Source organism: Pseudobutyrivibrio sp. JW11, assembly GCF_900115355.1.
GTDB classification, from domain to species: Bacteria; Bacillota; Clostridia; order Lachnospirales; family Lachnospiraceae; genus Pseudobutyrivibrio; species Pseudobutyrivibrio ruminis.
Genome location: NZ_FOWB01000017.1, coordinates 1 through 57,267, shown reverse-complemented (window position 1 = coordinate 57,267; position 57,267 = coordinate 1). Strand labels below are relative to the sequence as shown.

68 protein-coding genes, 1 tRNA gene, 1 rRNA gene, 1 pseudogene and 1 riboswitch (1 of these 72 only partly in view) are annotated in these 57,267 nt (G+C 38.8%); of the genes and pseudogenes, 8 read left to right on the top strand and 63 right to left on the bottom strand.

Annotated features, from left to right (window positions below):
• From BM102_RS12400 to rpsJ, 48 genes are all read right to left on the bottom strand, one after another.
• A protein-coding gene (locus BM102_RS12400; protein ID WP_044938628.1) for a glutamine synthetase III family protein crosses the window boundary here: on the bottom strand, positions 1–697 show its beginning. The gene continues 1,424 nt to the left of window position 1, outside the view; 697 of the gene's 2,121 nt are visible here — the first part of the coding sequence; the start codon lies at positions 695–697; its stop codon lies off the left edge, out of view.
• Positions 698–804: 107 nt separating this feature from the next.
• Entirely contained in the window at positions 805–1,668 is an 864-nt protein-coding gene (gene fba / locus BM102_RS12395; RefSeq protein ID WP_033153129.1) for a class II fructose-1,6-bisphosphate aldolase, read from the bottom strand.
• A gap of 76 nt (positions 1,669–1,744) precedes the next feature.
• Positions 1,745–2,638, bottom strand: a complete 894-nt coding sequence (locus BM102_RS12390) for a diacylglycerol/lipid kinase family protein (RefSeq protein WP_044938630.1) — start codon at positions 2,636–2,638, stop codon at positions 1,745–1,747.
• A gap of 18 nt (positions 2,639–2,656) precedes the next feature.
• Complete coding sequence (locus tag BM102_RS12385) at positions 2,657–2,905, bottom strand: HPr family phosphocarrier protein (RefSeq protein ID WP_044938633.1); 249 nt, start codon at positions 2,903–2,905, stop codon at positions 2,657–2,659.
• Between the two features lie 42 nt (positions 2,906–2,947).
• A complete protein-coding gene (gene whiA / locus BM102_RS12380) occupies positions 2,948–3,790 on the bottom strand; it encodes a DNA-binding protein WhiA (protein WP_090482397.1) in 843 nt (280 codons plus the stop codon).
• Positions 3,791–4,663 (bottom strand): RNase adapter RapZ, encoded by an 873-nt coding sequence (rapZ, locus tag BM102_RS12375; protein WP_090482394.1) that lies wholly within the window; start codon positions 4,661–4,663, stop codon positions 3,791–3,793.
• On the bottom strand, positions 4,660–5,586 hold the full coding sequence (gene murB / locus BM102_RS12370) for a UDP-N-acetylmuramate dehydrogenase (protein ID WP_090482391.1): 927 nt from the start codon (positions 5,584–5,586) through the stop codon (positions 4,660–4,662). The genes rapZ and murB overlap by 4 nt, the downstream gene beginning before the upstream one ends.
• Positions 5,579–6,976: an aminopeptidase gene (locus BM102_RS12365; protein WP_177194969.1), complete on the bottom strand. Its 1,398-nt coding sequence runs from the start codon at positions 6,974–6,976 to the stop codon at positions 5,579–5,581. Before BM102_RS12365 ends, murB begins: the two co-directional genes overlap by 8 nt.
• 14 nt (positions 6,977–6,990) lie before the next feature.
• Positions 6,991–7,920, bottom strand: coding sequence for an HPr(Ser) kinase/phosphatase (gene hprK / locus BM102_RS12360; RefSeq protein ID WP_044938645.1), 930 nt, complete (start codon positions 7,918–7,920; stop codon positions 6,991–6,993).
• 31 nt (positions 7,921–7,951) lie between these two features.
• On the bottom strand, positions 7,952–9,823 hold the full coding sequence (gene uvrC / locus BM102_RS12355) for an excinuclease ABC subunit UvrC (protein ID WP_090482384.1): 1,872 nt from the start codon (positions 9,821–9,823) through the stop codon (positions 7,952–7,954).
• 5 nt (positions 9,824–9,828) lie between these two features.
• On the bottom strand, positions 9,829–11,832 hold the full coding sequence (ftsH, locus tag BM102_RS12350; RefSeq protein ID WP_081822045.1) for an ATP-dependent zinc metalloprotease FtsH: 2,004 nt from the start codon (positions 11,830–11,832) through the stop codon (positions 9,829–9,831).
• A gap of 133 nt (positions 11,833–11,965) precedes the next feature.
• Positions 11,966–12,763, bottom strand: coding sequence for an ABC transporter ATP-binding protein (locus BM102_RS12345; protein WP_074791617.1), 798 nt, complete (start codon positions 12,761–12,763; stop codon positions 11,966–11,968).
• A complete protein-coding gene (locus BM102_RS12340; protein WP_044938652.1) occupies positions 12,763–13,686 on the bottom strand; it encodes an ABC transporter permease in 924 nt (307 codons plus the stop codon). Before BM102_RS12340 ends, BM102_RS12345 begins: the two co-directional genes overlap by 1 nt.
• Before the next feature lie 73 nt (positions 13,687–13,759).
• Positions 13,760–14,797, bottom strand: coding sequence for an ABC transporter substrate-binding protein (locus BM102_RS12335; protein ID WP_044938655.1), 1,038 nt, complete (start codon positions 14,795–14,797; stop codon positions 13,760–13,762).
• Between the two features lie 98 nt (positions 14,798–14,895).
• Positions 14,896–15,675 (bottom strand): glucose 1-dehydrogenase, encoded by a 780-nt coding sequence (locus tag BM102_RS12330; protein ID WP_090482381.1) that lies wholly within the window; start codon positions 15,673–15,675, stop codon positions 14,896–14,898.
• A gap of 124 nt (positions 15,676–15,799) precedes the next feature.
• Positions 15,800–17,164 carry an MATE family efflux transporter gene (locus tag BM102_RS12325; RefSeq protein WP_090482378.1) on the bottom strand — a complete coding sequence of 455 codons (1,365 nt, stop codon included), beginning with the start codon at positions 17,162–17,164 and terminating at the stop codon, positions 15,800–15,802.
• Between the two features lie 187 nt (positions 17,165–17,351).
• Entirely contained in the window at positions 17,352–17,876 is a 525-nt protein-coding gene (locus BM102_RS12320) for a bL17 family ribosomal protein (protein WP_033153100.1), read from the bottom strand.
• A gap of 136 nt (positions 17,877–18,012) precedes the next feature.
• On the bottom strand, positions 18,013–18,972 hold the full coding sequence (locus BM102_RS12315; protein WP_033153098.1) for a DNA-directed RNA polymerase subunit alpha: 960 nt from the start codon (positions 18,970–18,972) through the stop codon (positions 18,013–18,015).
• 174 nt (positions 18,973–19,146) lie between these two features.
• Positions 19,147–19,740 (bottom strand): 30S ribosomal protein S4, encoded by a 594-nt coding sequence (gene rpsD, locus BM102_RS12310; protein ID WP_033153092.1) that lies wholly within the window; start codon positions 19,738–19,740, stop codon positions 19,147–19,149.
• A 16-nt stretch (positions 19,741–19,756) separates the two neighbouring features.
• A complete protein-coding gene (gene rpsK, locus BM102_RS12305) occupies positions 19,757–20,149 on the bottom strand; it encodes a 30S ribosomal protein S11 (RefSeq protein ID WP_015548335.1) in 393 nt (130 codons plus the stop codon).
• Between the two features lie 35 nt (positions 20,150–20,184).
• Positions 20,185–20,553, bottom strand: coding sequence for a 30S ribosomal protein S13 (rpsM, locus tag BM102_RS12300; protein WP_044938667.1), 369 nt, complete (start codon positions 20,551–20,553; stop codon positions 20,185–20,187).
• A gap of 204 nt (positions 20,554–20,757) precedes the next feature.
• Positions 20,758–20,871: a 50S ribosomal protein L36 gene (gene rpmJ, locus BM102_RS12295; protein ID WP_004604068.1), complete on the bottom strand. Its 114-nt coding sequence runs from the start codon at positions 20,869–20,871 to the stop codon at positions 20,758–20,760.
• 126 nt (positions 20,872–20,997) lie between these two features.
• Positions 20,998–21,216 carry a translation initiation factor IF-1 gene (gene infA / locus BM102_RS12290; RefSeq protein WP_015548337.1) on the bottom strand — a complete coding sequence of 73 codons (219 nt, stop codon included), beginning with the start codon at positions 21,214–21,216 and terminating at the stop codon, positions 20,998–21,000.
• On the bottom strand, positions 21,209–21,475 hold the full coding sequence (locus tag BM102_RS12285) for a KOW domain-containing RNA-binding protein (RefSeq protein WP_044938672.1): 267 nt from the start codon (positions 21,473–21,475) through the stop codon (positions 21,209–21,211). Before BM102_RS12285 ends, infA begins: the two co-directional genes overlap by 8 nt.
• On the bottom strand, positions 21,466–22,266 hold the full coding sequence (gene map / locus BM102_RS12280) for a type I methionyl aminopeptidase (protein WP_033153088.1): 801 nt from the start codon (positions 22,264–22,266) through the stop codon (positions 21,466–21,468). The genes BM102_RS12285 and map overlap by 10 nt, the downstream gene beginning before the upstream one ends.
• Position 22,267: 1 nt before the next feature.
• The gene (locus BM102_RS12275) at positions 22,268–22,912 is read right to left on the bottom strand and encodes an adenylate kinase (RefSeq protein WP_033153087.1); all 645 of its coding nucleotides are present in this window, start codon (positions 22,910–22,912) and stop codon (positions 22,268–22,270) included.
• 101 nt (positions 22,913–23,013) lie between these two features.
• Positions 23,014–24,330: a preprotein translocase subunit SecY gene (secY, locus tag BM102_RS12270; protein WP_033153086.1), complete on the bottom strand. Its 1,317-nt coding sequence runs from the start codon at positions 24,328–24,330 to the stop codon at positions 23,014–23,016.
• Positions 24,330–24,773: a 50S ribosomal protein L15 gene (gene rplO / locus BM102_RS12265; RefSeq protein ID WP_033153085.1), complete on the bottom strand. Its 444-nt coding sequence runs from the start codon at positions 24,771–24,773 to the stop codon at positions 24,330–24,332. Before rplO ends, secY begins: the two co-directional genes overlap by 1 nt.
• A 17-nt stretch (positions 24,774–24,790) precedes the next feature.
• A complete protein-coding gene (rpmD, locus tag BM102_RS12260) occupies positions 24,791–24,976 on the bottom strand; it encodes a 50S ribosomal protein L30 (protein WP_015548343.1) in 186 nt (61 codons plus the stop codon).
• Positions 24,977–24,989: 13 nt separating this feature from the next.
• Positions 24,990–25,499, bottom strand: coding sequence for a 30S ribosomal protein S5 (gene rpsE / locus BM102_RS12255; RefSeq protein ID WP_033153084.1), 510 nt, complete (start codon positions 25,497–25,499; stop codon positions 24,990–24,992).
• An 11-nt stretch (positions 25,500–25,510) separates the two neighbouring features.
• Positions 25,511–25,879 carry a 50S ribosomal protein L18 gene (gene rplR / locus BM102_RS12250; protein WP_044938681.1) on the bottom strand — a complete coding sequence of 123 codons (369 nt, stop codon included), beginning with the start codon at positions 25,877–25,879 and terminating at the stop codon, positions 25,511–25,513.
• 18 nt (positions 25,880–25,897) lie between these two features.
• Positions 25,898–26,437, bottom strand: a complete 540-nt coding sequence (gene rplF / locus BM102_RS12245; RefSeq protein ID WP_033153082.1) for a 50S ribosomal protein L6 — start codon at positions 26,435–26,437, stop codon at positions 25,898–25,900.
• A gap of 84 nt (positions 26,438–26,521) precedes the next feature.
• A complete protein-coding gene (gene rpsH / locus BM102_RS12240) occupies positions 26,522–26,923 on the bottom strand; it encodes a 30S ribosomal protein S8 (RefSeq protein ID WP_028234420.1) in 402 nt (133 codons plus the stop codon).
• 40 nt (positions 26,924–26,963) lie between these two features.
• Positions 26,964–27,149 (bottom strand): type Z 30S ribosomal protein S14, encoded by a 186-nt coding sequence (locus BM102_RS12235; protein WP_028234421.1) that lies wholly within the window; start codon positions 27,147–27,149, stop codon positions 26,964–26,966.
• 10 nt (positions 27,150–27,159) lie between these two features.
• Entirely contained in the window at positions 27,160–27,705 is a 546-nt protein-coding gene (rplE, locus tag BM102_RS12230) for a 50S ribosomal protein L5 (RefSeq protein WP_033153076.1), read from the bottom strand.
• A gap of 22 nt (positions 27,706–27,727) precedes the next feature.
• A complete protein-coding gene (gene rplX, locus BM102_RS12225) occupies positions 27,728–28,039 on the bottom strand; it encodes a 50S ribosomal protein L24 (protein WP_015548349.1) in 312 nt (103 codons plus the stop codon).
• A 13-nt stretch (positions 28,040–28,052) separates the two neighbouring features.
• A complete protein-coding gene (gene rplN / locus BM102_RS12220; RefSeq protein ID WP_015548350.1) occupies positions 28,053–28,421 on the bottom strand; it encodes a 50S ribosomal protein L14 in 369 nt (122 codons plus the stop codon).
• Between the two features lie 18 nt (positions 28,422–28,439).
• Entirely contained in the window at positions 28,440–28,694 is a 255-nt protein-coding gene (rpsQ, locus tag BM102_RS12215) for a 30S ribosomal protein S17 (RefSeq protein ID WP_028234423.1), read from the bottom strand.
• Between the two features lie 41 nt (positions 28,695–28,735).
• A complete protein-coding gene (rpmC, locus tag BM102_RS12210) occupies positions 28,736–28,942 on the bottom strand; it encodes a 50S ribosomal protein L29 (protein WP_015548351.1) in 207 nt (68 codons plus the stop codon).
• Positions 28,942–29,370 (bottom strand): 50S ribosomal protein L16, encoded by a 429-nt coding sequence (gene rplP, locus BM102_RS12205; RefSeq protein ID WP_033153074.1) that lies wholly within the window; start codon positions 29,368–29,370, stop codon positions 28,942–28,944. Before rplP ends, rpmC begins: the two co-directional genes overlap by 1 nt.
• 1 nt (position 29,371) lies before the next feature.
• A complete protein-coding gene (gene rpsC / locus BM102_RS12200; protein WP_044938686.1) occupies positions 29,372–30,031 on the bottom strand; it encodes a 30S ribosomal protein S3 in 660 nt (219 codons plus the stop codon).
• A gap of 11 nt (positions 30,032–30,042) precedes the next feature.
• A complete protein-coding gene (gene rplV, locus BM102_RS12195) occupies positions 30,043–30,432 on the bottom strand; it encodes a 50S ribosomal protein L22 (RefSeq protein WP_033153070.1) in 390 nt (129 codons plus the stop codon).
• Between the two features lie 22 nt (positions 30,433–30,454).
• Positions 30,455–30,736 carry a 30S ribosomal protein S19 gene (gene rpsS, locus BM102_RS12190; protein ID WP_028234427.1) on the bottom strand — a complete coding sequence of 94 codons (282 nt, stop codon included), beginning with the start codon at positions 30,734–30,736 and terminating at the stop codon, positions 30,455–30,457.
• An 11-nt stretch (positions 30,737–30,747) separates the two neighbouring features.
• Complete coding sequence (rplB, locus tag BM102_RS12185; RefSeq protein ID WP_044938688.1) at positions 30,748–31,590, bottom strand: 50S ribosomal protein L2; 843 nt, start codon at positions 31,588–31,590, stop codon at positions 30,748–30,750.
• Between the two features lie 81 nt (positions 31,591–31,671).
• On the bottom strand, positions 31,672–31,971 hold the full coding sequence (gene rplW / locus BM102_RS12180) for a 50S ribosomal protein L23 (RefSeq protein WP_015548357.1): 300 nt from the start codon (positions 31,969–31,971) through the stop codon (positions 31,672–31,674).
• Positions 31,971–32,591 (bottom strand): 50S ribosomal protein L4, encoded by a 621-nt coding sequence (rplD, locus tag BM102_RS12175; RefSeq protein WP_033153066.1) that lies wholly within the window; start codon positions 32,589–32,591, stop codon positions 31,971–31,973. The genes rplW and rplD overlap by 1 nt, the downstream gene beginning before the upstream one ends.
• Positions 32,592–32,620: 29 nt before the next feature.
• Entirely contained in the window at positions 32,621–33,304 is a 684-nt protein-coding gene (gene rplC / locus BM102_RS12170; RefSeq protein ID WP_033153065.1) for a 50S ribosomal protein L3, read from the bottom strand.
• Positions 33,305–33,466: 162 nt separating this feature from the next.
• Entirely contained in the window at positions 33,467–33,778 is a 312-nt protein-coding gene (gene rpsJ, locus BM102_RS12165) for a 30S ribosomal protein S10 (protein WP_015548360.1), read from the bottom strand.
• Between the two features lie 519 nt (positions 33,779–34,297).
• Between rpsJ and BM102_RS12160 the strand changes: the two genes are divergently transcribed.
• A complete protein-coding gene (locus tag BM102_RS12160) occupies positions 34,298–35,185 on the top strand; it encodes a class I SAM-dependent methyltransferase (protein WP_074791625.1) in 888 nt (295 codons plus the stop codon).
• 30 nt (positions 35,186–35,215) lie between these two features.
• Entirely contained in the window at positions 35,216–36,586 is a 1,371-nt protein-coding gene (locus tag BM102_RS12155; RefSeq protein WP_090482375.1) for an MATE family efflux transporter, read from the top strand.
• Between the two features lie 47 nt (positions 36,587–36,633).
• Here the strand turns inward: BM102_RS12155 and BM102_RS12150 are convergent, their stop codons facing one another.
• From BM102_RS12150 to dapA, 8 genes are all read right to left on the bottom strand, one after another.
• Positions 36,634–38,136: a flotillin family protein gene (locus tag BM102_RS12150; protein ID WP_033153060.1), complete on the bottom strand. Its 1,503-nt coding sequence runs from the start codon at positions 38,134–38,136 to the stop codon at positions 36,634–36,636.
• A 105-nt stretch (positions 38,137–38,241) separates the two neighbouring features.
• Positions 38,242–40,518 (bottom strand): cyclic nucleotide-binding domain-containing protein, encoded by a 2,277-nt coding sequence (locus tag BM102_RS12145; RefSeq protein ID WP_090482372.1) that lies wholly within the window; start codon positions 40,516–40,518, stop codon positions 38,242–38,244.
• An 11-nt stretch (positions 40,519–40,529) separates the two neighbouring features.
• A complete protein-coding gene (gene upp, locus BM102_RS12140) occupies positions 40,530–41,168 on the bottom strand; it encodes a uracil phosphoribosyltransferase (protein ID WP_033153058.1) in 639 nt (212 codons plus the stop codon).
• A 105-nt stretch (positions 41,169–41,273) separates the two neighbouring features.
• Complete coding sequence (locus tag BM102_RS12135) at positions 41,274–42,629, bottom strand: uracil-xanthine permease family protein (RefSeq protein ID WP_044938705.1); 1,356 nt, start codon at positions 42,627–42,629, stop codon at positions 41,274–41,276.
• Between the two features lie 114 nt (positions 42,630–42,743).
• Entirely contained in the window at positions 42,744–43,508 is a 765-nt protein-coding gene (locus BM102_RS12130) for a TraX family protein (protein WP_044938707.1), read from the bottom strand.
• Positions 43,508–43,984 carry a KdsC family phosphatase gene (locus BM102_RS12125; RefSeq protein ID WP_090482369.1) on the bottom strand — a complete coding sequence of 159 codons (477 nt, stop codon included), beginning with the start codon at positions 43,982–43,984 and terminating at the stop codon, positions 43,508–43,510. Before BM102_RS12125 ends, BM102_RS12130 begins: the two co-directional genes overlap by 1 nt.
• Positions 43,985–44,027: 43 nt before the next feature.
• A complete protein-coding gene (locus BM102_RS12120) occupies positions 44,028–45,563 on the bottom strand; it encodes a Na+/H+ antiporter NhaC family protein (protein ID WP_090482366.1) in 1,536 nt (511 codons plus the stop codon).
• Positions 45,550–46,434: a 4-hydroxy-tetrahydrodipicolinate synthase gene (dapA, locus tag BM102_RS12115; protein WP_090482363.1), complete on the bottom strand. Its 885-nt coding sequence runs from the start codon at positions 46,432–46,434 to the stop codon at positions 45,550–45,552. The genes BM102_RS12120 and dapA overlap by 14 nt, the downstream gene beginning before the upstream one ends.
• Before the next feature lie 86 nt (positions 46,435–46,520).
• Positions 46,521–46,711: riboswitch (Lysine riboswitch) on the bottom strand.
• 106 nt (positions 46,712–46,817) lie between these two features.
• Here dapA and BM102_RS12110 point away from each other — a divergent pair.
• The gene (locus BM102_RS12110; RefSeq protein WP_177194968.1) at positions 46,818–47,612 is read left to right on the top strand and encodes an N-acetylmuramoyl-L-alanine amidase; all 795 of its coding nucleotides are present in this window, start codon (positions 46,818–46,820) and stop codon (positions 47,610–47,612) included.
• Positions 47,613–47,639: 27 nt separating this feature from the next.
• On the top strand, positions 47,640–48,602 hold the full coding sequence (locus BM102_RS12105) for an ion transporter (RefSeq protein ID WP_330388638.1): 963 nt from the start codon (positions 47,640–47,642) through the stop codon (positions 48,600–48,602).
• Here BM102_RS12105 and BM102_RS12100 read toward each other — a convergent pair.
• Complete coding sequence (locus BM102_RS12100; protein ID WP_177194967.1) at positions 48,588–49,790, bottom strand: GGDEF domain-containing protein; 1,203 nt, start codon at positions 49,788–49,790, stop codon at positions 48,588–48,590. The two genes, BM102_RS12105 and BM102_RS12100, sit on opposite strands and share 15 nt — an antisense overlap.
• 356 nt (positions 49,791–50,146) lie before the next feature.
• Positions 50,147–51,649 (bottom strand): NAD(P)H-hydrate dehydratase, encoded by a 1,503-nt coding sequence (locus tag BM102_RS12095; RefSeq protein WP_090482351.1) that lies wholly within the window; start codon positions 51,647–51,649, stop codon positions 50,147–50,149.
• A gap of 172 nt (positions 51,650–51,821) precedes the next feature.
• Here BM102_RS12095 and BM102_RS12090 point away from each other — a divergent pair, with 172 nt between their 5' ends.
• Both BM102_RS12090 and BM102_RS12085 read left to right on the top strand, forming a co-directional pair.
• Positions 51,822–53,411, top strand: coding sequence for a Y-family DNA polymerase (locus BM102_RS12090; RefSeq protein WP_090482348.1), 1,590 nt, complete (start codon positions 51,822–51,824; stop codon positions 53,409–53,411).
• 13 nt (positions 53,412–53,424) lie between these two features.
• A pseudogene (locus tag BM102_RS12085) lies at positions 53,425–53,616 on the top strand (hypothetical protein); the annotation flags it as partial.
• 41 nt (positions 53,617–53,657) lie between these two features.
• On the opposite strand, the gene rbr reads toward BM102_RS12085, so the two are convergent.
• Both rbr and BM102_RS12075 read right to left on the bottom strand, forming a co-directional pair.
• Positions 53,658–54,200 (bottom strand): rubrerythrin, encoded by a 543-nt coding sequence (gene rbr, locus BM102_RS12080; protein WP_044938739.1) that lies wholly within the window; start codon positions 54,198–54,200, stop codon positions 53,658–53,660.
• A 98-nt stretch (positions 54,201–54,298) separates the two neighbouring features.
• Positions 54,299–54,601 carry an antibiotic biosynthesis monooxygenase family protein gene (locus tag BM102_RS12075; RefSeq protein ID WP_049960421.1) on the bottom strand — a complete coding sequence of 101 codons (303 nt, stop codon included), beginning with the start codon at positions 54,599–54,601 and terminating at the stop codon, positions 54,299–54,301.
• Positions 54,602–54,884: 283 nt separating this feature from the next.
• On the opposite strand from BM102_RS12075, the gene BM102_RS12070 reads away from it, so the two are divergent.
• Together BM102_RS12070 and BM102_RS12065 are read left to right on the top strand one after the other, a co-directional pair.
• Complete coding sequence (locus BM102_RS12070; protein ID WP_044938741.1) at positions 54,885–55,262, top strand: hypothetical protein; 378 nt, start codon at positions 54,885–54,887, stop codon at positions 55,260–55,262.
• A gap of 10 nt (positions 55,263–55,272) precedes the next feature.
• Positions 55,273–55,578 (top strand): hypothetical protein, encoded by a 306-nt coding sequence (locus BM102_RS12065; protein ID WP_044938744.1) that lies wholly within the window; start codon positions 55,273–55,275, stop codon positions 55,576–55,578.
• Between the two features lie 36 nt (positions 55,579–55,614).
• Here the strand turns inward: BM102_RS12065 and BM102_RS12060 are convergent, their stop codons facing one another.
• The 3 genes from BM102_RS12060 to BM102_RS12050 form a co-directional block, all read right to left on the bottom strand.
• On the bottom strand, positions 55,615–56,745 hold the full coding sequence (locus BM102_RS12060; RefSeq protein ID WP_242942937.1) for an SLC13 family permease: 1,131 nt from the start codon (positions 56,743–56,745) through the stop codon (positions 55,615–55,617).
• Positions 56,746–56,818: 73 nt separating this feature from the next.
• Positions 56,819–56,891, bottom strand: a tRNA-Thr gene (locus BM102_RS12055).
• Positions 56,892–56,951: 60 nt separating this feature from the next.
• Positions 56,952–57,267: ribosomal RNA gene (locus BM102_RS12050) — 23S ribosomal RNA — on the bottom strand; the annotation flags it as partial.

Here is a 57,267-nt window from a genome sequence, read left to right as displayed (position 1 = left end):
CCTTTGGTGGCATTGCACCAAAGAGTGTACGACCTGTATACATTAAATCCTTACGGGCAAGATACATTTCACGGTCAATAAGGAAGTATTCCTGTTCAGCACCAACTGAAGGAATTACACGCTTAGAATTTGTGTTACCAAATAATCTAAGGAGTCTGATTGCCTGCTCTGATAAAACTTCCATAGAACGAAGCAGAGGTGTTTTTTGATCCAAAGCTTCTCCTGTGTATGAACAGAAAGCTGTAGGAATGCAAAGTGTTGCACCTGCTGCATCCTGTCTAACAAATGCTGGAGATGTTGGATCCCAAGCAGTATATCCTCTTGCCTCAAATGTGGCTCTAAGTCCTCCTGAAGGGAACGATGATGCATCTGGCTCACCTTTTATAAGCTCTTTACCAGAAAAGCTCATAAGCACCTTACCACTTGGCAGTGGAGCAGAAATAAATGAATCATGTTTTTCTGCTGTAATACCTGTAAGTGGCTGGAACCAATGTGTGTAGTGGGTTGCACCCTTCTCAATAGCCCACTCCTTCATTTCGTGTGCAATAACATCAGCAGTCTCTAAATCAAGCTCTTCTCCCGCAAGAATAGTCTGCTTAAGCTTCTGATAAGTCTTCTTTGGAAGTCGTTCCTGCATAACTGTATCGTTAAATACATTTTCTCCAAAGATGTCTGCCACATTAAAATATTCTTCCATTTATAAAGTATCCTTTCCCATAACATATATAAAGAAAGACAATCAGCAAGGATCCCCACCGATTGTCTTCCATAAAGCTCATAAGAAAGCTAAATCGGGCAAACCGATTAAGCCTTTCCAACTGAACCGAAAAGTTCCATCTTTTCTTTAACTGTTGCCTTGATAGCATCTGTACCAGGAGCTAAAAGCTTACGTGGATCGAAGCCCTTACCCTCAAGGTCCTTACCAGCCTCAATATATTTACGTGTAGCGTCAGCAAATGAAAGCTGGCACTCTGTGTTAACGTTGATCTTTGAAACACCAAGCTCGATAGCCTTCTTGATCATATCAGCTGGGATACCTGTACCACCGTGAAGTACGAGTGGCATTGCACCTGTCTTCTGCTGAATAGCATCAAGTGTCTCGAAAGAAAGTCCCTGCCAGTTCTCTGGGTACTTACCGTGGATGTTACCGATACCTGCTGCAAGCATATCTACACCAAGGTCAGCGATTGTCTTGCACTCGTTAGGATCAGCACACTCGCCCATACCTACAACACCATCTTCTTCACCACCGATTGAACCAACTTCGCACTCGATAGAAAGGCCAAGTCCGTGAGCAACATTAACAAGCTCTGTAGACTTTGCAAGGTTCTCCTCGAATGGATAGTGTGAACCATCAAACATGATTGATGTGAAACCAGCTTTAATGCACTTGTAGCATCCTTCGTATGTACCGTGATCAAGGTGAAGTGCTACAGGAACTGTAATTCCGAGCTCCTCGTCCATAGCCTTAACCATAGCAGCTACTGTACCGAAGCCTGTCATGTACTTACCAGCACCCTCAGATACACCAAGGATTACAGGTGAGTTAAGCTCCTGAGCTGTAAGAAGAATGGCTTTTGTCCACTCAAGGTTATTAATGTTGAACTGACCAACTGCATAGTGGCCTGCTTTTGCTTTATCAAGCATTTCTTTTGCAGAAACTAACATAATTATATCCTCCATATAATCGTTTTTGGGTTCTAAAGAACCCCATCTACCGCAAATTTTAACATAACGTAAAATTCTATTCAATAGCTATTTCAAGGGCACTGTTCTCGTCTACGACGTTAACAACCTTATGATTGCCACCGAATTCTCCGTCCAATGTCCATGGGACATCTTCACTACATGTAAACTTTATTTCGCTGGTTTGGAAACTGTATACCATCTCTGAATCTGGAATAATACCAGTCATAAAGCCTAGGATTTCATTGAGCTCCATTGGGTTACGTGGCATTTTGATTAATGTTGCCTCAAACACACCATCGTTCAAACCAATATTGCCTCTTATGATCCCCTGAAAACCGCCGACAGACTTTGAATTAGTAATCATGCCATAAATAAACTCATCATAAATAACATTGCCATCATACTCCACCTGCATGCGGAATGATGGTATATCGCGAAGCTGTTTAGCTCCTTCGATTATGTATGCAGCATGTCCTAGAAGATTCTTTAAATCTTGTGATGTGGCATAAGAAACTTCTGTAAAAATACCAAATGCAGCCACATATACAAATGAATCTGAATTGAATCTACCTATATCACATGGAAATAGTTTATCAGAAACACTAATCTGCGCTGCATTTAACATGTTCTTATCTATACCAAGTGAATTTCCAAAATCATTTGTAGAGCCAGCTGGAATATATCCAATAGGCTTTCTTTCTGATGGAGCCAACTGCATCATACCAGTAACCACTTCATCAAGTGTTCCATCTCCACCAGAGCAAACGATTCTATCGAAATCCTTGGACTGTTCAATTGTCTGTCTTGTTGCATCGCCACCAGACTGTGTAATATGTACACTAACCTGATAGCCAGCCTTAATCATTATATCCAGAATGTCAGCCAGATGTTCTTTTATCTGCCCTTTACCAGAGCGTGGATTGATAATAAATAATAATCTTTTTGACATATATCCCTCGATAATAATTTATTTTGTAAGGAAATCAGCAAGTTCTGTGACAGCCTTTTCTTCATCATCTCCTGTAGCATCAATAACTACCTTTGATCCTGAAGCCAATACCAAACTCATCATACCCATAATACTTTTAGCATTAACCTTCTTTTCATCCATCTCGAAATAGATTGAACTTCCAAACTGGTTAGCTAACTGCACAAGGTGTGCTATTGGTGTAGCTTCCATTGAATTTGTCATCTGAATAGTAACTTCTTTTTGCATGACGTCCTCCTGAAAAACTAAATAAAACCTAACGCTGGCCTTTTATAACTGTTCTGCCATTTGAACCAGCTTTTTCAATCGATGATTAACTCCTGACTTGCCTATAGGTGGATCTAAGTACTGTCCCAAGGCTCCTAGCGGTGTGTCTGGATTATCAAGTCTTACCTGAGCAATTTCCTGTAGCTGTGGTGGCAATGTATCAAGCCCCAGCTTTTCATCCAAAAGGTGAATTGCTTCGATTTGTCGAACAGCTGCATTAACTGTTTTGCCGATGTTTGCTGTCTCGCAATTGACTTTTCGATTGATTGTGCCTCGCACCTCTTTAACTACCCTGATGTTTTCCAACTCCATTACAGAGTGAGCGGCTTCCATAACACGTAATATTTCAACGATTTGTGCGCCTTCTTTGAGATATACAACATATTTACCATTTCTGCTAACATATTTTGCTTCCACATCGAATGTGTTCATAACTTTTGTTAGCTGAGAAGCCATAGCTTCTGTGTTGCATACAATCTCAAAATGATATCCCTTATTGGGATCTGAAATGGAGCCTGCCGCCAAAAACGCTCCTCGTATAAATGAACGCTTACAGCATGGCTGTTGAATAACTAAATCGTTTGCTATCTTGCTATCATCGGATAGCTTAAGCATTTTTTTAGTCTCCAATAAGACATCAGTAGACAGTGCTGTGACATCTTTTCCTATATTAAGTGTTTTATTTAATAAAGTAAAGACTTTTCTGTTTAATGGTTCATCTGAATAGTTCTGAAATGCATTTATTCCTTCCATAAGAAAAATGCCAGACATCTCTGCCACCATACAATGCCTACTTTTAGGAATAACAGAAAAGAGTTCCTCTTTTACATCTTTTGAAAATGACAATTATTTTCCTCTCAAAGCATCCTTGCCTATATCACGATGCTCAATTTTAAGTCCATAAGACTCATCATGATTTAGTGCCTCAAAAATCTCATCTGCCAGGCATACACTTCTGTGTTTACCGCCTGTACATCCAACTGCAATAACCAGCTGATTCTTTCCTTCTTTTATATAGTTAGGAATCAGGAACTTGATTAAGTCAGTTGTTTTCTCCAAGAAAATCTGAGACTCCTCATATTTTAAAACGAAATCCTTGATTGGCTGGTCGTTTCCTGTGAACGGCCTAAGGTCTGTATCATAGTATGGATTTGGTAAGAATCGTACATCAAAAACCAAATCCGCATCTTCTGGAATTCCGTACTTAAAGCCAAATGAAATGATAGTCACGAAAAGGCTCTTGTAATCTGCATCATCAACAAATATCTTTTTAAGCTCTTCCTTTAACTCTCTTGTTAAAAGATGGGTTGTGTCGATAACATAGTCTGCCTCATCACGCAAAAATCCGATAGATTCTCTTTCCTGCTGAATGCCTGCTGCAATTCTTTCTCTACCAGAAAGTGGATGATTACGTCTGGTCTCTTTGTATCGTTTAATTAACACATCATCCTCTGCATCCAAGAACAGAATAGAAAAATGTTTGTTGTCGTTGTCTAATTCCTGCAAAATATCCGGCAAAAGCTTCATAGCTCTACCATTACGTACATCTATTCCAACAACAATCTTTTGATCAAAGGCGCCATTCTCAGCCAATTCAACAACGCTCTTTAACAATTGGATTGGAAGATTGTCCATGCAATAGTAGCCCATATCCTCCAGCATTTTAAATGCTGTGTTTTTACCTGCACCTGACATTCCTGTTAGAATTAATAGCTTCAATTTACGTTCCTCCCTATAATTCGAACCTCTGGAACTAAATGAACTCCAAATTTATTAAATACTTTATCATTAACATCTGACATTAATTGTAAAACATCAGCTGCTGTTGCATCGCCCTTATTTACTACAAAGCCACAGTGTTTTTCTGAAACCTGGGCACCACCTACAGTATATCCACGCAATCCTGTGTCATCAATAAGCTTTCCAGCAAAATATCCCTCTGGTCGCTTAAAAGTAGAACCCGCACTTGGGAAATTAAGTGGTTGCTTTTCAGTACGCTGCTGCCGGATTTCGTCAATTCTAGCCTGTATTTCTTCTGGATTTCCTTGACTAAGCTTAAGAACAGCAGAAAGAACATATCCTCCATCTTCCATTAAAGATGAATGACGATACGACATTGATAATTCCTCTGGTGTAACAGTTTTCTGCTCCATTGTTGGAGTAAGAATAAGGACTGATTCGATTATGTCCTTCATTTCCCCGCCATAGGCTCCTGCATTCATAAATACTGCACCACCTATTGAACCTGGTATTCCTGATGCGAATTCCATTCCAGTAAGCCCTGCTTTTGCAGCTTTGTTAGCTACAGTTGAAAGCAAAGCACCTGCTTCTACAACCACTGTATCACCATTGATTGTTATGTCATTTGATTGTTTACCAATGGAAATAACAACACCTTCGATTCCCTCATCAGACACTAGCAAATTGCTTCCATTTCCTATAACAATAAATGGAATCTCCTGCCCTTTAAGAAATTGAATTAAAGGAATAATAGAGGCATAATCCGGCTCGATATAAATATCGGCCGGACCTCCTATTCTAAAAGTCGTATGACTTTTCATTGCTTCCTCTAAAAGGATTAAAGATTTTGGAAATTGTGCTTTTAATTCTTCTGCTAATTTCTGGTATTTCTCATTAAGCATATTTAATAAACGCCTCGTATCCTAATAATGCTTCGTATAAATCAACCTTTGAAATAATCTCACATGGAGCGTGCATAGAAAGAACAGCAACACCTGAGTCAATTACCTGCATGTTGTAATTGCCCATGATGTAGGCGATTGTTCCACCGCCACCCTGATCTACCTTACCAAGCTCAGCTGTCTGCCAGAATACATTGTCCTTGTCCATGATGTCACGAACCTCTGCAACATACTCAGCGGATGCATCGTTTGAACCACTCTTACCTCTAGCGCCTGTATACTTGTTAAATACAAGACCACGTCCGAGATATGCTGAGTTGTTCTTTTCAAATGCTGATGCATAGTTTGGATCAAATGCTGCAGATACATCTGATGAAAGAACCTTGCAGTTTGTAAGAGCTCTGCGAAGCTTAAGCTCTGAATAATCTCCTGTAAGATTGTAAAGCTCTGCGAAAATATTCTCGAAGAATCTAGATTCCATACCTGTTGCGCCTACAGAACCAATTTCTTCTTTATCTACAAGGAGGCAGCATGCTGTCTTCTTTAATTTTTCCTTGCAATCAATAAGTGCCATAAATGATGAGTAAGCACATACTCTATCATCGTGACCGTATCCTAAGATCATTGAACGATCAAAACCAAAGTCTCTAGCTGGACCGGCTGGAACAACTTCGATTTCTGCTGAAATGAAATCTTCTTCCTCAATATCGTACTTGTCTTTGAGAAGCTTAAGAATATTCTTCTTTACAGATTCCTTTTCCTTCTCGCCCTTTTTGTCAAAGCCTGGGATGCTTCCTACGATAACATTGAGGTCTTCACCTTCTACTACCTTTGCACCCTTCTTATCCATCTGGTCTGCCGCAAGGTGAATAAGTAAATCTGAAATACCAAATACTGGGTCATTCTCATCCTCGCCTACGTTAACAGGCATTACTTCACCGCTCTTCTTTACAAGTACACCGTGAAGTGCAAGTGGAATAGTTACCCACTGGTATTTCTTGATACCACCATAATAATGAGTGTCAAGTAATGCGATATCTGAATCCTCGTATAATGGATTCTGCTTTAAATCCATTCTTGGGCTATCGATATGAGCGCCAAGAATGTTCATGCCAGACTCTAAATCCTCTGTACCTACAATAAATAAAGCAAGCTCCTTACCCTTATTTACAGCGTAAACCTTTTCTCCTGCTTTAAGCTTCTTACCACTTGCAATAGCTTCATCAAGATTCTTAAATCCTGCTTTTTCAGCCTTTTCTACAAAGAATGAAACACATTCTCTTTCTGTTTTGCATGTTGATAAGAACTTTCTATAGTCTTCACCAAAGGCCATAACCTTTTTCTTATCTTTTTCTGAAGTATACTTACTCCAAGCATTCTTACGTTCCATAAGATTTGCATCTCCTATCCATTAATATTATTCTGAACTCGCCTGTAAAGCTCTTCAGCAGCATTGTAGCCCATCTTCTTCTGACGATGGTTTACTGCGGCAGCCTCACAAATAATAGCGAGATTTCTACCTGGTCTGATTGGAAGTGAGTGACATGTTACATCAATTCCTAGAATGTTCATGTATTCATCTGTCATACCAAGACGGTCATATTCTTTTTCCTTTGACCAATCCTCAAGCTTAATAACTAAATCAATACGCTGCTCATCCTTTACAGCCTCAACACCATAAAGTGATTTAACATCGATAATTCCAATACCTCTAAGCTCAATAAGGTACTGTGTGATTGATGGTGCGCGTCCGTATAACCTTTCGTTGTTTGGTCGACGAATTTCTACTACATCGTCTGATACAAGTCTGTGACCACGACGGATAAGCTCCAATGCTGCCTCTGATTTACCTATTCCAGATTCACCAGTAATAAGCAAACCTTCACCATAAACGTCAACTAATACTCCGTGAATAGTTGTGTATGGTGCAAAGTCTTTATTTAAAGAATATATCAAAGCTGACATAAACTCTGATGTAGCACGATCAGTTCCTAATACAGGAACATTTGCCTTAACAGCTTCCTTGAGTAATATTTCTCCTGGCTTTTCACCTCTACAGAAAATTACACATGGAATATCATATGTTAATAACTGTGCAAAGCTTTCTGCTTTTTCTTCATCTGTCTTTTTATTTAAGTACGCTGCTTCTACATTTCCAATAACCTGAATTCGGCTTGAATCAAAATGCTCATAAAATCCGTGTAGCTGAAGCGCTGGTCTATTGACATCTGCAACTGTTACCTGAGCCTCTTCAAGATTAAGCTCTGGTGTGAAATTGGTAAGATTAAATCTTTCCTGAATTGTTGCTACTGATACAAATTTATTATTTGCCATAAAAACCTCCCATCTACTGAAAATTCATAGACTATTTTAGCTCATTTTCTGTGGAATTAATAGGGTGAAAGTAATTGTATACATTCTCTGCTGCTTCTTTACTCATAGATTCTGTATCCATCAAATCTTCCACCGTGGCATTTGCCATTTTTTCTGCAGAAATATATTTTTTCATAAGGGCCTTGCGTCTCTTTGGTCCAATGCCCTCAATATCATCAAGAAAACTTCTAACCTGTCCTTTGCTTCTGAGGCTACGATGATATTCTATTGCAAATCGATGTGCTTCATCCTGAAGTCTTGTAATTAACTGGAAGCCCTCAGAATGTGTATCTATAGGTATTTCTTCATCCTTATAGTATAGGCCTCTGGTTCTATGATGATCATCCTTTACCATACCTGCAATAGGAATGTGAAGCCCTAATTCAGCCATAACCTGCTCTGCAATATGCACCTGTCCTTTACCACCATCCATCATTATAACATCAGGGAATTTGGTAAAGCTGTCTTCTATTACACCACCATTTTCTTCAAGTTCTTCTAGGCCATGAGAAAAACGACGAGTCAGCACCTCATGCATAGATGCGTAATCATTTGGACCTTCAACGGTTTTGATTTTGAATTTACGATAATCCGAGCGCTTTGGCTTACCTTTTTCAAATACTACCATTGAACCAACTGACTGGAAGCCTGAAATATTTGAAATATCATATGCCTCCATTCTGCTCGCTCCTGGAAGTCCTAATATATCAGCTATTTCCTTCATAGCTCCAATTGTGCGGCCCTCTTCTTTCTTGATTTTTTCTCTGTCCTGATCCAAAACCATCTGGGCATTTTTAGCCGCAAGTTCAACAAGCTTTTCCTTGGCTCCACGCTTAGGAGTTCTTATGTACACTCTGGAACCTTTTTTATTTGTAAGCCATGTTTCAATTAATTCCGATTCAGTCATTTCAAACTGAACAAATATTTCTCTAGGGATAAAAGGTGTACCTGTGTAGTAATCCTTAAGGAAGTATTCAAGCAAATCTTCATCTGTATCATCCACGCGAACATTAATAAAGAAATGCTCTCTACCAATCATTTTGCCACCGCGAATAAAGAACACCTGAACAACTGCATCCTCTTTGCCCTTCGCCATAGCAATGATATCTCTATCCTCTCCATCAAGCTGGGTGGCTTTCTGCCTTCCTGCACAGGCCTTAACTGACTCAATTAAATCTCTGTAAAGTGCAGCTTTCTCGTAATCCATATCCTCAGATGCTGCAAGCATTTTTCTTTGAAGATCTTTTATTGTATCGGCGTAATCTCCATTTAAAAACTCGATTACTTTTTCTACGTTTTTACGATACTCTTCCACTGGAACATTCCCCTGGCAAGGGCCTAAGCACTGACCAATATGATAGTTCAAGCATGGTCTGTTCTTACCAAAATTTTCTGGAAGCTTCTGGGAACAGGTTCGTATCTTGTATAGTTTTTGAACTAGCTCAATAGTGTCGTGAACAGCTCCTGCAGATGTGAATGGGCCAAAAAACTTACTACCATTCTTTTTCATCCTTCTAGAAAACAGCACCCTTGGATATGCTTCCTGTAAAGTAACCTCAATATATGGATAGGTCTTATCGTCACGAAGCATAGTGTTGTACTTTGGACGATATTCCTTTATTAAATTACATTCTAAAATAAGAGCCTCTAATTCAGAGTCAGTGACTATAAACTCAAAATAATCAATATTTGCCACCATCTGCTTTTTCTTGAGGCCCTCATCATGGCTTGGTTGAAAGTATTGTCTCACTCTATGACGAAGAGACAATGCTTTACCTACATATATAATTTCATCATTTTTCCCGTGCATTAGATAAACTCCCGGTTGATCCGGGAGTTTACTAAGGTCTTTTTCAGTTACCATATAAATTACTCATCAAAAATACTATCTTTTACCACATTCTGTGGATCATTATCATCGTCAAAAAGACTATGTCTTTCCGGTTCTTTCTTTTCTTCTGGATCAGGAATTCCCTTTATTTCTCTAAAGATTGACATGAATTCCTTACCTGTAATTGTCTCATGCTCAAATAGATAGTCTGAAATCTTATCAAGGCATTCCATGTTGTCTGCAAGAAGCTGCTTAGCCTTTGCATATGCATCTGTAATCATCTGAAGAACTTCTTTATCTATTTCTGCTGCTGTATTTTCGCCGCAGATTAATGATGCTCTTCCATCAAGATACTGGCTCTCTACTGTTGCAAGTCCCATCATTCCAAACTTTTCAGACATACCAAATCGAGTAACCATTGCTCTAGCAATCTTCGTAGCCTGCTCGATATCATTAGCTGCACCTGAAGTGTACGAACCAAACTTAATATCTTCTGCTGCTCGACCACCCATATATGTAACAATCTTTGCGATTAACTCATCCTTAGTTTCAAGGAACTTTTCTTCTTCTGGAGTCTGAAGTGTGTATCCCAATGCTCCCATTGTTCTAGGAACAATTGTAATCTTTTGAACTGGCTCAGCATCCTTTTGCAATGCAGAAACAAGAGCATGTCCAACTTCGTGATATGAAACGATTTTACGCTCCTTCTCACTCATCGCTCTATCCTTCTTTTCCTTACCGCCAACTGCTACAAGTTCAAATGCTTCGAATAAATCTTTTTGATTTACAAACTTACGCTTATCTTTGACTGCTAAAATAGCTGCCTCGTTAATGATATTTGCAAGATCAGATCCAACAAGACCTACTGATGCAAGTGCGATAGCATCCAAATCAACTGTCTCGTCCATCTTTACATCCTTGGAATGAACCTTAAGGATTTCAAGACGTCCCTTCTGATCTGGCTTATCAACGATGATTCGTCTATCGAAACGACCCGGACGAAGTAATGCTTTATCAAGTACCTCTGGTCTGTTTGTAGCTGCAAGGATAAGTAAGCCCTTGTTTGAATCAAAACCATCCATCTCTGAGAGAAGCTGGTTTAATGTCTGCTCACGCTCATCGTTACCGCCGCCATAATGTGCATCACGGCTCTTACCAATGGCATCAATCTCATCGATGAAAACGATACATGGTGCTACTTTCTGTGCTTCCTTGAAAAGGTCACGTACACGTGAAGCACCAACACCAACAAACATCTCTACGAAATCTGAACCTGCAAGTGAAAAGAATGGAACACCAGCTTCACCTGCAACTGCTTTTGCAAGAAGTGTTTTACCTGTTCCTGGAGGGCCTACTAAAAGAGCACCCTTTGGAAGCTTCGCGCCGATTTCTGTGTACTTACGAGGGTTATGCAGGAAATCTACCATTTCCTGAACTGATTCCTTAGCCTCATCCTGTCCAGCTACATCCTTAAAAGTAACTCCGGTAGCTTTTTCCATATTGTAGAGCTTGGCATTTGATTTACCAACGCCCATTGGGCCACCGCCCATACGTTTCATAAAGAAACCAAGAAGAACCCATAATAAAACAATTGGCAGAACAAATGAAAGTACGTTATAGATAATTGCCGCTGTGGAGTCAGCAATTGTTCCTTCATACTCTACGCCGTGTTCATCTAACTTATCAAGCAAATCATCATCACGAAGATATGCTGTATAAAGCTTTACAGATGTGGACTGGCCTGTGCTTTCATAAATCTGCTGAAGCGCACTTGCCTCATCAGATGACATACCATATGTTTCACCCTCAACAAGCGTAATATTGATGACATCGTTATCGAAGTTTACTTCTGCAACTTTATCATCTTCGACAAGCTGTAAAAACTCTGTGTAAGTAATCTCCTGATTTGAATTTGAACTAGCCCCTCTGTACATCATACTTGTAAAGAAAAGTGCCACAAGCACTAATATTCCTAAAGTGTAGAAAGGCTGACGATTATTCTTTTTATCTCCACCGTTTTGGTTGTTATTATTCTCGTTCACAACTGCCTCCGTTTTGTAGAAAATTCTTATATTAATTTATCATAAAATAGTGGAAAAGTAATGATTTTAATAAAATTTTAATAGATATAAAAAACAAAACCGTCTGCAAACATTGCCGACGGTTTTGTACAATTTACTTTGATAATATTTCTGTATCGTTAGTGAACTCTGTACCAGATACCTCTTCAAATTTATGTAAAAGGTCCTCAATTGTAAGATTCTTTTTTTCTTCTCCCGAAATGTTGAGAATAACTCTGCCCTCATTCATCATGATAAGTCGATTACCATAATGGATGGCATCTCTCATATTATGGGTAACCATCATGGCTGTAAGGTTATTCTCCTTAATTAACATATCAGTTATTTCAAGAACTTTTGCTGCAGTCTTTGGGTCGAGGGCTGCTGTGTGCTCATCTAGAAGTAAAACCTTTGGCTTCTGAATGGTTGCCATAAGAAGCGTAAGTGCCTGGCGTTGTCCTCCTGAAAGCAATCCCACTTTAGCTGTAAGTCTATCTTCCAAGCCCAAATCCAACTGCTTTAGCATTTCGTGATATCTTTCTCTTTCAGCTTTCGTAACGCCCCAGCCTAAACCTCTTGTTTTTCCTCTACGTGCTGCCAAAGCCATGTTTTCATCAATCTGCATGTTTGCTGCAGTACCTGTCATAGGATCCTGGAACACTCTTCCCAAGTAACGGGCACGCTTGTGCTCTGGAAGGCCGGTAACATCAACACCATCTATTGAGATAGAACCTGCATCTACTGGCCACACACCTGCAATTGCATTAAGAAATGTGGATTTTCCTGCACCATTTCCACCAATTACTGTGCAGAATTCGCCCTCCTCTAAATAAAGAGATGCACCTGATAATGCTACTTTTTCATTAATTGTCCCAGCATTAAAAGTTTTTCTAATTTTATTAGCATTAAGCATTATCGTTTACCTCCTCTTTTTGCCGCCTTAAAGAAGGAGCTATTCATTTTATTCTTTAAATATGGCACAGCAAGGAATATTGCTACTATTATCGCTGTGAACAATTTCATGTCATTTGCTGGCATCTTGAGCCACAATACAAATGCTATGAAAATGTAATAAAGAATACCACCTACAATTACAAAACCAAGTGCAAGCCAGAATGTACTCTTTTTCTTGAAAAATGCATTACATAACACATCTCCAATAATGATGGATGCCAAGCCTATTACAATCGCGCCTCTACCCATATTTACATCAGCATTACCATTGAACTGAGCAAATAGTGCGCCTGCAAAAGCAACTAGTGCATTTGATACTACAAGTCCCAATGCCTTCATTACATTTACGTTAATTCCCTGGGCTTTTGCCATGGCTGGGTTTGTTCCTGTAGCACGAAGTGCGGAACCCATTTCTGTTCCAAAGAACCAATACATAATTGCTATTATAATCACAGCAATCACAAGAACAGTGATTAACGCATCTGTTTTATATCTAAGTGAAACAGCCAAATTGTACTTATCTACTGAAATAGGAGTGTTTGGCTGATTTTTAGCAATTCTCAAATTTATTGAATATAATGCGAGCTGAGTAAGAATACCTGCCAATATATCAGGAATTCCAAGAACTGTATGTAATACACCTGTAATTAAGCCTGCTAAAGCTCCTGCGATTAATGCAAGTACTAAAGCCAACACCCAAGAATGGCCTGATATAATCACCATTGCTGCAACAGCTCCTCCTGTTGCAAATGATCCATCTACCGATAAATCTGCAAAATTTAATAATTTGAATGTAATGTAGATGCCTAGTGCCATTATTCCGTATATTATTCCCTGTGCAACTGTACCAGGCATTCCTGCAATTAATGTTTCAATTCCCATTTTAAACTCCAAAGAGCAAGGTCAAAATTTCTGACCTTGCCCCAAAATAATTTTATTTTGTTGCTAAATCTTATTATTCAGCCTCTTCTTCCATCTCGATTGCAACATAATCATCTGGAAGCTCAATTCCGAGCGCTTCTGCAATTACTGGATTATATTCCTTTGTAAACTCTGTTGCATACTGAATCTCATATGTAGCAGGGTCCTGTCCATTAACAAGGATTTCGTAAGCCATAAGACCTGCTGCATATCCGATATCATAGTATGAAATAGAAAGTGTTGCGATACCGCATCCCTTACAGATTCCTTCCTCACCAGCGATGATTGGCACGCCTGCTGTAAGTGCTACATTGTTGATTGTTTCAGCGCAACTTGCTGCTACATTATCTGTAGGAACATATAATACATCGCTTTCTCCGCATGCTGTCTGAACTACTGTTGCAACGTCTGCTGAGTCAGAGAATGTGTATGCTGTAACATTGTATCCATAATCCTCAAGATATGTTGTAATCTGATTTGCCTGATATAATGAATTATCCTCGCCAGAGCAGTAGATGATTCCTACTTCTTTTGCATCTGGGAAAAGTTCATTTAACATTTCTGCCTGTCCATCAAGTGGAGCCAAATCAGATGTACCTGTTACATTGATTCCTGTTGTACCTTCCCAATCTTTAATTCCAAGTGCTGTACCATAATCTGTAATAGATGTAGCTACGATTGGAATAGAATTTGTTGCTGTTGAACTAGCCTGCATTGCAGGTGTTGCATTAGCCATAATCAAATCAACATTATCTGATACAAATGAATTTGCAATTGTGGCACATGTAGCTGTATCACCAGAAGCATTCTGTACGTTAATTTCTACCTGATCCCCAAGCTTCTCTTTTAAAGCATCTGAAAATCCCTCTGTTGCTGTATCAAGGGCTGGATGCTGCACTAACTGAATTACTCCTACATTGTATGTCTGATTAGCATCTGTAGTAGTTTCTTCTGTTGTTTCGGTTGTTGTGGCTGTTTCTGCTTCCTTTTGAGCGGCTGCATCTGTACCGCAACCAACCATGCTAAGAACCATTACTGACGCCAAAACTGATGCAAGTATTTTCTTCTTCATGTTTTCCCCTCCTGATTATTCTTCTTTGAAGTACTTTAGCACTTTTAATCACTAAAGTCAACAAGAACAAAAATATGGGCCCACCAGGCCCATATTGATTACATACATGTATATCCGCCATCAACTGGAAGAATTACACCGTTAACATATGTACTTGCTGGAGATGCAAGGAAAATTGCTGCTGTATCTAGCTCACCCTCTTTACCATATCTGTTAAGAGGAATCATTGTCTTTGCATATTGCTGGAAAAACTCACTATCCAATGTCTCTTTTGTAAGTGGTGTTTCAAAGTATCCTGGGCAAATAGCATTCACTGTAATTCCCTTATTCCCCCACTCTGATGCAAGCGCTCTTGTGAGATTTACAACACCGCCCTTTGCAGCGTGGTATGCAGCTGCTGGAGCAATATTATTACCTACTAATCCATACATAGAAGCAATATTGATAATACGGCCATATCCGGCTGGAATCATAGCCTTTTTAGCAATAGCTCTGGCCATCTTAAAACTACCTGTCAAATCAATGGCTACTTCTCCTTCAAATTGAGCATCTTCAACATCTTCGGCTGGTGTGGCACCTGAACCTGTACCAGCATTGTTTATTAAAATATCAATTCGTCCAAACTCTTCCAGCACTTTATCTACTGCAGAATTTACTTTCTCTGTATCTGTAATGTCGCAAGGAACTCCTATGGCCTTTACGCCATATGTGTCAGAAATCTCTTTTGCCACCTCTTCGATAAGATTCTGGCGGCGGGCAACTGCTACTATATTACATCCCTGGGCTGCCAACGCCTTGGCCATCTGTACGCCAAGACCTGATGAGCAACCTGTTATAAGTGCTACTCGTCCCGACAAATCAAAATACTTTTTCTCCATAAAAACTTCCTCCTTTAATTTTATGCCATTGTATCAAAATCTCAGGAAAAATGTAAAAGTATTTTTGCATAATTTTGTATTTATTTTGTATTTTTCTGACAATTCGTTTGTTAATTATCAAACATTAAATGTGGATTACTTTATCTCCTTCATACTTATCAGTTAATTTTTTACAACAATAATAGAATCCTGGAACTAAGAACAGATCTGCAAAAAGCCATGCTACAGGACTGGCCCATATAGCTCCGCTAAATCCTATCATGGGTACCAAAGTAAATGCTACTAATATACGAGCTATCATCTCCATTACACCTGCAAATACTGCAAATGTGGAGAATCCCATTCCCTGGATTGCAAATCTAAATATATTAACTCCTGCAAGCAAAGTATAGGTAATACTATTTGCCAATAAGAACATTCTAGCCTGTTTAATAACAATGTCCGTAGATGTAAATAACCTTAAAATTGTACTTCCACTAAAGAACAATACTATAAAGATGAGTATTGCATATATCGTTCCTAACATCTGCGCTGTCCATACACCTTTTCGAACTCTTTGGATATCTTTTGCGCCAACATTTTGACCTGCAAATGTGGCCATAGTGCCTCCAAGTGCATCAAAAGGACATACTACAAACATAGATACTTTAGAGCCTGCTGTCATAGAAGCTACAGCGACAGTACCTAAGCCATTAACAGCGGTCTGTAGAACAACCGAGCCAATTGCTGTTATAGAGTATTGCAAGCCAAATGGAAGACCCATTGATATTAAGACAGCAGTATGGTGTGGACCTAGCTTTAAATCATTTTTTGCCAGCTTAAGAATCGGAAATTTCTTTTTCATGTATATCAAACAGCTTATGCCAGCAATAAACTGAGATATCACAGTTGCAAGTGCTGGTCCATCTACGCTCATGCCCAATACTATAATAAAAACAATATCTAATACAATATTGATTCCTGCTGCCATAATTAAGAAGTAGGTTGGCGTTTTGCTATCTCCTAGCGAACGCATTATACCAGCGGTAAGATTATACAGAAAAGTAACCGGTATTCCGAAAAATATAATTGAAATATATGAATACGCTAGCTTGATAATATCAGTTGGAGTTTGCATAATCTCCAATATTTGATAACAAAAGATACTTACTACTAATGTTATAGCAAAAGCAAATATGCCAGATATTATTATTGAGTTTCCTACAAACTTACGCATCGAATCATAGGATTCTGCTCCAAATCGTTGGGCAACAGGAATTGCAAAACCCGAACAGACTCCTATACAAAAACCATTGATTAAAAAATTAATAGATCCAGTTGAACCTACTGCAGCTAATGCATTATCTCCTAATGTTTGACCAACTATAATAGTATCAACAAGGTTGTACATTTGTTGGAATAAAAGTCCCGCAAGCATAGGAATGGAAAACCCTAATATAAGCTTCATTGGGCTTCCTTCTGTCATTTTCTTTGTGCTATCGGCTGCCATATTTAAGACCTCCCATTAATCTCTTTCTTGCTTTTAGAATACACCACATTTTATTTTTATTATAGTATTTATTTTAGCATTTTATATAATATTATAGATTTTTCACCATAGGCAATATGCATATGGAATCTATTATTTCAATAAAAAAAACCAGGACTAATGTCCTGGTTTAAAAAGCAAATATATATTATACAAGCTCAAGAACTACTTCCATAGCTGCATCGCCCTTACGTGGTCCGATCTTAACGATACGTGTGTAACCACCCTTGCGGTCAACATACTTTGGAGCAATCTCATCAAATACAAAGTTAGCCATATCAACCTTGTGTGTCTCGCTCTTCTTAGCACCCTTAGCTGTAGGTGTGTAAAGAACCTGCATCATCTGACGACGAGCGTGAAGTCTTGAAGGAGAATCCTTCTTAATCTTCTTATCAACTGTATCGTATACAGTTACCTTCTTGCCATCAACAACTTCCTTTACTCTCTTACCATCTTTGTCCTTGCGTGCTACCTTAGCCTGAACTGTAACTTCTTCGAAGTTATCCTTTTCCTTGACACCAAGAGTAATGATGTGCTCAGCAATCTTCTTTACTTCCTTAGCCTTAGCTTCAGTTGTAACAATCTTGCCGTGATAAAGAAGCTCTGTTACCTGGTTTCTTAAAAGAGCTTTTCTCTGTGATGATGTTCTGCTTAATTTTCTGTACTTTGCCATTTCTTTTCTCCTTATAACTGGCGTTACAGGTGCTCATCGGTCTTACCCCGTAACTTGATTAATGGAAAGGCATGCGCGACAGTGCTCATCGGTCTTATCCGTCACGTATTATTTCCTGTTACTATATGCTCTCGAACTAGTCCTCTACCATTCTAAGTGAAAGACCAAGCTCGCTAAGCTTCTGCTCTACTTCTTCCATTGACTTGCGACCAAGGTTACGAACCTTCATCATGTCATCTGGTGACTTGTCGCAAAGCTCTGCTACTGTGTTGATACCAGCTCTCTTTAAGCAGTTGTATGAACGAACTGAAAGCTCAAGCTCATCAATGCTCATTTCAAGAGTCTTACCTGTTGTATCATCAGGCTTATCAGCGATAACGCTAAGATCCTGAGCAGCATCTGAAAGGTTAACAAAAAGATTTAAATGCTCGCTGAGTACCTTTGCAGCCATAGAAACGGCTTCATCTGGACCCATTGTGCCATTTGTATATACATCAAGTGTAAGCTTGTCATAATCTGTAACCTGGCCTACACGAGTGTCCTCAACTGTCATATTTACACGCTCTACTGGTGTGTAAATTGAGTCAACTGCAATCTTACCGATTGGAGTATCTGGAGTTTTGTTCTTATCTGCAGAGATATATCCACGATTCTTTGTAATTGTAAGCTCCATGTAAAGCTTGCAATCATTACCACCATTAAGATGTGCAATAACAAGATCAGGATTGATAATCTCGATATCAGAGTCAACCTGGATATCAGCAGCTGTAACAACTCCCTCTCCCTCGAACTCAATATATGCTGTTTTTGGCTCATCTGAAGAGCTATTATTTCTAATAGCAAGCTCCTTGATGTTCATTACGATTTCAGTAACATCCTCTTTTACACCTGGAATGGCACTGAACTCATGAAGAACGCCTTCAATCTTTATCTGGCTAACTGCAGCTCCTGGCAGAGACGAAAGCATAATTCTGCGAAGTGAATTACCAAGTGTTATACCATAACCTCTCTCAAGGGGTTCAACAACGAATCTGCCGTATTTTTTGTCCTCAGAAATCTCTACGATTTCAATATTTGGGTTTTCAAAATTTAACACTACATTGCCTCCTTATTTCATAAATTATGAAACTTAATGTACTAGACTCTAAAAAAGGAATATTTAATAAATATTCCATCAGATTACTTATTGCCACATAGTAAAATTGTAACAAATCGCACTTATACAAGCAAGCTTGTATAAGTGCTTTTTGTAAACATTTACTAATAATTATTATTTTGAATATAACTCGACGATAAGCATCTCGTCTACTGGTACATCAATCTGCTCTCTATTAGGAAGCTCTTTAACTGTACCCTTAAGGTTCTCAGCATCAACATCAACCCACTCTGGAGTTGTTCTACCAGCTGTAACCTCTGCGATATCCTTAAATCTCTGAAGGCTCTTTGACTTCTCGCGAACTTCGATAACATCGCCTGCCTTTACAAGATATGAAGGAACATTTACTGGCTTGCCGTTTACAAGGAACATCTTGTGATCAACAACCTGACGAGCTTCTTTTCTTGTACGAGCAAATCCCATACGGAATACTACGTTATCAAGACGGCTCTCAAGCATTGTCATAAGGTTTTCACCTGTCATACCCTTCTGACGGTCAGCCTTCTCATAATAATTACGGAAAGGCTTCTCAAGTACGCCATAAATGAACTTAGCCTTCTGCTTCTCCTGAAGCTGAAGAGCGTACTCAGACTTCTTGCCTCTTCCTCTATTCTTCTGTCTACGTGACTTTTTATCATATCCTAAAAATGTAGGATCTAAATCAAGAGATCTACATCTTTTAAGAACTGGTGTCTTATTAACTGCCATTAGATTTCCCTCCTAATTAGACTCTTCTACGCTTTGGTGGACGACATCCGTTATGTGGAACTGGAGTAACATCCTTGATTGTAAGAACCTGAACGCCGTTTGCATCGATTGCTCTGATTGCAGCTTCACGTCCTGAACCTGGTCCCTTTACGAATACATCTACACTCTTTAAACCGTGAACTAAAGCAGCCTTAACTGCTGTCTCTGCTGCCATCTGTGCAGCATAAGGAGTAGATTTCCTTGAACCTCTAAATCCTAGACCACCAGCACTTGCCCATGAAAGAGCGTTACCCTGAGCATCTGTAATAGTAACGATAGTATTATTGAAAGATGCCTGAACATGTACCTGTCCGTGTTCAACGTTTTTCTTTACACGCTTTTTTGTTGTCTTCTTTGCAACTTTAGCCATAATTAAACTAACCTACTTTCTTTCTATGAATATAATTACTTCTTCTTATTTGCTACTGTACGCTTTGGACCCTTACGAGTACGAGCGTTTGTCTTAGTCTTCTGTCCACGAACAGGAAGACCCTTTCTATGACGGATACCTCTGTAGCATCCGATTTCCTGAAGTCTCTTAATATCAAGAGCTACTTCTCTTCTAAGATCACCTTCTACAGTCATAGTTTCGTCAATAACTGTGCTAATCTTCTTAACTTCTTCGTCAGTTAAATCCTTAACACGTGTGCTAGGATCTACACCAGCTGCTTCAAGAATCTTGTTTGAGCTTACTCTACCGATTCCGTAAATGTAAGTTAAACCAATTTCAATTCTCTTGTCTCTTGGTAAATCTACACCTGCAATACGAGCCATGTGTGTTTACACCTCCATAAATTTCTACTATTAATAAGCGATATAAGTAATACAGCTCCGATTACTCGGCCTGAAATGTGTGTACACCCATATCTGGAACAAATTGGCCTCGGTATGATAGGCCTATTTATTATGAACAGCCTAAATTAGATACTCTTTAGACTGCAGCCGCACATAATAAAATGCTACATAAACAAACAGGAATTAACCCTGACGCTGCTTATGCTTTGGGTTCTCGCAGATAATACGAATGCTACCCTTTCTTTTGATGACCTTGCACTTCTCGCACATAGGCTTTACAGAAGATCTTACTTTCACGATTTTCCTCCTTTCCATGCCCTTTTATTCAAAGGTTGTGGTCAATCTATATTTGAACATCTTAAAAACGTCCGTTTAATAGTATACCGGGCGTTTTAATGTATGTCAACAAATTTTTAATTATTTTTACTTATCTCTCCAAATAATTCTTCCCTTAGAAAGATCATATGGACTCATTTCGATTGTAACCTTATCACCTGGTAAGATACGAATGTAATTCTGTCTTAACTTACCACTGATATGAGCAAGAATCTGATGACCGTTTTCAAGCTCTACCTTAAACATAGCGTTAGGAAGTTTTTCAACTACCACTCCCTCAACTTCAATAACATCTGCCTTAGACATCTTTGTTCCTCCTATTATAAACTTTAAGAATTCTTTTTATTGATACATCATCTAATGTTTCAATATCTTTTACTTCTTCTAAAACATCAGACGGAATATTTTTTATTAGCTGTAAATGAATTTTCTTTTTCTTTTTAGGCTTGGCAACAAGTTTAGTTGTTCCATTTACAAGATAACAATACTCATCATCTTCTTTAAGAACTAAGTATATTTGTTTCTTATCATGACCAGCCTTAGATGTTGCAAGCATTAAATCCATTTATTTCCCTCCGGATTTGCAAGTTCTGTAGGTGTCAGTGTAAGAATTTCAGGAGCGCCGTCTGTAATTACAATTGTATTTTCATAATGAGCAGATAATGACTCATCCATTGTAACTACTGTCCATTCATCATCCATCCAAGCTACATCACAGCTACCAGCGTTTATCATTGGCTCTACAGCAAGTGTCATGCCTTTGATTAGTTTTGGACCTCTTCTAAATCTTCGTCTGAAGTTTGGAATTTCAGGTGCTTCATGAAGCGAAGTACCAATACCATGTCCAACCAAGTCTCTAACTACTCCGTACCCAAAGCTCTCTGCATAATCGCCAATCGCGCCTGATATATCATATAAATGATTACCAGCTGTAGCAAATTTCATACCTTGGAAGAAAGATTGACGTGTTCTTTCAATAAGAAGTCTTGCTTCTTCACTGATTTCTCCAACACCAACTGTACGAGCAGCGTCGCTATGGTATCCTTTGTAAAGAACTCCTGTATCCAAGCTAACAATATCTCCATTAACAAGGATATGGTCGTCAGTAGGAATACCGTGAACAACTTCATCATTTACGGATACACACACACTTGCTGGATATCCATAAAGACCTTTGAAATTTGGCTCACAGCCATAGCTTCTAATTACTTCTTCACCCAATCGATCCACGTCTAATGTAGACATTCCTTCGTGAATTTCTTTAGCTAACGTTTCATGAACCTGTGCTAAAATCTTTCCAGCTTCACGCATCAATTGAATTTCTTCATCAGTTTTAATAGTTATAACTTCTGACATCTTAAGCTCCTAAAATAGCAGTGATATCCTCAAAAACCTTTTCCATAGGCTGAGTTCCATCAACAGACTTCAAAATGTCCTTACCCTTATAGTATTCAATAAGAGGCTGTGTCTGATCATGATAAACATCAAGTCTCTTCTTTACTGTCTCTGGTTTATCATCATCTCTTAATACTAACTGGCTGCCACATGTATCGCATACGCCTTCCTTCTTAGGTGGAATAGAAACGATATGATATGTAGCACCACAATTTAAACAAGCTCTACGACCTGACATTCTATTGATAATATTCTCATCTGGAACATCTACGTCGATAGCATAATCCATTGACTGTCCAATTTTAGTAAGTGCAGCATCAAGTGCTTCTGCCTGAGGAATAGTTCTTGGGAATCCGTCTAATACAAATCCGTTCTTAGCATCATCCTGTGCAATGCGGTCCATTACAAGATCACAAGTAAGTTCATCTGGAACAAGCAAACCCTGATCCATGTATTCCTTCGCCTTTTTTCCAAGTTCAGTACCATTTTTAATGTTGGCACGGAATATATCACCTGTAGAAATGTGAGGAATTGAATACTTAGCAGCAATCTGCTTTGCCTGTGTTCCTTTGCCTGCACCAGGTGCACCTAACATAATAATCTTCATTCAACAAACCCTCCTGCTTAGATGTTTTGTAAAAAATTCTGTAAAAAACACCTTAAGAGATACGCGAAAATCACGTATCTCCCTCAGTGTCAAAATGACAATTAGTCATTTAAAAATCCTTTATAATTACGAACCATCATCTGAGATTCAACCTGCTTTAATGTTTCTACGATAACACCAACAATAATGATGATTGATGTACCACCAAATGAAACACTAGCGCCAACCAAACCGTTAAAGACGATAGGAAGTAATGCTACGATTGAAAGACCAATTGCTCCAATGAAAATAACATGCTTTAAGATTGCTGTTAAATAATCTGAAGTAGGTTTTCCTGGTCGTATACCTGGAATAAATCCACCTGAACGCTTAAGGTTCTCTGCAATTTCCAAAGGATTGAAAGTAATCTCTGTATAGAAATATGCAAAACCAATAATAAGCAATACATAAACAAGTGCTCCAATTGTGTAAATCCAATTTGAAGGATTAAACCAATTAGACTGACTCATTCCACTTAAAATCTTGCCCCAAACACCGCTTGGCTGTTTGTTCAATAACTGAACAATCATAACAGGTGTCTGAAGTAATGACTGAGCGAAGATGACAGGGATAACACCTGCGGTGTTAACTCTCATAGGGATGATTGATGAATTGCCACCAACCTGTCTTCTTCCCTGAATCTTATTTGAATATTGTACTGGAATACGTCTCTCTGCGCTCTGGAGTATAACAACGAATACAACAAGAGCAATAATTATTGCAGCAATAATAACTGCAGCTAACACTGCCTTTGGAATCGTTTTTCCAGCCATAAACTGCTCATAGAGCTTTGTTAAATCAGAAGGAATACGGCTAATGATATTAATAGTAAGAACTATTGAAATACCATTACCAATACCCTTTTCTGTAATTCTCTCACCAATCCACATAAGTACTGCAGATCCAGCTGTAAGTGCTACAACAACAAGTACATAGTTGAGGAATGGAACTGAGTATGTTACAAGATAACCACTTCTTCCAAAACCAACTGCCATTGCGATAGACTCACCAAGTGCCAAGGCGATTGTAAGATAACGAGTAATCTGTGTCATCTTCTTTCTACCTTGTTCACCATCACGCTGCATTTCTTCTAACTTAGGAAATGCAATTGTAAGCAACTGCATAATGATAGAAGATGTAATGTATGGAGTGATGTTCAATGCGAAAACTGACATTGATGAGAATGAACCACCAGTGATTGAATCAAAAAAGTTCAATGCACTATCACTATCCGCGAAGAGACTGCTAAAGGCATTGCCATTGATGCCAGGCACTGGAAGCAAGCTTCCAAGCCTAACAACAATAAGCATTAAAAATGTAAAACCAATTCGTCTTCTTAAATCTTTAATTTTAAAAGCATCGCGTAGTGTCTGAAACATTAGATCACCTCTGCAGTTCCGCCCAAGGCTTCAATCTTCTCCTTTGCGCTAGCACTAAATGCGTTTGCCTGAACGTTGAGCTTCTTTGTAAGCTCACCACCGCCAAGAATCTTAACGCCATCGCGAGGGTTCTTGATGATACCGCTCTCAACGAGTGTATCAACTGTTACAGTAGCACCATTATCAAATCTCTCTAAATAAGAAACATTGATACCAACGATTTCCTTTGTATTTCTATTCTTGAAACCACGCTTAGGAAGACGTCTGTATAAAGGCATCTGTCCACCTTCGAATCCGAGTCTAATGCTTCCGCCTGAACGAGCCTTCTGTCCCTTATGACCCTTACCAGCAGTCTTGCCATTACCTGAACCGTGACCACGGCCTCTTCTGAAATTATCACTATGCTTTGAGCCTTCTGCTGGCTGTAAGTTAGATAAATCCATTATGGCACCTCCTTCTATTAAATTTCTTCAACTTTTACTAAGTGATTGACCATTCTAAGCATTCCTCGAACGCTGTCGTTGTCAGGAAGCTCAACAGTCTTGTTGACCTTTCTAAGGCCAAGTGCTTCTACAGTCTTCTTGTTCTTTGGAACAGCACCGATTGTAGACTTTACGAGTGTTACTCTTAACTTCTTCTCTGCCATTTACCTTTCCTCCTTAAGCAAGAATGTCTTCAACTTTCTTGCCACGAGCCTTTGCTACTTCCTCAGGTGACTTAAGAGACTTAAGTCCTTCGATTGTAGCAAGAACAACGTTCTGCTTATTTGATGATCCAAGTGACTTTGTACGGATATTTCCGATACCTGCAAGCTCACATACGGCACGAGCTGGACCACCAGCGATGATACCAGTACCTTCTGGTGCCTTCTTAAGAAGTACAGAAGCGCCTGTGTGCTTACCCTGAATGTCGTGTGTAATACTATGGTTGTCATCAAGCTTAACTGTGATAAGCTTCTTCATAGCATCTTCCTTACCCTTGCGGATAGCTTCTGGAATTTCAGCTGCCTTGCCAAGTCCAGCGCCAACGTGTCCGTTCTTATCGCCTACTACAACAAGAGCTGTGAAACGCATGTTACGTCCACCCTTAACAACCTTTGTTACACGCTTAATTTCTACAACCTGCTCAGTTAACTCTAACTGGCTAGCGTCAATGATTTCACGTTTCATGTGTTCTCCTCCTAGAATTCTAATCCAGCTTCTCTAGCTGCATCTGCTAAAGCTGCAACCTTGCCGGCATAAATGTAACCACCTCTGTCGAATACGACTTCCTTGATTCCCTTTTCCTGTGCCTTCTTAGCAATAACTGTACCGAGCTTTGTAGCTGCTTCTACGTTATTTGTCTTTGCAAGATCTGCCTTAACGTCTGCGTCAAGAGTAGATGCTGAAACAAGTGTATTTCCGCATGTATCATCAATAACCTGAACATACATGTGATTGTTGCTTCTGAACACTGCTAAACGTGGTCTTTCTGCAGTACCGGCTAGAGTGTTACGAAGTCTTCTATGCTTTGTCTGGCGAATTACTGATTTAGATTTCTTACTTACCATTTTACATTCACTCCTTTACTATTTCTTACCGGTCTTACCGACTTTACGTCTAATAACTTCATCAGCGTACTTAATACCCTTACCCTTATATGGCTCAGGTCTTCTCTTATCTCTGATGTTGGCAGCGTACTGACCAACCTTTTCCTTGTCGATACCCTTGATGATAATTTTATTTCCGTCAACTGTTGACTCGATACCCTCTGGATCTTCCATCTCTACTGGGTGTGAGTAACCAAGGTTAAGAGTAAGCTTCTTACCAGCCTTAGATGCTCTGTAACCTACACCGTTAACTTCAAGAGTCTTCTCATAGCCTGTTGTAACACCAACAACCATGTTGTTGATAAGTGTTCTTGTAAGACCATGTAAAGACTTCATCTTCTTTAAATCATTAGGTCTAGTAACAACAACTTCTGCACCCTCAAGCTTAATATCCATCTCAGATGGAAGTGTTCTCTCAAGAGTACCCTTAGGACCTTTTACAGTCACATGATTATTTTCTGCAATCTCAACTGTAACACCAGCTGGAACTGCGATTGGCATTCTTCCTATACGTGACATGCCCGTACCTCCTTAAATTTACTGTATGTCCGGCTTCTGTAACCGGGTTATACTTTAGGTAATTAGTTACTTGTTTGGATATGATTACCAAACATATGCAAGAACTTCGCCACCAACCTGAAGCTTACGAGCTTCCTTATCTGTGATGATGCCCTTGTTTGTTGAAAGGATAGCGATACCAAGTCCACCTAAAACGTATGGGATATCGTCCTTACCAGCATAAATACGAAGACCTGGCTTAGAAATTCTCTTAATACCAGAAATAATCTTCTCGTTCTTGTTTGCACCGTACTTTAATGTAACACGGATATCCTTGAAGTTACCATTATCAACGATGTCGTACTTTGTGATAAATCCTTCATCTACAAGAATGTCTGCAATTGCAACCTTCATCTTTGATGCAGGAACATCTACTGTATCATGTTTTGCAGTATTTGCATTACGGATTCTTGTAAGCATATCTGCTATTGGATCACTCATTGTCATGATGCAATTTCCTCCTAATTATCAATCTGTGCTCGTTATCTTACCATGAAGCTTTCTTTACGCCAGGGATCTGTCCCTTGTAAGCTAACTCACGGAAACATACTCTACAAATACCATACTTTCTAAGGTATGCATGTGGACGACCGCAGATTTTGCAACGACTGTACTCTTGTGTAGAGAACTTTGCTGTGCGCTGCTGCTTTACTTTCATTGACTTCTTTGCCATAACTTTCCTCCTATGCTTCCTTAGCGAAAGGCATATTGAATAAACGAAGTAATTCTCTAGCCTCTTCATCTGTCTTAGCTGTAGTTACGAAGATAATGTCCATACCACGAGTCTTGTCAATCTTATCGTACTCAATCTCAGGGAAGATGATCTGCTCCTTGATACCAAGTGCATAGTTTCCTCTACCATCGAATGAATTAGGATTAACACCTCTGAAGTCACGAACACGTGGGAGTGCAAGATTGATAAGACGATCTGCGAACTCATACATCTTCTCTCCACGAAGTGTAGTCTTACAGCCAATTGCCATACCTTCACGAATCTTGAAGTTAGCAACTGAATTCTTTGCCTTTGTTGTAACAGCTTTCTGGCCTGTAATCATTTCCATATCCTTGACTGCAGACTCAAGAAGCTTAGCATTGTCCTTTGCTTCGCCAACACCCATGTTGACAACGATCTTTTCGATCTTAGGAACTTCCATAATATTCTTGTATCCAAACTTCTCAACCATTGCTGGTACGATTTCATTAAGATACTGATCTTTTAATCTACTCAACGAACTGTTCTCCTTTCTTCAATTAGTCAATAACCTCGCCGGTCTTCTTTGCGAAACGGACTTTTTTGTCTCCGTCCATCTTGAAACCAACACGTGTAGGCTGACCGTTATGAAGTAACATAACATTTGAAGCATCGATAGGAGCTTCCTGCTCGATGATACCACCTGCCTGGTTGGCCATGCTAGGCTTAACATGACGCTTTACCATGTTAACACCCTCAACTGTAACGGTGTTATTCTTCTTATCTACTGCGATAACCTTACCTTCGTTGTTTACATCGCCACCTGCGATTACACGAACAGTATCGCCTTTTTTAATTTTCATAGTTGCCATTCTACTCTTCCTCCTACAATACTTCTGGAGCGAGAGAAACAATCTTCATGAACTGCTTCTCACGAAGCTCTCTAGCTACAGGTCCAAAAATACGAGTTCCTCTTGGAGTCTTGTCATCTTTAATGATGACTGCAGCATTTTCATCAAACTTGATATAAGAACCATCTTTACGACGGGCACCTTTAACTGAACGAACAACTACTGCCTTAACAACGTCACCCTTCTTTACAACGCCACCTGGTGTTGCATCTTTAACGGTAGCAGTAATTACGTCGCCGATATTGGCATATCTTCTTGTAGATCCACCCATAACACGGATAACAAGGATTTCCTTTGCTCCTGTATTATCGGCTACCTTTAATCTACTTTCCTGTTGTACCATTATAGTAGCCTCCTTTAATTATTTTGCTCTCTCGATAACTTCAACAAGTCTCCATCTCTTATCTTTAGAAAGTGGTCTTGTCTCCATTACCTTTACTGTATCTCCGATGTGAGCGTCGCCGTTCTCATCGTGAGCCTTAAGCTTATATGTCTTCTTAACGATCTTGTTGTAAAGTGGATGCTTTACATTGTCACGGATTGCAACAACGATTGTCTTATCCATCTTGTCGCTTACAACAACACCTGTACGTGTTTTTCTTAAGTTTCTTTCCACGTTTTTGATCTCCTTTCAAATAATTAAGATTCATGAATTAATTAAGCATTCTTCTCAGCTTCTGTGATAACAGTCTGAATACGAGCGATGTTACGACGAACCTCACGGATTCTTGCTGTATTGTCTAACTGATTTGTAGCATTCTGGAATCTTAAGTTGAAAAGTTCTTTCTTAGCTTCTACGAGCTGAGCATTAAGCTCTGCTACTGAAGTGTTCTTTAAATCTTCTACGTACTTTGTATTCTTCATTATGCTTCACCGCCTTCTAAATCCTCACGGGAAACTATCTTGCACTTGCAAGGAAGTTTATGTGTAGCGAGACGAAGTGCTTCTCTAGCAACTTCCTCAGATACTCCTGAGATCTCGAATAATACACGGCCCGGCTTAACAACAGCTACCCAATATTCAAGTGTTCCCTTACCTGAACCCATTCGAGTTTCAGCAGGTTTTGCAGTAACTGGCTTGTCTGGGAAAATCTTAATCCAAACCTTACCACCACGCTTAATGTAACGTGTCATAGCGATACGAGCTGCTTCGATCTGGTTTGACTTAATCCAAGCTGGCTCAGTTGCAACGATACCATACTCACCGTAAGATATCTTATTTCCTCTTGAAGCTTTTCCAGCCATGTTCCCACGGAACTGCTTTCTATGCTTCGCTCTCTTTGGCATTAACATATTATTGAGCTCCTCCTTCCACATTCTTTCTCTTTGGAAGTACTTCACCCTTATAGATCCAAACCTTTACGCCAACCTTACCATAAGTAGTGTCAGCCTCAGCGAATCCATAATCGATATCAGCACGAAGTGTCTGAAGTGGAATAGTACCTTCATTGTAAGACTCTGAACGAGCCATATCAGCACCACCAAGACGTCCTGAACAGCTTGTCTTGATACCCTTGATACCAGTCTTCATAGCGCGACCCATGCAAGACTTCATTGCTCTACGGAATGATACACGGTTCTCAAGCTGGCCAGCGATGTTCTCAGCAACGAGCTGTGCATCACGATCTGGTCTCTTGATTTCCTTGATATCAACAACAAGCTTATCGCTTGTCTGCTTCTGGAGCTCAGTCTTAATCTTGTCGATTTCAGCGCCGCCCTTACCGATAACAACGCCTGGCTTTGCTGTATAAACAGTAACCTTTACTCTACCAGCAGCGCGCTCGATTTCAATCTTAGAAACGCCTGCAGCGTAAAGCTTCTTCTTAAGAAATTTTCTGATATTATAGTCTTCAACTAAGTAGTCTGAGAAGTTCTCGCCCTCAGCGTACCACTTAGAATCCCAGTCCTTAATAACACCGACTCTTAAGCCATGAGGATTAACTTTCTGTCCCATGTTTTGCCTCCTTAATTTTTCTGATCAAGCACGATTGTGATGTGGCTCATTCTCTTTTCGATTCTGTAAGCTCTACCCTGTGCTCTTGGTCTAATTCTCTTCATTGTAGGTCCCTTGTTTGCATAGCACTCAGCTACTACAAGGTCCTTGCGATCTAAGCCGTTATTGTTCTCAGCGTTTGCAATAGCAGACTTAAGTAATTTCTCTATAACACTTGAAGCGTATCTTGGATTGTACATTACGATAGCAAGAGCTGTATCAACATCCTTACCACGAATGGCATCAAGTACGAAACAAGCCTTCTGAACTGACATTCTAGCATAAGATAACTTTGCTGAAGGTCTTGTATCCTTTACATCGTTTCTCTCACGTTTAATTTGAGATCTATGTCCCTTAGCCATGATAAAAACTCCTTTCTGTTAATTAGCGTACCTTTGACTTCTTTTCGTCTTTGCCATGACCTCTATAGGTTCTAGTAGCAACGAATTCACCAAGCTTGTGTCCAACCATGTCTTCTGTAACATATACTGGAACATGCTTTCTACCGTCATGTACTGCAATTGTATGTCCAACCATCTGTGGGAAGATTGTAGAACGACGTGACCATGTCTTGATAACTGACTTGTCGCCGCTTGCGTTCATAGCATCAACCTTCTTTAATAAGCTTGCATCAGCAAATGGTCCTTTTTTTAATGAACGTGCCATGTGTATCCTCCTTACTTGATTGCTCTACCATCGCGTCTTCTTACGATGAGCTTGTTAGACTGCTTGTGCTTCTTTCTTGTCTTGAGACCAAGAGCTGGCTTGCCCCAAGGTGTGCATGGACCTGGACGTCCGATAGGAGCGCGGCCCTCACCACCACCATGTGGATGGTCATTAGGGTTCATAACAGAACCACGAACTGTAGGTCTGATACCCATGTGTCTCTTACGACCAGCTTTACCGATCTTAACAAGGTTGTGATCACCGTTACCGATTACACCGATTGATGCACGGCAGTTAAGAGGTACCATTCTCATTTCGCCTGAAGGAAGACGAAGTGTAGCGTACTTACCTTCTTTAGCCATGAGCTGAGCTGAGTTACCAGCTGAACGAACAAGCTGTCCGCCACGTCCTGGATAAAGCTCGATATTGTGAATAAGTGTACCAACTGGAATCTTCTCGAGTGGTAAGCAGTTACCAACTCTAACTTCAGCGTCAGCACCGTTCATAACTGTCATGCCGTCTGTAAGACCAGCTGGAGCAAGGATGTAAGCCTTCTCGCCGTCTGCGTAGCAGATAAGAGCGATATTAGCTGTTCTGTTTGGATCGTACTCGATACCAATAACCTTTGCAGGAATTCCATCCTTATTTCTCTTGAAATCAATAAGTCTATATTTCTGTCTGTTACCGCCACCGTGATGTCTAACGGTAATCTTACCCTGATTGTTACGACCAGCGTGCTTCTTTAATGAAACAACAAGTGACTTCTCTGGAGATGTCTTTGTGATCTCAGCGAAATCTGAACCAGTCATATTTCTTCTAGAAGGTGTATATGGGTTATATGTCTTAATTCCCATTTTGTTTCTCCTTTCGTTTACTCGTTTATTATCGCGCTCGACTGCGCATAAAATTAATTAACTCTTGCTTTAAGCTATATCTTAAAGACCTGAGAAAATCTCGATATCTTTGCTATCAGCTGTAAGCTGAACGATAGCTTTCTTTGTCTTTGCTGTCTTACCGAATGTCATTCCACGTCTCTTTGTCTTGCCATCAGCGTTCATTGTGTTAACTGAAGCAACCTTTACTCCGTCGAACATCTTCTCAACAGCTTCCTTAATCATTGTCTTGTTTGCTTCTGGATGAACTAAGAATGTGTACTTCTTCTCAGCCATAGCGTTCATTGACTTTTCTGTGATTACAGGTTTAAGGATTACGTCATAATACTGTACATTTGCCATTATGCATATACCTCCTGAATCTGATCTACAGCAGCCTTTGTTACAACTACTGTGTTGTACTTAAGGATGTCATAAACGTTGATTGTGTTTGTAAGAGCTGTCTTAACTGTAGGAATGTTCTTTGCAGACATAACTACGTTCTTGTCATTTGTATCAAGAACAACAAGTGCCTTCTCAACGTTAAGGTTTGTTAATACCTTTGCAAAATCCTTTGTCTTAATAGCGTCAAACTTAAGCTCGTCAACAACGATGAACTTGTTCTCGTTAACTGCAGAAGTGAGTACAGACTTAAGAGCTGCTCTCTTCTCCTTCTTGTTGAGCTTAAATGAATAATCTCTTGGTGTTGGAGCGAATACTACGCCACCACCTGTCCACTGTGGAGATCTTGTAGAACCCTGTCTTGCATGACCTGTTCCCTTCTGTCTCCAAGGTTTTCTACCACCACCAGAAACCTCAGAACGAGTCTTAGCCTTCTGTGTTCCCTGACGGTTATTTGCAAGCTGCTGGACAACTGCCATGTGAACTAAGTGTTCATTAATCTCAACTGCGAAGATGCTGTCGTTAAGATCCATGGTGCCAACTTCTTTGCCTTCCATATTATATACGGATACTTTAGCCATCGCTAAGTTCCTCCTTTCCTATCGTAAGATTACTTTCCTGCTTTAACTGACTCTTTAATTGTTACAAGAGACTTCTTAGGTCCTGGAACAGCACCCTTTACTAAAAGCAGATTATTTTCAACATCAACACGTACAATCTCAAGGTTCTGGATTGTTACTTTGTTTCCGCCCATCTGACCTGGCATACCCTTGCCCTTGAATACACGGCTAGGTGAAGAACAAGCACCATTTGAACCCTGGTGTCTGTGGAACTTAGAACCGTGAGCCATAGGACCTCTGTGCTGGCCTAATCTCTTGATAGCGCCCTGGAATCCCTTACCCTTTGAAGTAGCTGTTGCATCAACCTTGTCGCCAGCTTCAAAGATATCAGCCTTGATTTCCTGAGCAAGTGCATAATCTGCACAATTATCAAATCTGAACTCTCTAACAAATCTCTTTGGCTCAACACCAGCCTTATCGAAGTGACCCTTCTCTGGCTTGTTTACGCCATTGCGATGAATAATTTCTTTGCGTCCGTTTGCATCCTTATTAACAAGCTTTACTTTCTTGTCAACAAAGCCAACCTGAACAGCATCGTAACCATCATTTTCTACTGTCTTAATCTGTGTAACAACACATGGACCCGCAGAAAGTACAGTTACAGGAATAAGCTCGCCGCCTTCATTGAAGACCTGAGTCATTCCGACCTTTGTAGCTAAAATAGCTTTCTTCATGTTTTCTTACCTCCATTTTCTACAGCGGAACGCTTCTTGCCCAAAACTATGGGGTAGCGGAACCGTTCATCCTAGAACAGTGTCATATAAGTGGAATAAGATAAGAACTTATTGCTTCTATATAAAACCATCTTGGATGTTTTCTTAATTAAATGAACTCAATTACTTGTTCTTGATGCTGATCTCAACACCTGCAGGCATCTCTAACTTTGAAAGAGCCTCAACAGTCTTCTGTGTTGGGTCGATGACATCAATCAATCTCTTATGAGTTCTCTGCTCGAACTGCTCACGAGAGTCTTTGTACTTATGTACAGCTCTAAGAATTGTAACAACTTCCTTCTTTGTTGGAAGAGGTACTGGACCACTAACCTGTGCTCCGTTCTTCTTAACAGTCTCGATGATTTTCTTGGCAGATGAATCTACTAACTCATGATCATAAGCCTTGAGTGTGATTCTCATAACTTGATTTGCCATAAAAAAAGTCTCCTCCTTTTTCGTTTTTCTTTTTGTGAAAAAGCGATCAAGTGGCGACTGTACACTTACCCGTGTGTTTCATGTTTCAAAACTCAAAGTTCGAACCAAGTTCTCACACGTCGTCTCCGCAGATGCGGACGGTTTTCTGTTGTACAGTGACTTGTCGTCAGTTTCCTAACTTGACATTCGCTCCACGGAAAACCAACCTCAGCAAGCTGGGTTGCAACCTCACGCTTCATAGCTATCATGTCACAGCAAGTAATAATATACACGAGAAATGGGAAGTCTGCAATAAAAAGAAGAAAAATATTGTATTTTTTTCAGTACAATCCTGTTTTCCACTAAATATTGTGTTTTTTATACAGTGTTTGTACTATTAGACATTGAACATTGACAATCTTCAAGTATAATATTCAAGGCATAAGAAATTACTACCTATAATATAGGAAGTAATTATTATTGTAAACATTATAGGTAATATAGAAAGGATTGTTACTTCCATAAGTAACTTGGTGAAATATGAATACAGCATCAAATTGGAAAGATTACGAAATAATCGATTGCTCCTCAGGCGAGAAGCTTGAACGTTGGGGCGACTATGTTCTTCTTAGGCCTGACCCTCAGGTTATTTGGAACACTCCAAAGAAATCTTCCTATTATAAGAAATTAAATGCACACTACCATCGTTCAAATAAAGGTGGTGGCGAATGGGAATTCTTTGACTTACCAGAACAATGGACTATCAGCTATCCTATCTGTGGACACGACTTAAAGTTCAACTTAAAGCCTTTCGCTTTCAAGCATACAGGTCTTTTCCCTGAGCAGGCCGTTAACTGGGATTGGTTTTCTTCTATTATAAATAAGGAAGTAACTGAAAAGAAACGCCCCGTTAAAGTCCTTAATCTTTTTGCATATACAGGAGGTGCAACTCTTGCCGCAGCAGCTGCTGGAGCTCAGGTTACTCATGTTGATGCCTCAAAGGGCATGGTTCAGTGGGCAAAGGAAAACGCTGCTTCATCTGGTCTTTCTGAAGCACCAATCAGATGGCTTGTAGATGACTGCCGTAAGTTTGTAGAACGCGAAATTCGTCGTGGCAACAAATACGATGGAATCATCATGGATCCACCTTCATACGGAAGAGGATCAAAGAACGAGATTTGGAAAATTGAAGATGATATTTTCCCATTCATACAGCTTTGCGAGCAAATCCTTTCAGATGACGCTCTTTTCTTCTTAGTAAACTCTTACACAACAGGTTTACAGCCAGCTGTATTAAATTATATGATAAGCACAGCTTTATTGGATAAACATCCAGGGGAGGTTAACGCTGACGAAATTGGTCTTCCAGTTACAGAATCAGGATTAGTATTACCATGTGGAGCCAGCGGACGTTGGGTTAGAAAATAACGCACTATAATATAGAAGGAACTCAATTATATGACTGAAACAAACACAATAAACCCTCTTGGTATAGAGCCAGTAGGAAAGCTACTAAAGAAATTTGCTATTCCTAGTATAATAGCCATGCTTGTAGGTTCTCTCTACAACATGGTGGATCAATTATTCATTGGAAACTTTGTTGGACCCCTTGGTAATGGTGCCACAAACATCCAGTTTCCACTTTCAATTTTAAACGTATCGATTGCACTTTTGTGCGGCATTGGTGCTGCTTCAACATTTAACTTGGCGATGGGCCGTGGCGAAACAGAAAAGGCCGGCAATTACATTGGTAACGCTGTAACTGTAATGCTAATAGGTGGTTTAATCCTGACAGTTATAACCGAGCTTTTCCTTGAGCCAATTTTGTTGGCATGTGGAGCAACAGAAAACATTCTCCCATACGCAATGGAATATTCAAGAATATGCGCGCTTGGATTTCCATTCTTTATCTTATCAGGTGGCGGAAGTCATCTAGTACGAGCCGATGGCAGCCCAAATATGACTATGGCAATCAACCTCGTAGGTGCTATCGTAAATACGATACTTGATTATTTATTCGTAGCAGTCTTCGGATGGGGAATGTCTGGTGCCGCCATCGCGACAATCATTGGTCAATATATTGCTGGATTTATGGTTCTAATCTATTTAACCAGATTTAAAACCGTAAAACTTTCCAAGGAACATTTCATCCCACAGCTTTCTATTATTGTAGCAATTGCATCCTTAGGTACAGCTCCATTTATTAATCAAATTGCTATGATGCTTGTGCAGATTGTAATGAATCATGTAATGGGACACTATGGCGCTCAATCTATTTACGGTTCAGATATTCCTATTACCTGCGCCGGAATTATTTCAAAGGTTAACGGCATATGCTTCTCTTTTGTAATCGGTATTTCTCAAGGTTTACAGCCAATCATCAGTTTCAACTATGGGGCTAAAAACTACCAGCGAGTAAAAGCTGCTTATCATCTTGCCATTAAATTAGCTGCAATCATCACTACTATCAGTTGGTTATGTTTCCAGCTTTTCCCTCGCCAAATAGTTTCGATTTTTGGTTCAGGTTCAGAGTTGTATTTTGATTTTTGTACTAAGTATTTCAGAATATTCTTATTTGGAATTTGTACTGCTTTCTTGCAGCCACTTACTTCCAATTTCTTTACAGCAATTGGAAAACCTTACAAAGGAATATTCATGTCTCTCACAAGACAAGTTTTATTCCTTGCCCCACTTATTATTCTATTGCCATTTTTCTTTGGATTTAATGGCGTATTATATGCAGGACCAGTTGCAGATGTTCTTTCGTTTACAATCTGCTTCATACTTATTCGAAGAGAATTCTCTCGTCCAGAATTCAAAAACATATAGTAAAAGAGCCAACCAGTTACGTGCTGGTTGGCTCTTTATTATTTCAATTATTCTGTTTTCACGTCAACATTGGCGCCTGTAATATTAACATTTTTGTTAACCTTAGCATCATATGTGTTAGCTTTCATGATTTCAGCAAGATCCACTCCTGTAGCCTCGCTCATTGTATCAAAGACCTGCTTTAAAACTACAGGCATGTTACCTGATATTTTAGCAGCTCCGCCTTCACTTCCATCGCCTGTTTCGTAGATGTTAATCTTATCAATTGCAGCAAGTGGCTTTGCAATCTCAGCAGCAATTTCTGGCATAACCTTAATCATCATCTCTGCCATAGCTGCACCATTGTACTTGCGATATGCTTCAGCTTTCTTTTCCATTGCTTCAGCTTCTGCAAGACCTTTTGCCTTTATTGCCTCAGCCTCAGCCTTACCTTTTGCAGCAATACCAGCTGCTTCTGCATCATACTTTGCCTTAATACCAGCTGCTTCCTGCTCTGCAGCATACTTCTGAGCCTCTGCCTGTGCTTTCTTTGCATCAGCTTCGCGCTCCTGCTCATACTTGGCAGCCTCAGCTTTTTTCTGTCTCTGAATTAACTCAGCTTCCGCTTTTTTCTCAGCCTGATACTTTTCAGCATCTGCCTGCTTTTCAATCTGAGCAGCAAGTTCCTGCTGTTTAACAACAACTTCCTTCTGCTTCAATTCTGCTTCGCGCTCAGCCTTAGCAATCTGTGCATTTACTGTAGCAGCCTCAATTGTCTTCTGCTGTTCCTGCTGCTGAATTGAATATGCTGCATCTGCGACAGCGTTAGCTGTATCAGCCTGCTGCTTCAACTCTGCCTGCTTAATAGCAAGGGCATTATTCTTTTCTGCAATTTCTGTCTGTGCAGTAACTCTTGCATCATTAGCAGCTTTATCAGCCTCAGCCTGTGCAATAGCAACATCTCTATCAGCCTGTGCTTTTGCAATAGCTGCATCTTTCTTAATCTTAGCAGTGTTATCCATACCAAGATCATTGATAAGTCCATTCTCATCAGTTACATTCTGAATGTTGCATGAAAGGATTTCGATACCAAGTTTGTTCATATCCTTAGATGCTTTTTCCATAACCTGATCAGAAAAGCTATCTCTATCAGTATTGATTGTCTTTAATGACAATGTACCGATGATTTCACGCATGTTACCTTGTAAAGAATCCTGTAAATCCATAGTAATTTGGTCTGGATTCTTATTTAAGAAGTTCTTTGCTGCAAGCTGAATTGATGAAGCATCTGTGCCAATTCTTACTTTTGCTACAGCATCAACATTTACATTAATAAAATCGTTAGTAGGCACTGACTGTTCAGTTTTGATATCAACTGTCATCTGTCCCAAATAAAGCTTATCAACTCTTTCAAAGAATGGAATCTTGATTCCAGCTCTTCCCACAAGAATACGAGGAGTCTTGCGAAGACCAGAAATGATGTAGGCTCTGTCTGGTGGTGCCTTTACATAGCCTGCCACAATTACTAACAGAACTACAATAATAAGTGCGATAATAGGTATTAGTTCCATAACATTTTCCCTCTCTTTCAAAAAAATAACTGCCCAAAACTATTATTTTGGACAGTTATATTAAAGCACATTTTAAGTAGTATGTAAATACTTTTTTAGAATTTATTACATCTTTAAATATTCCATTCCCTGCTTCACCTCATCAGGAACTACACCATCATTTTTCTCCACCTTATCAATGATGGTTTTTAAATGATGTAATGCTTGAGACTGCTTAATCTCATGACGAGATATGCCTTGCTCAAACATCGGATGAGAGCTAACCTTTGCTCTATAGGCCTTTGAGAATGTACAGTGTTTATTAAGGATATTTCTCTCTGCCTTATTAAGACGAATACTTCCCTGGGCCTCAAAATTAATCCAGATTGTGTACTGCTTTGTAAAGGCCTCACGCATATTGTTTCGAGAAGATTTAAGAAGCGTCTTAACCTTTTCTTTGTTTTCTGCAGAGAGATCTTTATTCTTTCGATAGAATGTAAAGTAATCATAAAAGTCTGATGTCAGGCACTCAGAGCCAATATCATTCCATCTTGAACCCTGCTCTTTTCTGCAGATTTCCCATCTGAACGCTCCGCAGCAATAAATCATCATCTTGTCGATATCATCAAGAGTAAACATAGGGAATACGAAACGTCCCGGTGAATCCACCTTTATTCCGCCGCATTCCTGCCACATCATAGCACGCATTCCTACATTTGGAAGAAGGATAATATCAGGCTCGACTCGCTTTAAATAAGCCTCGCTCTTAACGCCTGTATCCATATCTGTAAAATAACCCTCGCGCAAGAAAATGCCATAATCCACTTCTTCGATTCGATTCATAGCTTCCATAAGCTTCGTCTGGGTCAGTAAAAGTCTCATAGGTTCTGCGCCAAAATCTTCTTTTGTAAGAACCGGGCAGAATGCTGTCATCTTTCCCGATGTGGTTCTATTTGCCGACTTGAAGAAATTATCAATTTCAAAAATGACTTTCTGCTCCTGGTCATTCATCCATGTCTGCATTTCAGACTCAGGAATATTTCCAGACTTTCTTTCTTCAAGGATAAAACCTCTATAGTCTAAGTCAAGCTCGTTCTTGCTTGGTTCCCTGTCTGCCTGATATACCATGCGAAGCCACTTGTATATAGTGAAGAGATGGTCGCTTTCGCATAAAGTTTCTAGTCGCTCTACTAAATCAGCCAGCTGATAAGTAAGCTCCTCGCCAACCGCCTCGTAGTCGATATAACCAAAATTCAAAAACATAAGGATAATGGTATCTAGCTCACCACCCATAGCTTCGAATTCCAAAGCTCTAAAGAATGTTTTACGATAAATATCATAAAACAAATCTACAGCTTTCTTTCTTATACGACGCTCATTGTCCTCTTTACCTTCTCTATCAGAAAGAGCCAAATAATCATCAAGCTGTTGTCTGTACTCATTCTGCTTAGCTTCATCCACCTCTGCGAATTCACAGATGTGTTCAAAGGTCTGAGTAAATTCAGCTTGCTTTTGCACCTTTGCTTCATCAAACGCCGCTGCAGAAGCTGCAAAATCGTGTGAATCGTATTCAGCCCATCTTTCTTTGATAAGCTGTTTATCGTAGATTCCGCAGGTTGAAAGATACTTATAAAGCATCTTCATTAGCTTAATAATGCCGTCCTGCTCAATGCCACGTTCTGCCATATATATTCTAAGATTAAAGAGCAGTTCAAACATATCTCCTCTATCTTGAGAAAGGAGAATAGGTGAAAACTCTTCAATGTAAAAGCCCATTGTCTCTGCGCACTCAATAGCTCTAGCCATATAGCCACAGCTAATACCAATAACACCATTTACAATTTCAGTGCGCTTACCATAAATATTTTCAATTTCTTTATTGTCAACAGAATTTAAGCTATCAATATAATCATGCTCCCATTTGAGGATTTCATTTTTAAGCTCAAGAGGCTCCATTTCCTCCAACAAAGGAATCTCTACCGGTGTCATAGAAGCTGCGCGGCATAATTTGCGATACTCAGCGTTTATTCCTCTGCAGTAATCAGTAAAATCATCTACCTTCTTTTTGTATGAATCATATATTTTAAATACATCCCTACACTGTCTGAATGCACCCTTTGCAAAACCAAAAATATATACTGGTTGTTCATTGAAGATAACATCAAAATCAGCCATCGTCTTATAATTGCATTTAATGACGGTGGCTGTTTCTTTTACAGTATAATCTGCTTCATACTGATGATTGAGAGCATCAGAAAGCCCAACAACAGTACCAGGGCCTAGACTTAACATCTGGCCCCTCCATTGTTGTACTATCTCTCCGGCTATAACAACATACATGCTATCAACCGGATCATTCTCATTTATTAACTTTTTACCTGCCTCAATAGTGATAGGTTCCAAAGTCGACTCCTTTACTTAGTTCCGAAGATTCTATCTCCAGCATCTCCTAAACCAGGGCAAATATAAGCATCAGAATTGAGTTCACGATCAATATGACCAATGTAAATCTGAACATCAGGATGAGCCTCATGAAGAGCTCTAACTCCCTCTGGAGCTGCAATAATTGCCATAAACTTAATTCTCTTTCCACCATGCTGCTTAATGAGTGTGATAGCATCGATTGCTGAACCACCTGTAGCAAGCATAGGATCTGTTACAACGATAAGACGCTCCTCGATTGGGCTTGGGAGCTTGCAGTAATACTCGTGTGGAATATGTGTTTCCTCATCACGATACATACCAATGTGACCAATCTTTGCTGTTGGTACAAGCTTCTGAATACCGTTAACCATACCAAGACCTGCGCGAAGGATTGGTACGATTGCCATCTTACGACCAGCAATAACTGGTGCCATGCACTTTTCGATTGGTGTCTCACACTCGATATCTACTGTCTGTAAATCGTTGAGTGCTTCAAAAGCCTCAAGCATAGCTATTTCTTCTACAAGAGCACGGAACTCTGCTGTTCCTGTGTTCTTATCTCTAAGCATTGTAATTTTGTGCTGAAGTAGAGGATGTGTAAGCTCTACTACGTTATCTAATTTCTCCATTAAATTAGCCTCCAAAAAATTTATCTATTTATCCCTCTTATAATAATGAAAGGGTTGATATCTATATTTCTATTTTATCAGCTGCAGTAACTTTTTTAAATAGAATTAAATACCTTCTTTATCAAATCTGTATCTTTCAGGATCACCGTATTCGTAATCTCTACCAGGAATGATAGCATTGAGAACTACACCTGCGATTGCTGCAATTGCAAGACTTGTAAGTGTAATGTCTGTGCTTCCTACTGTGAATGTAAGACCATCTGAAAAACCAAGACCGCATACAAGGATAACTGCTGCAATGATAAGGTTTCTTGAGTGTGTAAAATCAACATGATTCTCTACAACGTTTCTTATTCCTATTGCACTTATCATACCATAAAGCATGAAGCTTATTCCACCTACGATTGCACTTGGCATTGTACCAATGATATCTGCCATCTTAGGGATGAATGAAAGTACGATTGCATAGCAAGCTGCAATTCTGATTACCTTAGGATCGTGAACCTTTGAAAGCTCAAGTACGCCAGTGTTCTCTCCATATGTTGTATTAGCTGGACCACCGAACATTGCTGAAATACTTGTTGCAAGACCATCACCTACAAGTGTTCTATGTAAACCTGGATCAGTAACAAAATCCTCTCCTACTGTTGCTGAAATAGCAGACATATCTCCGATATGTTCCATCATTGTAGCAATGGCGATTGGAGCCATTACAAGGATTGCAGAAATATTGAATTTGCAAATGAAGAAATCTGGTAAGCCGACCCAAGACGCTTCGTGAACTGCTGCAAAATCAAGGATTGCACTTCCATCTGCATTTGTCATTCCAAGTGCGTTAAAAATAAGTGCGCAAGCATATGAGATTACTACACCCATAAGAATTGGAAGGATTCTAAAGATTCCCTTTCCCCAAATGTTGAAAATAATAACAACAGCAAGTGCAATGATTGCAAGCAACCAGTTCTGAGATGCATTGCTTATAGCTGAAGGCGCTAATGACAATCCGATGCAAATGATGATTGGACCAGTAACAACTGGTGGAAGGTATTTCATAACCTTTTTAATTCCAACAAGTTTTATTACAAGTGCAAGTACCAAATATAATAAACCAGCCACAACAATACCGCCGCATGCGTATGGAAGCTTTTCGCCCATTGTCATGTTTTTGAAAATACCTGTATTTAAATTAGCAACTGTGTGAAATCCGCCTAAAAAAGCAAATGATGAACCAAGAAATGCGGGAACTTTGAATTTAGAACATAAATGGAAAAATAAGGTACCGAGACCTGCGAAAAATAAAGTAACTTGAATTGAAAGACCTTCGCCTTCGAAATAGTTGTTGACGAGAATTGGAACTAAAATAGTCGCTCCAAACATTGCAAATAAATGCTGAAGTCCCAAAACTAACATCTTCGGAATACCAAGCTGAGTGGCATCTTTAATTGGTGCATGAGTGTTCATACATATCCTCCTTTTTTGTTTAACCTAAACTGAAAGTTTAAATTAACTTAAACTTTCAGTATTCTATCATTTTGATATAGGTTTGACAATAGTTTTTATTACTATTTATAACTACTATATTTTTAGCACATATGCTACCAACCCTAGTAGAATTATGTGGGCAGGATAAAAGAGGTAGAAAAATCTACGTAAAGCCACACTATCAGCTCCACGTTTTCCGTAATAGCATGAAACAGGAATAAGCATCAAGAATGCAAATACCTCTAAAACACTAGACATAAGTGTCAGCATAAGCACGCCCATTCCAAAGGACAATAATCTTTGTTTTTTAGTTGGACCATTCAAATAGTACATTACTGATATACAGGTCACGCCAGCCATCTTATAATCAAGATGAGTAAAGTATGCCACGCCCATACCTGCAAACATTACAAGAATCCTGCAAGCATATATCGCATATACGTTAAAATCCAGCTTGTCTATAAGTGAATAAGCATAGAGGACACCTAGTCCCAATAATAAAGTCCAAAGGACATTATTGTAATTTAAATCAAAGAAACTTCTTCTGAAAAGATAATCAAATGGAACTTCCGAAATCACTGCTATAGTAAGCAAACGAATAGCATATTTTTTAAGATTTCTAGTGTGTATAAAGCCTTCCACAAGCATATAGCAGTATATAGGAAAGGCCATACGACCTATGCTTCGCAAAACAGCATCAACAAGAAATACTTTGCCATAAAGTTCTTGTGATATAACACCGGCATTATTAGTAAGCCATACTTCCAGCAGACCTGCTCCAATATGGTCTATAAACATAGTAATAACCGCAATCAGTTTAAGACCTGTTCCTGTGATTTCAAAAGATTTTTTCTCCATTATTCAACCAACCATTCTATAAATTCTCTAACTGCACCTCTACCGCCGTCTTTGCTAGCAACATAATCAGCAAGTTCGATAACTTCCTTTGCCGCATCTGCTGGGCAACCAACAATACCACCAGCGTCTTTGATATGCTTCATGCAATCATAATCATTTAAATCATCACCACAATATGCACATTGTTCCAAAGTATCTCCATTCTTTTCAAGGATTTCCATAAGCTTTGGCAACTTATCTGCAACTCCCTGATGTATCTCTGTGATGCTAAGCTCCTTTGCGCGATTCTCTACTATCTTACTAACACGGCCTGTAATAATAACAGGTGTGATTCCATTTGGTTTTGCTATATGACAAATACCATATCCATCTTTGGCTGAAAAGGCTTTCATTATTTCCCCATCCTGCCCCATATAAATATGGCCATCCGTAAGTGTGCCATCAACATCTAATACTAAATACTTTATATTCTTCATTAAAAAATCTCCTTAGAAAATCTAAGGAGATTATACAATATTCTTATGCAGTTTTCTTTACAAAAATTGTTTTGATAGCAAATAATGTACCAATCATAAGGGCTATACCTATTATCAAGCATATTGCCCAGTTTCTAACAAAGCCCGAAATAATATATGAAACAAACGAAACCGCAGCAACTGTCATTGCATATGGAAGCTGTGTACTTACATGGCTAATGTGATTACATTCTGCACCTGCTGATGCCATGATTGTAGTATCTGAAATAGGTGAGCAATGATCGCCACAAACTGCTCCAGCCATACAAGCTGAAATTGCAATAATCATAAGCTCATTATTAACATCACCACCAAATACATTTACAACGATAGGAATGAGAATACCAAATGTACCCCATGATGTACCAGTTGCAAATGCAAGGAAGATACCTACCACAAATACAAGTGCTGGCAAAAGACTCATAAGTGCTCTGTTATCAGCGATTACAGCAACAAGTCCACCAACATACTCTGCTGCACCAAGAGAATCTGTCATTGCCTTTAATGTCCATGCAAATGTAAGTACTAAGATTGCAGGAACCATACTCTTAAATCCCTCTGGGATAGCGTTCATACATTCATTAAAGCTAAGAACCTTTGTTGCAAGATAGAAAATAATTGTAATTATAAGCGCTACAACTGAACCATATACAAGTCCAACTGATGCATCTGAATTTGAAAATGCATCGATAAAATTCTCGCCTGAGAAAAAGCCGCCTGTATAAATCATTCCGATTACACAGCAGATGATAAGCGATACAATTGGGAGCACAAGGTGAATAACCTTACCCTTCTGAGAAACAGGTGGATGTGGCTGATCCTCTGCTCCTGTTAATGCTGCTCCATCCTTTTTAACTTTGATTTTATTCTGTGCCATGTGATTAAGCTCAGCCAAATTCATTGAGCCATAATCAAAGTTCATATATGTGATTGTAAACATCATTACAAGTGTCAATAATGCGTAGAAGTTGTATGGGATAGCCTTAATAAATAATGAAAGGCCATTAGCACCATCTACAAATCCTGTTACAGCTGCTGCCCACGATGAAATAGGAGCAATAATACAAACTGGAGCGGCAGTTGCATCTATTAAATATGCAAGCTTTTCTCTTGAAATGCCGTGCTTATCTGTAACCGGTCTCATAACTGAACCTACTGTTAAACAGTTGAAATAATCATCGATGAATATCAACATACCAAGTACGATAGTAGCAACCTGAGCACCAGCTTTTGTCTTAACATGGGTAACAGCCCATTTACCGAAAGCTGCTGAGCCACCAGCTCTGTTCATAAGCATAACCATGCTTCCAAGTACAACCAAGAAAATCAGAATACCGACATTCCAGCTATCTGAAAGCTGACCTATCATTCCATCTACAAAGATATGTTCCATTGCTGCTGTAAGATTAAATCCAGCATACAATAATCCGCCTGCGAATATTCCTATGAATAGTGAAGAGTAAACTTCCTTTGTGATTAACGCAAGGGCGATAGCAATAATTGGTGGCAAAAGCGACCATATTGTATTAGTAAATTCCATATGTCTTCATGTTCTCCTTTAAAATATTAGTATGCCCCTCTTCCATTTCTGTAAGAGGTTTTCTAAGAGGTCCCACTTCAAATCCCATAAGATTAAGAGCTTTCTTTACTGGGATTGGGTTAACCTCAGAGAATAACGAATCAATAAGAGGTAATGCTTCTAACTGCATCTTTGATGCCTTTTTGTAATCTCCGTCCAAGCATGCCTGGCACAAATCATGAGTCTGCTGAGGCGCAACATTTGAAAGAACGGATATTACTCCAATACCTCCAAGTGACATGATTGGAACTATTTGATCATCATTGCCAGAATACACATCAATGCATCCATCTGCCAGCTGAAGAAGCTTTGCAATTTGACTTATATTTCCTGATGCTTCTTTTATTGCAACAATATTCTTAACATCCTTTGCAAGTCTCACAGCTGTCTCAGGAAGGATGTTGCAACCTGTACGACTTGGTACATTGTAAAGGATACATGGGATATTAATGGCATCAGCTGTATCTTTAAAATGAACATAGAGTCCGTTTTGGGTTGCCTTATTATAATAAGGAGTAACCAAAAGCACAGCATCAGCACCGGCAGCCTCTGCTTCCTTTGACAAATAAATAGCTGTCTCTGTGGAATTTGAACCAGTACCTGCAATAACTGGCACACGATGATTAACCGTTTTTATACAATGACAAACCACATCTAAGTGTTCCTCATGTGAAAGAGTTGAAGCTTCACCTGTTGTACCACAAATAACAATAGCGTCTGTATTGTTTTCAATTTGATACTCAATCAACTTATCGAGCTTTTCATAATTAACTGAACAATCCTCATTAAATGGTGTGACAATCGCTACTGCTGCACCTGTAAAAATACTCATTACGTTTCCTCCTTTTAGCTAATAAATCCCAATTGATGCAATAAAAAAGCCGACCAATAAATGGTCGGCAACATAAATCAAATACATCTTATGATAGCTCCCCATCTATTACTGCAAACATTGCATTAGATGACAGTCATGTGGCTATTAACCATATGCCCAGGACAAGCAGCATCAGGTGCTACTCTCCTTCGGCGAAATCCCCTTTCATCCTGTATCACATGGGCCTGTCCCATCAACAAGATTACTTTTGTCTTTCGCAACCTCTATCTCTTATTAAATTTGTGTATATACTACATCGCTATGTTTTACATGTCAACTATAAATTGCTAACAAATGTAAATCTATGTTAAAATTGAATCAAATTTATGGAGGAATATAAGATGAAATCGTTTTTCAAAAAAGGTATAAGTCTTGTTCTTGGACTTACCCTTGTATCCTTGCTTTTTACAAGCAACTCTTTTTACTCTGAAGCAAAAACAAAATCTTCAGCTAAAAAAAATATCGTTGTAGTCCTTGATCCAGGCCACGATACTACTCATACAGGATGTCATTATGAAAACTTTGAAGAAGGCATTGCCAATCTCTACATTGCATACTATTGCAAAGCTGAATTAGAGAAATATTCTGGCGTTACAGTATATATGACTCGTTATGGTTTCGAATGTCCTTACGGCGCTGATCCTGATTCAAAATCTTCTTGCTTATCAGCCCGTGTCAACTATGCAAAATCAGTTAAGGCCGATGTTCTTATCAGTTTGCACAATGACTATGACCCTGATTTAGATACATCTCAGAATGGTTCTAAGATTATCGTTCCAAACGCAAACTACAAGCCAGACATATGTGTTGCTGGTACTGCACTTGGTCAGTCGATTCTGACTCAGCTTACAGCTACTGGTCTTAATATAAACAATTGGAAGCTATGTCCAAACGGTACTGGTATTGTTACAAGAGATTCTGAGTCTAGCAAATATCCAGATGGTTCTGCAAAAGACTTCTACGCTCTTATAAATCAGTCTAAGACATCAGGTTTCCCATGTGTCATTGTTGAGCATGCTTTCTGCACAAACTACTCTGATAGAGTTAATCATCTTTCAACGCCTGAGCAATATCAGCAGCTGGGAATTGCAGATGCAACAGGTATTGCAAACTATTACGGACTCACATTAAAGTAATTAGAATGTATTGGGGAGATTTTTGTTTTGAGCAAACAAAGAATTTTTAATATTATTCAAATTGGAAATAAGGATGATATTCCAAGTAGGCTTTTTGATATTTTTATCACTATCATCATCAGTATAAATATACTGGTGATGGTCCTTGAAACCTACTGCGAATTATCTCCTTATTTTTCTTTTTTAGACAAAATAGCCTATATCACAATTTTTATTTTTTGCATAGAATATGCTCTTAGAATTTGGACGGCAGATTTGCTATATCCTAACCTTTCGAAGGCTAAAGCTATTCTTAAATTTTTAATATCATTTGACGGAATCGTCGATTTATTTACCATTTTGCCATTTTTCTATTTATCAGGGTTTGTTGCATTTAGAATCCTTAGAATCGTACGAATCTTTCACCTGTTTAGAATCAACGGACAATATGATTCTTTTGCCGTAATCATATCAGTATTACAAGAAAAAAAGAATCAAATACTATCATCCGTAATGATAGTACTAATCCTTATGTTAGCAAGTTCAATTGGTATTTACTACGCTGAGCACGATGCTCAACCTGATGTATTCAGAAATGCATTTTCAGGAATATGGTGGTCTGTATCTACTTTATTGACAGTAGGGTATGGTGATATATATCCAATCACTGTTGCCGGCAGAATAATGGCTATTGTAACAGCTTTTTTGGGCGTTGGAGTGGTTGCTATTCCAACCGGTATTATCAGTGCAGGCTTCGTTGAGCACTATTCTAGGGTCAAGCTTCTTGCAAACTTTGCAAAGGATGAACATATCGATTTAATCACAGTTAATATCAACGATGTTCATTGTTGGAACGGATTGCGAATATCTGATATAAGCGCTCCTGATCATTTCCTACCTGCTGTCGTTATGCGCGATGATGAAGCTCTCATTCCTCTACAAGAGCTCAAATTAAAAACCGGCGACAAAGTAATCCTTGCCGCCGATGTATATTTCTTACATACGTATTAATCTATTAACTGTTTCTTTATATAACTCGTCCTCTGAATCAATCATGATGACTTCATCAGAACCTAATTCTTTTGCTTGGAAGCTCTCCTCTGGGGAGCTTGCCACAGCTAGAATTGGCACATGTGTAAAGCTTTCTCGTTTCTTTAAATATTTAATAATTATTCCACTTTCATCTACCAACGACATATTAACCGCCACCAATTCCAAATGTTCATGATATTGGCTTATATATCTTAGGGCCTCGTCTTCATTGTGAGTCTTTACTATCTCAAATTCATCAGACAATACTCCGCACAAGCCTATCGCTTTGTCATTATTCTCGTCAGTCAGCGCAATTATAACAGGTTTCGATGGATTCTCTATACACTCAATATTCCATGCTGTACATCTACTTTTACCAGTTAGTTTTGATTTGTATAAAGCATCATCTGCCATTCTAAAAATTTCGTTGCATGAATGATTTCCACCATCTATTATTGCGCCAATACTTGCTGTAAATGGTTGACCATTTCCAAGATTAATATCTGTCATAAACATCTGCAAAGTTCGACATCTCGTCTCTAGGATGGTCATATCATTCATCTTTGGCATCAGTACAACAAATTCATCTCCACCATAACGACCAATTATATCGTAGGCTCTAAAATTATCAATTAAAAGCTGGCCTACTCGCTCCAAAAGCCTATCACCTGAATCGTGTCCCAGATTATCATTAACATCCTTAAAATTATCCAAATCAATCATAAGCATTGCACATGATTCCTCTGGCTTTTTATGTTCATAATGACTTTCCATTCTTTGCATCAACGCATCTTTATTTAAAACATGCGTCAATTTGTCTAAAGAACTAAGTTCCTTTAGTTCTATCATTGCCAAGCCTTCTCGGCTGCGCATTACAAGAATAATATGTGCTGACAACATAGACAAAACATATGCTGCCACTAGCATATACAATTCTCTGGTATATAGCTCTGGCTCCTTATTAAAAAACGCAATTATGGCATAAATTATTATAGCTATAAGTTCTTCTATGCCGTATTTGTACATTTTGTCAATGTAAACCATTGGAAACAGTGCTATAACTAACGGCGTCCATACTGCAGGACGATCTGGAACTGCAACTGCATCAAATAACATGATTATTGTTACTAATGAAAAATAAAAGATACCACAAACCACACCAGTCATGTGAGTACTTAGAGTGACTGAAGGTTTTCTTATATGTGTATTTATTACATAGTAAATGACCAAAAGTGGAACAATAAGAAAATGCACCTTATTAATACTAAAACTAGGCACAACAAAATAAGCCAAGATCAGCAATAATAAGTAAATTATTGCAGTATACATGCAGACCTTGCGCATCATGTAAAGATTGCTCTTATTGATGTTTTCAATGCATTCCACAAAGTAAGTTTTAATTTGAGCATTCTCGTTATGTTGAGTTCTTTTGTATAAATCAACAAACTTAAACATAGCATAACATTAGCATATTTATCTAATAATAATTTGCCCACATTGTGAAATAACTGTGAAACTATTGCCTATAACCCCTTAATATTCCCGAATTCATCAATTATATGTCTAGCCAGCACGCCTCTAACCCCATATTTTTTTGATGCCTCAGTACCGGCCTTTCCATGAAGATGAGTTGCCGCACAAACCGCCACTCTTATCTGTGGATTAACCTTTTGAGATATTAATGATGCTATTGCTCCTGCCAACACATCTCCGGAACCTGGGGTTGCCAAACCTTCATTACCGCTATTTACGTAAGAGACCTGTGTGCCATCTGTGATAATCGTAGTAAAATTTTTAAGCACAACTATGCAGCCATATTCTTTTGCAAAGTCCATAGCTACCTGCTCCATATTATAGTTAATATCAGACACTTTAACGCCCGTCAGACGTTCCATCTCTTTTAAATGTGGAGTAATAACAACAGGTACTCTTGCTGAAGTTTCCTTGAATAGTTCTTTCATCTCTTCTTCTGCTAACAGATTTATTCCGTCTGCATCAATTATTAGGGGATAATTTGCTTCCCTCAATATCTGCTTAAGAATTCTTTTTGACATGCCAGATGTCCCTAAACCAGGGCCAATTAAAGCAGTCGATGCCCATTTTATTTCCTCTGACAAATCCTTTTCATTGTATTCATCATATCCTGCATACATTGCCTCAGGTAAGTTTTGCTGAATACTTGCAATATTATTCTTGTGAGTATATATTTTCACCAGCCCTGTACCTGTAGTAAGAGCCGATTTTGCAGAAAGATAACATGCCCCGTATATGCTTTCACTCCCTGCAATAACAAGAAGCTTTCCACAGCTACCTTTATTAGCATCTACAGCTCGTGACTTTACAAATTTGAAAATATCATCATCAATTAAATTTTCATATTGGTCTGTTCCTCTTTCCAGGTAGATTCCAACATCTGCTACAACCATTTTTCCAACAGCTGCTTTGCAATCCCCAAGCAGCATACCTTTTTTCATATAAGCAAAGGTAACAGTAATGTCCGCCCTTACGCCAGTTTCTCCTAAAAGTTTTCCACTATCTGCATTGTAGCCCGAAGGAATATCCACTGCTAAAACTCTATTTGCACCTTGATCGATCATTGCTGCTGCATAATCATACTCTCCTGACAATCCTCGTGACAGACCTATACCAAACATAGCATCTATGGTTAAGTCAGCTTGTTCTATAGATTCTTCAATTAGCTTGTTGTGAATTGTCATCCCATAGCTTTCTGTTATTTTTATCTCCTGCTTTAACTGCTCAGAAAACTTTTCAGAGTCACCCAGCACCATGCAGTCTACCGTTTTACCTTTTAGATGCAACAGTCTTGCAATAGCAACACCATCACCACCGTTATTTCCAGGACCACAAACTACTGAAAAACTATTGGCATTCTCATATTCTTTTTCTATAGTTTCAACTACTTTAAGAGCCGCTCTTTCCATTAAAACCAAAGATGGTATTTCATGTTTTTCAATGGTTCTTTTATCACAAGCCTGCATCTGTTTAGCTGATAATAATTCTGTCATTGTTGTCCCCCATTTGAATGTTCATTTGGATAGTAAACTCAAAAATCTAACAACAGTATACTACATTACTCAAAATCTATGTATTTTACAAAATATTTCTATGTTCGATTGACACGAATGCGTGTTCGGTTATAACATATAAGTTGCAATATTACGAAAGGAGGTCAGTCATATGGAAAAGGATCGAGCTTTTATAGCTATCGATTTAAAGTCCTTTTATGCTTCTTGCGAGCTCACTGATAGAGGCTTGGATCCACTTACTACTAATCTGGTTGTGGCTGATTCCTCCCGTACCGAAAAAACAATCTGTCTAGCTGTCAGCCCTTCACTGAAGGCCTATGGAATTTCAGGTAGAGCCCGTTTATTTGAAGTCATCCAAAGAGTAAAAGAGGTAAATGCAGAGCGTTTTAGTCGTGCCCTTGCTTTAGGATTACTTCCAAAGGATCCAGAAACTGGAGAATACCACTTTACAGGTTCATCTTCTGATGCAGTAGAGTTGGAAAAAGATCCTTCGCTAGAGCTTGCATATATTGCGGCTCCACCTAGAATGAAACGATATGAAGAAATATCCACTTATATTTTTTCTATTTATCTTCGATATGTTTCAGATGATGATATTCATGTTTATTCCATTGATGAGTGCTTCATCGATGTTACAGGCTATTTAAATACCTATTCTTGTACCGCTCACGAGCTTGCAATGCGTATGATTCGTGATGTTCTTAAGGAAACGGGTATCACAGCAACCGCTGGCATTGGGACCAATATGTACCTTGCCAAAATAGCAATGGATATTGTTGCCAAACACGTTCCTGCGGATGAACAGGGTGTTAGAATCGCTGAACTAAACGAAAGAACCTATCGTGAGCTTCTCTGGTGTCATCAGCCTATCACAGACTTTTGGCGCGTAGGTGGTGGTATTGCACGTCGCCTTGCAAAACTGGGCATATTCACTATGGGAGATATTGCACGCACCAGCGTATACAACGAAGATGTCCTATATAAAGCATTAGGTATTAATGCCGAGCTACTTATCGACCACGCTTGGGGTTGGGAGCCTACCGAAATTGCCACTATCAAAAGCTATAGACCTCAAACAAACAGCCTTTCCAGTGGTCAAGTTCTTATGGAACCTTACACTACAGACAAGGCTAGGCTCATAGTCAAAGAAATGACAGAGCTTTTGGTTCTTGATTTAGTAAGAAAGGATTTGGTTACCAAAAAGATTGAATTAACCATCGGATACGATAGAACAAGCCTGGAATTTGAAAAAGAAGGTTCAAGTATAGGACGATCTACTTTTAAAATAGCCGGAACAAACAAATACTATACTGGAAAAGTTTCTGTTGATCACTTTGGTCGCCCCATCCCTTATCATGCACATGGGACAGGCAACTTAGACCGTTGGACCAGCTCCACCCAAAGAATTATGGAGACAATGGTTGAGCTATACGATCGTATCATCGATTCTGACCTATTAGTTCGCAGAATAAATGTTGTAGCATGTGATCTGATTCCTATTAATAAAATACCGGATGATGCGCCTTACCAAATGGATCTTTTCACTGACTATAATGCATTGGAAAAGGAAAAAGAAGCAGCTGATAAAGCTGATGAAAAAGAACGTAAGCTTCAAAAAGCCACCCTGGCAATGCATGATAAATTTGGAAAAAATTCGGTACTAAAAGGTATGAATCTCCAAGATGGTGCCATGACCATGAAACGCAATAAACAAGTTGGTGGCCATTCTTCTGGTGAATAAAAGGAGTAAAACTATGGCAAAAGGATATAGAAAAAACGAACCCGACCCACGAATCGTATACAAAGATATAATCGATATGCCTCACCATCAATCTCTCACCCATCCACATATGAGCTTGTATGATCGTGCTGCTCAGTTTGCACCCTTTGCAGCTCTTACCGGTTACGAAGATATGATTAACGAAGAGGCCCAAAAATCTCACGAATAAAAAAGCTGGAGCTTATTTGCTCCAGCTTATATTATTTATTAATAATTCTCTGCTCTTACTTCAAAATATGCCTTTGGATGATTGCATACCGGACAAACATCAGGCGCTTCTACTCCAACAACTATATGTCCACAATTGCGGCATTCCCACATTGTTACACCACTCTTTTTGAAGACCTCCATAGCTTCCACATTGTTCAAAAGCTTACGATATCTTTCCTCGTGTTCCTTTTCAATAGCACCTACGCCTCTAAACTGTGCTGCAAGCTCTGGGAAACCTTCTTCCTCAGCTTCTCTAGCCATTCTATCATACATATCTGTCCATTCAGCATTTTCGCCTTCTGCAGCATGTAAAAGATTGGCAGGTGTATCTCCTATTTCACCAAGAGCTTTAAACCAAAGCTTTGCATGTTCTTTCTCGTTATCAGCAGTCTTTAAAAATAACGCTGCAATCTGCTCATAACCAGCCTTTTTTGCAACTGATGCAAAATATGTATATTTGTTTCTTGCCATTGATTCGCCAGCAAAAGCTTCCCAAAGGTTCTTCTCTGTCTTAGTACCTGCATATTTGTTTTCTGCCATCACAAATCCTCCTTATACATTAATAGTATCTTTAGGAAGATTGTAACACATCTAAAGTTTATATTGTGTAAAATTAATTAGTGTAATTTAGTGCATTATTAATAAGCATACTCAACATGTGTTGTAACATCAACAAATGGAACTACTGTCTCTTTCATTGCTGCACTCCACATTTCATTATTCTCTCTTTGCTTTAATGATGCTTCATCTTCAAATTCTGCTACCATAATAACATCACCATTAGATGAGCTCATGCACTCACTGTGTACCTCAATTCTATTGAGTCCTGGAACCTGTCCATTTAACTCTTCGAATCTCGTTTTAATATTGCCTTTAATAGCACTAAGGTTTGGGCCAAAACATTTATCCTGTAATGTCCAAATAACTACCTGTTTTAACATTCTCTTTCTCTCTCTAACATTATATCTTTTGAGTAAAAAACAAACTCGAAGCCTATTATAGCGCTTTTACTCCAAAATTCAAAATAAAATACGGATTGTATTTGACTGTAAGCATCTTTTATTTAATCATTAATATGACAGATATTCCTCATTGGAATAACAGCTATATTTTTTTGAATACACGAATTAACGCAATTCCCTATAATACTTGGTTTTTCGCTGCTATAATTATTTGAGATTCATTACAGAATTGAATCAACCAATAAATTTAAGGAGGGGAATTATGGCTTGCTTTACTGTTCCAGCTGGAGAAGCTGTCGTAACAACAATCATTAAGAAAAGAATGGAAAAACAGGGTACAGAAAAACATGAAGATAACATGGCAGTACCTATGACAAGAAAGTTAAAATGGCTTTCAAATCTTTTATGGGGTGGTTCTGCTTTACTTGCATTTGAGCATGTATGGCACGGAGAAGTACAACCTTTCTTCCCATTTTTAACAGCAATGTCTAATCCAGAAGATACTCAGGAAATGCTTCATGAAATAGCAACTGTAGGTGTATCAATGGCAGTTCTAGTAACAGTTATTTGGATTGGCATGTGCGTTACAGCTGATATGATTGTAAAAAGACCTATTTCTACAATGAAAACAACTAATTAAGGGGGATAATATGACATTACTGATTACAGTTATCGCTGCGGTTATTAGTACAGTATTATGGTATAATCGCAAAAATAATGATATGCAACTTCATGTGTTAATGTTTATGTTTTGGGGTGCATCAATAATGTGGTTCGTAGATGCAATCTTTGAATATGCTGAATTACGTGCCGAGTACTTTACTCCAGCCTTGGAAGATATGATCAATGATACATTCCTTGGTTTTTCTGTTATTGCATTAGCACTTGTTATTTGGATTATCTTTATCTTAATTAAAGATCCAAAAGGCGTAATTAGACATTCATTATCAAACTAAAAGATTAAAAGCCTCGTGCTGAGCACGAGGCTTTTCTTATACCAAGTTTATAATCGTATACTCTATAAGCATAATAATTAAAAAAACAATATTAAATATAGAAAATACTTTAATGTATTTTTTGCTATTAGCTCCATCAATATAGCTATATTGTTTAAATGAAATAAGGCTTGCCATTGAAGCAATAAGTGTCCCTAATCCACCTAGATTCGTTCCTATAATTAGTTTTGGTATATCATTTGTAAATCCTGAACAAAGTATAGCTGCAGGCACATTGCTTATAAACTGACTCAGAAAAACTGAAACTATCACTTCATTGTTCTTAATCAACGCTTCTAAAAATGTACTAATAATTGATATATTCTTAATGTTACCAATGAAAACAAATAGAAAAACAAAAGTAAACATTAAAGAATAATCAGGCTTTCTAAGCACTCTTCTATCAAATATCACAACCAATAGAATTACTACTATCAAAGAAACATAATAAGGTATTATCCTTGCCACTACTAATAATGATGCTAAAAATGCAAATATATATAATCCAATCAATTTCTTTTCATACGGTGTTCTGTTATATACCTTTTTTGAATCCCCTGAAACAGATACAGGAGCATCTTTCACAAATAAATATGTGCTTAAAACTAAAAGGATTAATGCACATACACTATAAGGTAGCATTATAGAAATAAAGCTTAACAAATTCATATTTGATAATGAATATAAATAGAGATTTTGTGGATTTCCCAAAGGAATTAGCATGCTTCCAAGATTTGCCGCAATTGTTTCAAATACGATAACTACAATAAACAAGTCTTTTCTATTTGAAATCGAAAGCGTAATTATAGAAAACGGTACAAATGTTAGTAGTGCTACATCATTTGTTATAAACATGCTTGAAAAGAAGCACAATCCTAATAAGATTAGGACTATCCCTCTTATCGAATTCATCTTACCAACCAGTATTTCACCTATCTGTCTAAATACTGATAATCTCTGAAATCCAGCCATTGTTATCATCAGAGATAAAAGAATACTAAGAGTACGATAATCAATATAGTTAAAATAATCCCTACTTGGATGAACAAAAAAACAAGAAACAATAGCTAAAACCAAGGCTACACACAGTACAATTTCATTTTTAATAAAATGTTTTATAGCTTCCACAATACAATCCCCACATAAAATAAAAAATTATAAAAAAAAATCGCAAGCTATTAAGCATGCGATTTAAAGTCAAAGCCGATGATCGGACTCGAACCGATAACCTGCTGATTACAAATCAGCTGCTCTGCCAATTGAGCCACATCGGCTTGTTATAAATAACAACCTCAAAACTTCACACAGTATTCCGATACTACATATCTTCTTTTTAGAATAAACCTTCGATCTATTAGTATTCATCAGCTGAATGCGTTACCGCACTTACACCTTGAACCTATCTACCTTATCGTCTATAAGGGATCTTATTTCCTTAAAGGAATGGGATATCTCATCTTGAGGGGGGCTTCACGCTTAGATGCCTTCAGCGTTTATCCCGTCCAGACTTGGCTACTCAGCTATGCCGTTGGTCGACAGCTGATACACCAGTGGTCCGTCCACCCCGGTCCTCTCGTACTAGGGGCAGCTCCTCTCAAATATCCTACGCCCGCGCCGGATAGGGACCGAACTGTCTCACGACGTTCTGAA

Excerpts from the sequence above, each read along its gene's own strand:
- BM102_RS12135 (WP_044938705.1), bottom strand. The coding sequence starts at position 42,629 with ATGAACACTCATGCACCAATTAAAGATGCCACTCAGCTTGGTATTCCG.
- rplP (WP_033153074.1), bottom strand. The coding sequence starts at position 29,370 with ATGTTAATGCCAAAGAGAGCGAAGCATAGAAAGCAGTTCCGTGGGAAC.
- rpsC (WP_044938686.1), bottom strand. The coding sequence starts at position 30,031 with ATGGGACAGAAAGTTAATCCTCATGGCTTAAGAGTCGGTGTTATTAAG.
- BM102_RS12130 (WP_044938707.1), bottom strand. The coding sequence starts at position 43,508 with ATGGAGAAAAAATCTTTTGAAATCACAGGAACAGGTCTTAAACTGATT.
- rplX (WP_015548349.1), bottom strand. The coding sequence starts at position 28,039 with ATGGCAACTATGAAAATTAAAAAAGGCGATACTGTTCGTGTAATCGCA.
- BM102_RS12325 (WP_090482378.1), bottom strand. The coding sequence starts at position 17,164 with ATGGCAGCCGATAGCACAAAGAAAATGACAGAAGGAAGCCCAATGAAG.
- BM102_RS12390 (WP_044938630.1), bottom strand. The coding sequence starts at position 2,638 with ATGTCAAAAAGATTATTATTTATTATCAATCCACGCTCTGGTAAAGGG.
- rplB (WP_044938688.1), bottom strand. The coding sequence starts at position 31,590 with ATGGGAATTAAGACATATAACCCATATACACCTTCTAGAAGAAATATG.
- BM102_RS12155 (WP_090482375.1), top strand. The coding sequence starts at position 35,216 with ATGACTGAAACAAACACAATAAACCCTCTTGGTATAGAGCCAGTAGGA.
- rplC (WP_033153065.1), bottom strand. The coding sequence starts at position 33,304 with ATGAAGAAAGCTATTTTAGCTACAAAGGTCGGAATGACTCAGGTCTTC.
- rpsK (WP_015548335.1), bottom strand. The coding sequence starts at position 20,149 with ATGGCTAAAGTTGCAAAGAAGACAACAAAAAAGCGTGTAAAGAAAAAC.
- infA (WP_015548337.1), bottom strand. The coding sequence starts at position 21,216 with ATGTCTAAGGCAGATGTTATTGAAGTTGAGGGAGTGGTAGTTGAAAAA.
- BM102_RS12120 (WP_090482366.1), bottom strand. The coding sequence starts at position 45,563 with ATGGAATTTACTAATACAATATGGTCGCTTTTGCCACCAATTATTGCT.
- rplV (WP_033153070.1), bottom strand. The coding sequence starts at position 30,432 with ATGGCTAAGGGACATAGATCTCAAATTAAACGTGAGAGAAACGATGTA.
- rpsH (WP_028234420.1), bottom strand. The coding sequence starts at position 26,923 with ATGACAATGAGTGATCCAATAGCAGATATGCTTACAAGAATCCGTAAT.
- rplR (WP_044938681.1), bottom strand. The coding sequence starts at position 25,879 with ATGGTAAGTAAGAAATCTAAATCAGTAATTCGCCAGACAAAGCATAGA.
- BM102_RS12330 (WP_090482381.1), bottom strand. The coding sequence starts at position 15,675 with ATGGAGAAAAAGTATTTTGATTTGTCGGGACGAGTAGCACTTATAACA.
- dapA (WP_090482363.1), bottom strand. The coding sequence starts at position 46,434 with ATGAGTATTTTTACAGGTGCAGCAGTAGCGATTGTCACACCATTTAAT.
- BM102_RS12285 (WP_044938672.1), bottom strand. The coding sequence starts at position 21,475 with ATGGATTTAATGCTTGCAACATCTAAGGCTGGTCATGATAAGAAACAA.
- rplW (WP_015548357.1), bottom strand. The coding sequence starts at position 31,971 with ATGGCAAATGTACAGTATTATGACGTAATCCTTAAACCTGTAATCACA.
- BM102_RS12235 (WP_028234421.1), bottom strand. The coding sequence starts at position 27,149 with ATGGCAAAGAAGTCAATGAAAGTAAAGCAGCAGCGCACAGCAAAGTTC.
- BM102_RS12345 (WP_074791617.1), bottom strand. The coding sequence starts at position 12,763 with ATGCTTAATGCTAATAAAATTAGAAAAACTTTTAATGCTGGGACAATT.
- rpmD (WP_015548343.1), bottom strand. The coding sequence starts at position 24,976 with ATGGCAGAGAAGAAGTTAAGAGTAACACTCGTAAAGTCTACAATCGGT.
- BM102_RS12095 (WP_090482351.1), bottom strand. The coding sequence starts at position 51,649 with ATGACAGAATTATTATCAGCTAAACAGATGCAGGCTTGTGATAAAAGA.
- secY (WP_033153086.1), bottom strand. The coding sequence starts at position 24,330 with ATGTTTCAGACACTACGCGATGCTTTTAAAATTAAAGATTTAAGAAGA.
- rpsJ (WP_015548360.1), bottom strand. The coding sequence starts at position 33,778 with ATGGCAAATCAAGTTATGAGAATCACACTCAAGGCTTATGATCATGAG.
- BM102_RS12365 (WP_177194969.1), bottom strand. The coding sequence starts at position 6,976 with ATGGAACGTAAGAATGCTTGGAGTAAGTATACTTCAGAAAAAGATAAG.
- upp (WP_033153058.1), bottom strand. The coding sequence starts at position 41,168 with ATGGAGAAATTAGATAACGTAGTAGAGCTTACACATCCTCTACTTCAG.
- fba (WP_033153129.1), bottom strand. The coding sequence starts at position 1,668 with ATGTTAGTTTCTGCAAAAGAAATGCTTGATAAAGCAAAAGCAGGCCAC.
- rpsD (WP_033153092.1), bottom strand. The coding sequence starts at position 19,740 with ATGGCAGTTAATAAGACACCAGTTCTTAAAAGATGTAGATCTCTTGAT.
- BM102_RS12275 (WP_033153087.1), bottom strand. The coding sequence starts at position 22,912 with ATGAAGATTATTATGTTAGGTGCACCTGGTGCAGGCAAAGGAACACAG.
- rbr (WP_044938739.1), bottom strand. The coding sequence starts at position 54,200 with ATGGCAGAAAACAAATATGCAGGTACTAAGACAGAGAAGAACCTTTGG.
- rplN (WP_015548350.1), bottom strand. The coding sequence starts at position 28,421 with ATGGTACAACAGGAAAGTAGATTAAAGGTAGCCGATAATACAGGAGCA.
- map (WP_033153088.1), bottom strand. The coding sequence starts at position 22,266 with ATGTCAGAAGTTATAACTATTAAAACTGATGAAGAAATTCAATTGATG.
- BM102_RS12385 (WP_044938633.1), bottom strand. The coding sequence starts at position 2,905 with ATGCAAAAAGAAGTTACTATTCAGATGACAAATTCAATGGAAGCTACA.
- BM102_RS12340 (WP_044938652.1), bottom strand. The coding sequence starts at position 13,686 with ATGGGAATTGAAACATTAATTGCAGGAATGCCTGGTACAGTTGCACAG.
- rplF (WP_033153082.1), bottom strand. The coding sequence starts at position 26,437 with ATGTCACGTATAGGAAGAATGCCAATCGCAGTTCCAGCTGGTGTTACA.
- BM102_RS12110 (WP_177194968.1), top strand. The coding sequence starts at position 46,818 with ATGAAATCGTTTTTCAAAAAAGGTATAAGTCTTGTTCTTGGACTTACC.
- BM102_RS12070 (WP_044938741.1), top strand. The coding sequence starts at position 54,885 with ATGGCTTGCTTTACTGTTCCAGCTGGAGAAGCTGTCGTAACAACAATC.
- BM102_RS12075 (WP_049960421.1), bottom strand. The coding sequence starts at position 54,601 with ATGTTAAAACAGGTAGTTATTTGGACATTACAGGATAAATGTTTTGGC.
- rplD (WP_033153066.1), bottom strand. The coding sequence starts at position 32,591 with ATGGCTAAAGTATCCGTATATAATATGGAAGGCAAAGAAGTTGGCACC.
- murB (WP_090482391.1), bottom strand. The coding sequence starts at position 5,586 with ATGCTTAATGAGAAATACCAGAAATTAGCAGAAGAATTAAAAGCACAA.
- BM102_RS12090 (WP_090482348.1), top strand. The coding sequence starts at position 51,822 with ATGGAAAAGGATCGAGCTTTTATAGCTATCGATTTAAAGTCCTTTTAT.
- BM102_RS12320 (WP_033153100.1), bottom strand. The coding sequence starts at position 17,876 with ATGGCAAAGTACAGAAAATTAAGCAGAACATCATCACAGAGAAAAGCT.
- BM102_RS12100 (WP_177194967.1), bottom strand. The coding sequence starts at position 49,790 with ATGACTGGTGTGGTTTGTGGTATCTTTTATTTTTCATTAGTAACAATA.
- BM102_RS12125 (WP_090482369.1), bottom strand. The coding sequence starts at position 43,984 with ATGAAGAATATAAAGTATTTAGTATTAGATGTTGATGGCACACTTACG.
- BM102_RS12160 (WP_074791625.1), top strand. The coding sequence starts at position 34,298 with ATGAATACAGCATCAAATTGGAAAGATTACGAAATAATCGATTGCTCC.
- BM102_RS12150 (WP_033153060.1), bottom strand. The coding sequence starts at position 38,136 with ATGGAACTAATACCTATTATCGCACTTATTATTGTAGTTCTGTTAGTA.
- BM102_RS12065 (WP_044938744.1), top strand. The coding sequence starts at position 55,273 with ATGACATTACTGATTACAGTTATCGCTGCGGTTATTAGTACAGTATTA.
- BM102_RS12335 (WP_044938655.1), bottom strand. The coding sequence starts at position 14,797 with ATGAAGAAGAAAATACTTGCATCAGTTTTGGCGTCAGTAATGGTTCTT.
- uvrC (WP_090482384.1), bottom strand. The coding sequence starts at position 9,823 with ATGGTAACTGAAAAAGACCTTAGTAAACTCCCGGATCAACCGGGAGTT.
- rpsE (WP_033153084.1), bottom strand. The coding sequence starts at position 25,499 with ATGAAACGTGAAATCATTGACGCTAGCCAGTTAGAGTTAACTGAGCAG.
- rpsM (WP_044938667.1), bottom strand. The coding sequence starts at position 20,553 with ATGGCTCGTATTGCAGGTGTAGATTTACCAAGAGACAAGAGAATTGAA.
- hprK (WP_044938645.1), bottom strand. The coding sequence starts at position 7,920 with ATGGCAAATAATAAATTTGTATCAGTAGCAACAATTCAGGAAAGATTT.
- rpmC (WP_015548351.1), bottom strand. The coding sequence starts at position 28,942 with ATGAAGAATACAAAGTACGTAGAAGATTTAAAGAACACTTCAGTAGCA.
- rpsS (WP_028234427.1), bottom strand. The coding sequence starts at position 30,736 with ATGGCACGTTCATTAAAAAAAGGACCATTTGCTGATGCAAGCTTATTA.
- rplO (WP_033153085.1), bottom strand. The coding sequence starts at position 24,773 with ATGGATTTATCTAACTTACAGCCAGCAGAAGGCTCAAAGCATAGTGAT.